63 protein-coding genes (2 of these 63 cut by a window edge) are annotated in these 53925 nt (G+C 62.1%); 24 read left to right on the top strand and 39 right to left on the bottom strand.

Translation table 11 applies throughout. The features are described 5' to 3' along the window. A protein-coding gene (gene speB / locus NP503_RS08810; RefSeq protein WP_127269614.1) for an agmatinase crosses the window boundary here: on the bottom strand, window positions 1-825 show its 5' portion. It extends 183 nt beyond the left edge of the window; the window shows 825 of its 1008 coding nt (coding positions 1-825); its start codon is at window positions 823-825; its stop codon lies beyond the left edge, outside the window. Between the two features lie 123 nt (window positions 826-948). On the opposite strand from speB, the gene NP503_RS08815 reads away from it, so the two are divergent. Together NP503_RS08815 and NP503_RS08820 are read left to right on the top strand one after the other, a co-directional pair. Continuing rightward, complete coding sequence (locus NP503_RS08815) at window positions 949-2157, top strand: acyltransferase (protein ID WP_127269615.1); 1209 nt, start codon at window positions 949-951, stop codon at window positions 2155-2157. Window positions 2158-2254: 97 nt separating this feature from the next. Then, window positions 2255-3313: a glycerophosphodiester phosphodiesterase family protein gene (locus tag NP503_RS08820; RefSeq protein ID WP_127269924.1), complete on the top strand. Its 1059-nt coding sequence runs from the start codon at window positions 2255-2257 to the stop codon at window positions 3311-3313. 180 nt (window positions 3314-3493) lie between these two features. Here the strand turns inward: NP503_RS08820 and NP503_RS08825 are convergent, their stop codons facing one another. Continuing rightward, on the bottom strand, window positions 3494-4381 hold the full coding sequence (locus NP503_RS08825; protein ID WP_127268565.1) for an aldo/keto reductase family oxidoreductase: 888 nt from the start codon (window positions 4379-4381) through the stop codon (window positions 3494-3496). A 91-nt stretch (window positions 4382-4472) separates the two neighbouring features. Between NP503_RS08825 and NP503_RS08830 the strand changes: the two genes are divergently transcribed. Next, the gene (locus NP503_RS08830) at window positions 4473-5372 is read left to right on the top strand and encodes a LysR family transcriptional regulator (protein ID WP_127268566.1); all 900 of its coding nucleotides are present in this window, start codon (window positions 4473-4475) and stop codon (window positions 5370-5372) included. Window positions 5373-5568: 196 nt separating this feature from the next. On the opposite strand, the gene rpsI is transcribed toward NP503_RS08830, so the two are convergent. The 3 genes from rpsI to NP503_RS08845 all read right to left on the bottom strand — a co-directional run bounded on the left by rpsI (window position 5569) and on the right by NP503_RS08845 (window position 7197). After that, entirely contained in the window at window positions 5569-6051 is a 483-nt protein-coding gene (gene rpsI, locus NP503_RS08835) for a 30S ribosomal protein S9 (RefSeq protein ID WP_023810272.1), read from the bottom strand. Window position 6052: 1 nt separating this feature from the next. Beyond that, entirely contained in the window at window positions 6053-6517 is a 465-nt protein-coding gene (rplM, locus tag NP503_RS08840; RefSeq protein WP_013532205.1) for a 50S ribosomal protein L13, read from the bottom strand. 215 nt (window positions 6518-6732) lie between these two features. Then, a complete protein-coding gene (locus NP503_RS08845; RefSeq protein ID WP_027162402.1) occupies window positions 6733-7197 on the bottom strand; it encodes a PaaI family thioesterase in 465 nt (154 codons plus the stop codon). 141 nt (window positions 7198-7338) lie between these two features. Here NP503_RS08845 and NP503_RS08850 point away from each other — a divergent pair, with 141 nt between their 5' ends. The 7 genes from NP503_RS08850 (at window position 7339) to NP503_RS08880 (ending at window position 12501) form a co-directional block, all read left to right on the top strand. Next, a complete protein-coding gene (locus tag NP503_RS08850; RefSeq protein ID WP_127268567.1) occupies window positions 7339-8160 on the top strand; it encodes an enoyl-CoA hydratase in 822 nt (273 codons plus the stop codon). 10 nt (window positions 8161-8170) lie between these two features. Beyond that, the gene (locus NP503_RS08855) at window positions 8171-8593 is read left to right on the top strand and encodes a VOC family protein (RefSeq protein ID WP_127268568.1); all 423 of its coding nucleotides are present in this window, start codon (window positions 8171-8173) and stop codon (window positions 8591-8593) included. Beyond that, window positions 8593-9369: an AAA family ATPase gene (locus NP503_RS08860; protein WP_127268569.1), complete on the top strand. Its 777-nt coding sequence runs from the start codon at window positions 8593-8595 to the stop codon at window positions 9367-9369. The genes NP503_RS08855 and NP503_RS08860 overlap by 1 nt, the downstream gene beginning before the upstream one ends. Then, complete coding sequence (locus NP503_RS33390; RefSeq protein WP_127268570.1) at window positions 9366-10130, top strand: GNAT family N-acetyltransferase; 765 nt, start codon at window positions 9366-9368, stop codon at window positions 10128-10130. Before NP503_RS08860 ends, NP503_RS33390 begins: the two co-directional genes overlap by 4 nt. Continuing rightward, window positions 10117-10638, top strand: a complete 522-nt coding sequence (locus NP503_RS08870; protein WP_127269926.1) for a CoA-binding protein — start codon at window positions 10117-10119, stop codon at window positions 10636-10638. Before NP503_RS33390 ends, NP503_RS08870 begins: the two co-directional genes overlap by 14 nt. A 225-nt stretch (window positions 10639-10863) precedes the next feature. Continuing rightward, window positions 10864-12144, top strand: a complete 1281-nt coding sequence (locus NP503_RS08875; RefSeq protein ID WP_127269928.1) for an O-acetylhomoserine aminocarboxypropyltransferase — start codon at window positions 10864-10866, stop codon at window positions 12142-12144. A 6-nt stretch (window positions 12145-12150) separates the two neighbouring features. Continuing rightward, a complete protein-coding gene (locus NP503_RS08880; RefSeq protein ID WP_127269930.1) occupies window positions 12151-12501 on the top strand; it encodes a cupin domain-containing protein in 351 nt (116 codons plus the stop codon). A gap of 70 nt (window positions 12502-12571) precedes the next feature. Here the strand turns inward: NP503_RS08880 and NP503_RS08885 are convergent, their stop codons facing one another. Together NP503_RS08885 and NP503_RS08890 are read right to left on the bottom strand one after the other, a co-directional pair. Further along, window positions 12572-13297 carry a transporter substrate-binding domain-containing protein gene (locus NP503_RS08885; protein ID WP_236383322.1) on the bottom strand — a complete coding sequence of 242 codons (726 nt, stop codon included), beginning with the start codon at window positions 13295-13297 and terminating at the stop codon, window positions 12572-12574. Between the two features lie 54 nt (window positions 13298-13351). Continuing rightward, window positions 13352-14602, bottom strand: coding sequence for a cytochrome P450 (locus NP503_RS08890; RefSeq protein ID WP_127269908.1), 1251 nt, complete (start codon window positions 14600-14602; stop codon window positions 13352-13354). Window positions 14603-14705: 103 nt separating this feature from the next. Between NP503_RS08890 and NP503_RS08895 the strand changes: the two genes are divergently transcribed. After that, window positions 14706-15809: an FAD-binding oxidoreductase gene (locus NP503_RS08895; RefSeq protein WP_127269906.1), complete on the top strand. Its 1104-nt coding sequence runs from the start codon at window positions 14706-14708 to the stop codon at window positions 15807-15809. Between the two features lie 17 nt (window positions 15810-15826). On the opposite strand, the gene NP503_RS08900 is transcribed toward NP503_RS08895, so the two are convergent. Further along, complete coding sequence (locus tag NP503_RS08900; protein WP_127269904.1) at window positions 15827-16417, bottom strand: hypothetical protein; 591 nt, start codon at window positions 16415-16417, stop codon at window positions 15827-15829. Between the two features lie 339 nt (window positions 16418-16756). Here NP503_RS08900 and clpP point away from each other — a divergent pair, with 339 nt between their 5' ends. The 4 genes from clpP (at window position 16757) to hupB (ending at window position 22249) form a co-directional block, all read left to right on the top strand. Next, on the top strand, window positions 16757-17386 hold the full coding sequence (clpP, locus tag NP503_RS08905; RefSeq protein ID WP_013532191.1) for an ATP-dependent Clp endopeptidase proteolytic subunit ClpP: 630 nt from the start codon (window positions 16757-16759) through the stop codon (window positions 17384-17386). 297 nt (window positions 17387-17683) lie between these two features. Next, the gene (gene clpX, locus NP503_RS08910; RefSeq protein ID WP_013532190.1) at window positions 17684-18958 is read left to right on the top strand and encodes an ATP-dependent Clp protease ATP-binding subunit ClpX; all 1275 of its coding nucleotides are present in this window, start codon (window positions 17684-17686) and stop codon (window positions 18956-18958) included. Window positions 18959-19266: 308 nt separating this feature from the next. After that, the gene (gene lon, locus NP503_RS08915) at window positions 19267-21678 is read left to right on the top strand and encodes an endopeptidase La (RefSeq protein WP_127268008.1); all 2412 of its coding nucleotides are present in this window, start codon (window positions 19267-19269) and stop codon (window positions 21676-21678) included. A gap of 298 nt (window positions 21679-21976) precedes the next feature. Then, window positions 21977-22249 carry a DNA-binding protein HupB gene (gene hupB / locus NP503_RS08920; protein ID WP_127268007.1) on the top strand — a complete coding sequence of 91 codons (273 nt, stop codon included), beginning with the start codon at window positions 21977-21979 and terminating at the stop codon, window positions 22247-22249. Between the two features lie 88 nt (window positions 22250-22337). Here the strand turns inward: hupB and NP503_RS08925 are convergent, their stop codons facing one another. Continuing rightward, window positions 22338-23360 (bottom strand): aldo/keto reductase, encoded by a 1023-nt coding sequence (locus NP503_RS08925; RefSeq protein ID WP_127268006.1) that lies wholly within the window; start codon window positions 23358-23360, stop codon window positions 22338-22340. Between the two features lie 178 nt (window positions 23361-23538). On the opposite strand from NP503_RS08925, the gene NP503_RS08930 reads away from it, so the two are divergent. Further along, on the top strand, window positions 23539-24105 hold the full coding sequence (locus NP503_RS08930; protein WP_127268005.1) for an SIS domain-containing protein: 567 nt from the start codon (window positions 23539-23541) through the stop codon (window positions 24103-24105). 3 nt (window positions 24106-24108) lie between these two features. Next, a complete protein-coding gene (locus NP503_RS08935; protein WP_127268004.1) occupies window positions 24109-24852 on the top strand; it encodes a creatininase family protein in 744 nt (247 codons plus the stop codon). Window positions 24853-24864: 12 nt separating this feature from the next. Here the strand turns inward: NP503_RS08935 and NP503_RS08940 are convergent, their stop codons facing one another. The 3 genes from NP503_RS08940 to NP503_RS08950 all read right to left on the bottom strand — a co-directional run bounded on the left by NP503_RS08940 (window position 24865) and on the right by NP503_RS08950 (window position 28683). Beyond that, window positions 24865-25782, bottom strand: coding sequence for a carbohydrate ABC transporter permease (locus NP503_RS08940; protein ID WP_127268003.1), 918 nt, complete (start codon window positions 25780-25782; stop codon window positions 24865-24867). 26 nt (window positions 25783-25808) lie between these two features. Next, window positions 25809-26930: a carbohydrate ABC transporter permease gene (locus tag NP503_RS08945; protein WP_127273345.1), complete on the bottom strand. Its 1122-nt coding sequence runs from the start codon at window positions 26928-26930 to the stop codon at window positions 25809-25811. A gap of 88 nt (window positions 26931-27018) precedes the next feature. Then, complete coding sequence (locus NP503_RS08950) at window positions 27019-28683, bottom strand: ABC transporter substrate-binding protein (protein WP_127266588.1); 1665 nt, start codon at window positions 28681-28683, stop codon at window positions 27019-27021. Window positions 28684-28972: 289 nt separating this feature from the next. On the opposite strand from NP503_RS08950, the gene NP503_RS08955 reads away from it, so the two are divergent. The 3 genes from NP503_RS08955 to rbsK are packed head-to-tail and all read left to right on the top strand — an operon-like array spanning window position 28973 to window position 31454. Next, window positions 28973-30031: an ABC transporter ATP-binding protein gene (locus NP503_RS08955; protein WP_127266589.1), complete on the top strand. Its 1059-nt coding sequence runs from the start codon at window positions 28973-28975 to the stop codon at window positions 30029-30031. A gap of 21 nt (window positions 30032-30052) precedes the next feature. Beyond that, window positions 30053-30505 (top strand): RbsD/FucU family protein, encoded by a 453-nt coding sequence (locus NP503_RS08960; protein ID WP_127266590.1) that lies wholly within the window; start codon window positions 30053-30055, stop codon window positions 30503-30505. Then, entirely contained in the window at window positions 30495-31454 is a 960-nt protein-coding gene (rbsK, locus tag NP503_RS08965) for a ribokinase (RefSeq protein ID WP_372958879.1), read from the top strand. Before NP503_RS08960 ends, rbsK begins: the two co-directional genes overlap by 11 nt. Before the next feature lie 281 nt (window positions 31455-31735). Here the strand turns inward: rbsK and NP503_RS08970 are convergent, their stop codons facing one another. Genes NP503_RS08970 through NP503_RS08980 form a run of 3 tightly spaced genes read right to left on the bottom strand, consistent with a single transcriptional unit; the run spans window position 31736 to window position 33234 of the window. Continuing rightward, entirely contained in the window at window positions 31736-32014 is a 279-nt protein-coding gene (locus NP503_RS08970; RefSeq protein ID WP_127266592.1) for a hypothetical protein, read from the bottom strand. Next, entirely contained in the window at window positions 32011-32304 is a 294-nt protein-coding gene (locus NP503_RS08975) for a hypothetical protein (protein ID WP_127266593.1), read from the bottom strand. The genes NP503_RS08970 and NP503_RS08975 overlap by 4 nt, the downstream gene beginning before the upstream one ends. Window positions 32305-32349: 45 nt before the next feature. Continuing rightward, window positions 32350-33234, bottom strand: a complete 885-nt coding sequence (locus tag NP503_RS08980; protein WP_127266594.1) for an RNA ligase family protein — start codon at window positions 33232-33234, stop codon at window positions 32350-32352. Window positions 33235-33319: 85 nt separating this feature from the next. Here NP503_RS08980 and NP503_RS08985 point away from each other — a divergent pair, with 85 nt between their 5' ends. After that, window positions 33320-33505 (top strand): hypothetical protein, encoded by a 186-nt coding sequence (locus tag NP503_RS08985; RefSeq protein WP_127266595.1) that lies wholly within the window; start codon window positions 33320-33322, stop codon window positions 33503-33505. Window positions 33506-33591: 86 nt separating this feature from the next. Here the strand turns inward: NP503_RS08985 and NP503_RS08990 are convergent, their stop codons facing one another. The 5 genes from NP503_RS08990 to NP503_RS09010 are packed head-to-tail and all read right to left on the bottom strand — an operon-like array spanning window position 33592 to window position 36016. Further along, on the bottom strand, window positions 33592-33942 hold the full coding sequence (locus tag NP503_RS08990; protein ID WP_127266596.1) for a hypothetical protein: 351 nt from the start codon (window positions 33940-33942) through the stop codon (window positions 33592-33594). Next, window positions 33942-34394, bottom strand: a complete 453-nt coding sequence (locus NP503_RS08995; RefSeq protein ID WP_127266597.1) for a hypothetical protein — start codon at window positions 34392-34394, stop codon at window positions 33942-33944. The genes NP503_RS08990 and NP503_RS08995 overlap by 1 nt, the downstream gene beginning before the upstream one ends. Continuing rightward, window positions 34391-34573, bottom strand: a complete 183-nt coding sequence (locus tag NP503_RS09000) for a hypothetical protein (protein WP_236383321.1) — start codon at window positions 34571-34573, stop codon at window positions 34391-34393. Before NP503_RS09000 ends, NP503_RS08995 begins: the two co-directional genes overlap by 4 nt. After that, the gene (locus tag NP503_RS09005; protein ID WP_164748669.1) at window positions 34545-34838 is read right to left on the bottom strand and encodes a hypothetical protein; all 294 of its coding nucleotides are present in this window, start codon (window positions 34836-34838) and stop codon (window positions 34545-34547) included. Before NP503_RS09005 ends, NP503_RS09000 begins: the two co-directional genes overlap by 29 nt. Continuing rightward, on the bottom strand, window positions 34838-36016 hold the full coding sequence (locus NP503_RS09010; RefSeq protein WP_127266599.1) for an N-acetylmuramidase domain-containing protein: 1179 nt from the start codon (window positions 36014-36016) through the stop codon (window positions 34838-34840). Before NP503_RS09010 ends, NP503_RS09005 begins: the two co-directional genes overlap by 1 nt. 52 nt (window positions 36017-36068) lie before the next feature. Here NP503_RS09010 and NP503_RS09015 point away from each other — a divergent pair, with 52 nt between their 5' ends. Both NP503_RS09015 and NP503_RS09020 read left to right on the top strand, forming a co-directional pair. Further along, window positions 36069-36287 carry a hypothetical protein gene (locus NP503_RS09015; protein ID WP_127266600.1) on the top strand — a complete coding sequence of 73 codons (219 nt, stop codon included), beginning with the start codon at window positions 36069-36071 and terminating at the stop codon, window positions 36285-36287. A gap of 71 nt (window positions 36288-36358) precedes the next feature. Continuing rightward, window positions 36359-37456 carry an acyltransferase gene (locus NP503_RS09020; protein ID WP_127266601.1) on the top strand — a complete coding sequence of 366 codons (1098 nt, stop codon included), beginning with the start codon at window positions 36359-36361 and terminating at the stop codon, window positions 37454-37456. Between the two features lie 3 nt (window positions 37457-37459). On the opposite strand, the gene NP503_RS09025 is transcribed toward NP503_RS09020, so the two are convergent. Genes NP503_RS09025 through NP503_RS09060 form a run of 8 tightly spaced genes read right to left on the bottom strand, consistent with a single transcriptional unit; the run spans window position 37460 to window position 47227 of the window. Beyond that, complete coding sequence (locus tag NP503_RS09025; protein WP_236383320.1) at window positions 37460-37921, bottom strand: hypothetical protein; 462 nt, start codon at window positions 37919-37921, stop codon at window positions 37460-37462. 12 nt (window positions 37922-37933) lie between these two features. Further along, the gene (locus NP503_RS09030; protein WP_127266602.1) at window positions 37934-39373 is read right to left on the bottom strand and encodes a hypothetical protein; all 1440 of its coding nucleotides are present in this window, start codon (window positions 39371-39373) and stop codon (window positions 37934-37936) included. A 13-nt stretch (window positions 39374-39386) separates the two neighbouring features. Further along, window positions 39387-40781, bottom strand: a complete 1395-nt coding sequence (locus NP503_RS09035; RefSeq protein ID WP_127269933.1) for a hypothetical protein — start codon at window positions 40779-40781, stop codon at window positions 39387-39389. Continuing rightward, complete coding sequence (locus NP503_RS09040; RefSeq protein ID WP_127266604.1) at window positions 40778-43264, bottom strand: hypothetical protein; 2487 nt, start codon at window positions 43262-43264, stop codon at window positions 40778-40780. The genes NP503_RS09035 and NP503_RS09040 overlap by 4 nt, the downstream gene beginning before the upstream one ends. A 4-nt stretch (window positions 43265-43268) precedes the next feature. Then, the gene (locus NP503_RS09045; protein ID WP_236383319.1) at window positions 43269-43685 is read right to left on the bottom strand and encodes a hypothetical protein; all 417 of its coding nucleotides are present in this window, start codon (window positions 43683-43685) and stop codon (window positions 43269-43271) included. 13 nt (window positions 43686-43698) lie between these two features. Next, complete coding sequence (locus tag NP503_RS09050; protein WP_127266605.1) at window positions 43699-44265, bottom strand: DUF2163 domain-containing protein; 567 nt, start codon at window positions 44263-44265, stop codon at window positions 43699-43701. Beyond that, window positions 44262-44873 (bottom strand): hypothetical protein, encoded by a 612-nt coding sequence (locus NP503_RS09055; protein WP_127266606.1) that lies wholly within the window; start codon window positions 44871-44873, stop codon window positions 44262-44264. Before NP503_RS09055 ends, NP503_RS09050 begins: the two co-directional genes overlap by 4 nt. Next, entirely contained in the window at window positions 44870-47227 is a 2358-nt protein-coding gene (locus NP503_RS09060) for a tape measure protein (protein WP_127266607.1), read from the bottom strand. The genes NP503_RS09055 and NP503_RS09060 overlap by 4 nt, the downstream gene beginning before the upstream one ends. Window positions 47228-47256: 29 nt before the next feature. Between NP503_RS09060 and NP503_RS09065 the strand changes: the two genes are divergently transcribed. Continuing rightward, window positions 47257-47598: a hypothetical protein gene (locus NP503_RS09065; RefSeq protein WP_127266608.1), complete on the top strand. Its 342-nt coding sequence runs from the start codon at window positions 47257-47259 to the stop codon at window positions 47596-47598. On the opposite strand, the gene NP503_RS09070 is transcribed toward NP503_RS09065, so the two are convergent. The 11 genes from NP503_RS09070 to NP503_RS09120 form a co-directional block, all read right to left on the bottom strand. Beyond that, window positions 47581-48234 carry a gene transfer agent family protein gene (locus tag NP503_RS09070; protein ID WP_127266609.1) on the bottom strand — a complete coding sequence of 218 codons (654 nt, stop codon included), beginning with the start codon at window positions 48232-48234 and terminating at the stop codon, window positions 47581-47583. The two genes, NP503_RS09065 and NP503_RS09070, sit on opposite strands and share 18 nt — an antisense overlap. Further along, complete coding sequence (locus tag NP503_RS09075; protein ID WP_127266610.1) at window positions 48235-48678, bottom strand: phage tail tube protein; 444 nt, start codon at window positions 48676-48678, stop codon at window positions 48235-48237. It lies immediately after the preceding gene. 70 nt (window positions 48679-48748) lie between these two features. Continuing rightward, window positions 48749-49174 (bottom strand): DUF3168 domain-containing protein, encoded by a 426-nt coding sequence (locus NP503_RS09080; protein ID WP_127266611.1) that lies wholly within the window; start codon window positions 49172-49174, stop codon window positions 48749-48751. Further along, window positions 49171-49590 (bottom strand): HK97-gp10 family putative phage morphogenesis protein, encoded by a 420-nt coding sequence (locus NP503_RS09085; RefSeq protein WP_127266616.1) that lies wholly within the window; start codon window positions 49588-49590, stop codon window positions 49171-49173. The genes NP503_RS09080 and NP503_RS09085 overlap by 4 nt, the downstream gene beginning before the upstream one ends. Further along, window positions 49587-49958, bottom strand: a complete 372-nt coding sequence (locus NP503_RS09090) for a head-tail adaptor protein (protein ID WP_164748674.1) — start codon at window positions 49956-49958, stop codon at window positions 49587-49589. The genes NP503_RS09085 and NP503_RS09090 overlap by 4 nt, the downstream gene beginning before the upstream one ends. A gap of 177 nt (window positions 49959-50135) precedes the next feature. Next, a complete protein-coding gene (locus tag NP503_RS09095; protein WP_164748673.1) occupies window positions 50136-50651 on the bottom strand; it encodes a class I SAM-dependent methyltransferase in 516 nt (171 codons plus the stop codon). A 46-nt stretch (window positions 50652-50697) separates the two neighbouring features. Continuing rightward, entirely contained in the window at window positions 50698-51621 is a 924-nt protein-coding gene (locus NP503_RS09100; RefSeq protein ID WP_127269935.1) for a hypothetical protein, read from the bottom strand. Further along, a complete protein-coding gene (locus NP503_RS09105) occupies window positions 51618-52211 on the bottom strand; it encodes a head-tail connector protein (RefSeq protein ID WP_127266781.1) in 594 nt (197 codons plus the stop codon). Before NP503_RS09105 ends, NP503_RS09100 begins: the two co-directional genes overlap by 4 nt. After that, window positions 52205-52684: a hypothetical protein gene (locus NP503_RS09110; protein WP_127266780.1), complete on the bottom strand. Its 480-nt coding sequence runs from the start codon at window positions 52682-52684 to the stop codon at window positions 52205-52207. The genes NP503_RS09105 and NP503_RS09110 overlap by 7 nt, the downstream gene beginning before the upstream one ends. Window positions 52685-52707: 23 nt before the next feature. After that, window positions 52708-52995, bottom strand: a complete 288-nt coding sequence (locus tag NP503_RS09115) for a hypothetical protein (protein WP_127375049.1) — start codon at window positions 52993-52995, stop codon at window positions 52708-52710. 63 nt (window positions 52996-53058) lie between these two features. Next, window positions 53059-53925, bottom strand: the 3' portion of a protein-coding gene (locus NP503_RS09120; protein ID WP_127266778.1) for a phage major capsid protein. It continues 504 nt past the right edge of the window; the window shows 867 of its 1371 coding nt (coding positions 505-1371); the start codon falls outside the window, past its right edge; the stop codon is at window positions 53059-53061.

Here is a 53925-nt window from a genome sequence, read left to right on the forward strand (position 1 = left end):
ATCGATCTGGTTGAGTTGGCGCAGCGTCGACAGGATCTTCGCCGAGGACGGCCCGCCGGCAACTGGCGTGCCTGTGCCAGGCGCGTAGGCCGGATCGAGGCAGTCGATGTCGAAGGTGAGGTAGGTCTTCTTGCCGCCGGTGCGGTCGACGATGGCGTAGGCGATATCGGACGCCCGCATCTCCTCGATTTCATGGCCATGGAGGATCTTGATGCCGAACGTGTCGGGTGCATGGGTGCGGATGCCGATCTGGATCGAGCGGTCGGGGTCGATGATGCCTTCCTTGACGGCACGGCCGACGAAGGATCCGTGGTCGATGCGCTTGCCGTCGTCCGGCCAGGTGTCCTGATGGGCGTCGAACTGCACCAAGGCGAGCGGACCATGGACGGCGGCATGCGCCTTGAGCAGCGGCCAGGTGACGAAATGATCGCCGCCGAGCGTCAGCAGGAAGGCGCCGGACTTCAGGATCTTGGCCGCTTCACGTTCGATCGTGCCGGGTGTCTTCTGGTGATTGCCCGAATCGAGCAGGCAATCGCCATAGTCGACCACCGCCAGATGCTCGAACAAATCGCGTGAGAACGGATATTGCGGGTCGTTATCGAGGATCGCCGAGGCGCGGCGGATCGCCTGCGGCCCGAAGCGGGCGCCGGGCCGGTTGGTGACGGCGGCATCGAAGGGAATACCCCACACCACAGCATCCGCGCCCTTCACGTCCTTGGTGTATTTGCGCCGCATGAACGACAGCGCGCCGGAGTAGGTCGGCTCGAACGCGGCGCCCGTTTTGGAACGGGCGGTGAAGGCGTTGTCGATGTTGTTGTTCGCCATTACGGATCCTCGTTTTTCATCGGGTTGCAACAACTACAGAACCGGCACGGAAGATGCCAGTCACAGCTTGGCGAGACGGAATGGCGCTGCCCGAGTGCCACGGCAAGACAGGATTGTATCATCATGACGCAGACCGCGTTTCTCAACCCCACCCGTGCCGCGGCGTCGACCCGCACCGGCACGGTCGCCGGTGAACGCTTCCTGGTCCTCGATTCGTGGCGTGGCATCTGCGCGCTTCTGGTGGCGCTGTTTCACTTCCCGACCGGTTCGACGATTTCGCAAAGCGCCTTCATCGGTTCGTCCTACCTGTTCGTCGATTTTTTCTTCGTCCTTTCCGGTTTCGTCATCGCCAGCAGCTACGGCGATCGGCTGAACCAGCCGGAACAGGTCGCGCGCTTCGCACTGGTCCGTTTCGGCCGCATCTACCCGCTGCATCTGCTCATGCTTGCCGCCTTCGCCGGCTTCGAGTTGCTGCGGCTGATGCTGCCGCAATTGCACGGCACCGGGGCTGCCCCCTTCAGCGGAGGCTTCGACCTCGGCAGCCTGCTTGCCAATCTTCTTCTGCTCCAGGGTGTCGGTTTCGAGGATCAATTGACCTGGAATGCGCCAAGCTGGAGCATTTCGGCCGAGTTCTTCGCCTATCTCCTGTTTGCCGGCGTGGTCTTCGTCGCCGGTGCGCGCGCCTGGATATGGTTCGTCGCCGCCGCCGTCACCGCGCCGCTGTTCCTGCTCGGCTTCTCGAATCATCATATGGATGTGTCCTTCGATTTCGGCTTCATCCGTTGCCTGTACGGCTTCTCGCTCGGCGCCTTGCTGGCCTGGTTTCAGCATGATTCCATTGCAGGGGCGCGACAGGCCCTCGCCAGGAGCGGCCCGCGGATGGACTGGACCCTTGCCGAAATCGTCATGGTGACCGTCATCGTGCTTTTCGTCTCGCTGGCGGGCGGCAATGATTTCGGCATCGCGGCACCCCTGGTGTTCGCGCTGGCGCTGTTCCTGTTCGCCCATGAGGGCGGCTGGATCAGCGTCTTGCTGAGAACCCCGTTCATGTTGACGCTCGGCGCGCTGTCCTACTCGATCTACATGGTCCACATTTTCGTCCAGGCGCGCCTGATCAACATCGCCGGGCTCGTCGAGCGCAAGCTCGGCCTCGGCCTGATGGGCGATTTCATGCTGCGCGGCCAGCCTGCCACCGGCTTCGGCGCCGGCTGGACGGGAGCATTGGCGATCGTCGTCATGCTCGCGGCCACCATTGCCGCCTCCTGGATCACCTGGCGTTTTGTCGAGATGCCGGCCATGGCGTGGTTCCGCCGGCTCTCGAAACGCATCTGACGCGCACTCCCCGCGAACAACCGCTAGCCGGCTTCGTTCACCTGGATGTCACGAGGGTCGCCTATCCCGATCTCGATCCGGCAAGGAGCGATTCTCGATGCGGACCATCTGGCTGAGCCTTCTGTTTTCCTCGGCACTTGTGGCCTTTTCTGACCAGTCATTGGCCGGCGAGACCCGCGCCAGGCAGATTCTTGACCGCTTCGAGCACGCCAACCAGTGGCGCGACCACGTCATGGTGGCCGCGCATCGCGCCGGCAGCATGCAGGCGGGCAAGACGCTCTACGCGGAAAATTCGATTGCCGCCGTGGAGGGGTCGATCGCCATGGGCGCAGAAATCGTCGAGGTCGATATCAGGCGCTCGAAGGACGGTGAGTTCGTCGTCATGCATGACAGCTGGCTCGACCGCACCACCACCTGCAAGGGCGAGGTGGTCAAATACACCCTGGCCGAACTGAAGACCTGCAGGCTGGTGGTCGAAGGCACCGGTGCGGTGACGGGTGAAACAGTCTCGACGCTGCGCGAGATGCTGATGGCGACCAGGGACAGGATCCTCATCAACCTCGACAACAAGCTCGACGTCGGCGACCTCTCGGGCATGATCGCGGTGGCTCGCGATCTCGGCATGGCCGAGCAGGTTATCGTCAAGGAGAATTTGTGGAACCAGAACCGGATCACCACGGTCCAGGCGGCAATGACCGCTATCGGCGGCGGCTTCCAGTTCATGCCGATCATCGCCGATGATGCGGTGCGTGATGCCGGCTTCGCCCGGACGGTCGGCCATGCCTTTTCGCCGCGCGCAATCGAGCTGATCAACTGGCGGGCAGGCGCCGAGACGCTGACCGAGACCGGCGGACCGTTGTTCAGCATGCGCATGCGCGCGGCCGCGGTCAGGGGCAACTGGCACATCTGGGCCGACACCTACGCCATCGCCAACAAGCCGGGCGGCTTCCTTGCCGGCGGCCGCGGCGACGAACTGGCGGTGCAGGCCAGCCTGCCGCGCGAAGTCTGGGGTTTTTGGGCCGATCGCGGCGCCACAATCATCCAGACGGACGAGCCGAAGGCAGCCATCGTATGGCTGACGGCGAATGGTTTTCGCGTGCCTTATGCCAATGAGGCGCGGCCGGCCGAGCCGGCGAATACGGCGAGTATCAACTAGAGGCTCGCCGCTGGAACAGCGATCTCCCCCCTTGAGGGGGAGATGGCCGGCAGGCCAGAGGGGGTCGCCGCGCACAGAGCGCCAACCTTCATCTGCCGCAGGAGGTCGCGCCCGGTCGTGCCGACCCCCTCTGTCGCCTTTGGCGACATCTCCCCCTCAAAGGGGGAAACTGGTCGCGCCTTACGCCGCCTTGGCCATCCCATCCAACTCCTGAAGCACATCCCCTGAAAGCTTGAGTTCAGCCGCAGCGAGGTTCTCCCGCAAATGTCCGACCGACGATGTGCCGGGAATCAGCAAGATGTTGGGCGCGCGGCGCAGCAGCCAGGCGAGCGCAATCTGCATTGGCGTGGCGCCGAGGCGCGTTGCGACGTCCGACAGGGTGGAGGATTGCAGCGGGTTGAAGCCGCCGAGCGGGAAGAACGGCACATAGGCGATGCCGTCGCGGGCAAGGTCGTCGATCAGGGCGTCGTCGCCGCGATGCGCAAGATTGTACTGATTCTGCACGCAGACGATCTCGGCGATACGGCGCCCTTCGGCGATCTGCGCCGGCGTCACGTTGCTCAGCCCGATATGCCTGACCAAACCTTTTTGCTGAAGCCCGGCCAGGATGGTGAGTGGCGCTTCGATCGATCCCTCGGCGGGGCCATGGGTATCGAACATGATGCGCAGGTTGACGACGTCGAGCACATCGAGCCCAAGATTGCTTAGATTGTCGTGCACCGCCTGGGTCAGCGCCTCGGGAGAGAAAGCCGGCAGCCAGGAGCCATCGGGCCCGCGCCGCGCACCGATCTTGGTGACGATGACGAGATCGTCGGGGTAGGGTGCCAGTGCTTCGCGGATCAGCCGGTTGGTGACGTGCGGGCCGTAGAAGTCGCTGGTATCGATATGGTCGATCCCCTGCGCAATCGCCTCGCGCAGCACGGCCAATGCCGCGTCATGGTCCTTGGGCGGCCCGAACACGCCGGGCCCGGCGAGCTGCATGGCGCCGTAGCCGAGCCGCTTCACGGTGCGGCTGCCAAGCTTGAAGGTGGCGGGGGCGAAGGTGCCGGATTGTTGGATATTGGACATGATTGATCTCCTTTGAGGAGGCAGAGATAGGCGCTGCCCAACCTCGTGATAATCCGGTACAATCCACACAGGCCGTGCGGAATGGCGAACAATGATGGACCTCAGTGACCTGAACGCCTTCGTGGCGGTGGCGCGCGCCGGCGGTTTTCGCGATGGCGCGCGTGCGAGCGGCGGCAGCGCCTCCGGCTTGAGTGAGGCGGTGCGTCGCCTGGAAGCGCAGCTTGGTGTCAGGTTGTTCAATCGCACGACGCGCAGCGTTGTCCCGACCGAGGCGGGCCTCAGCCTGCTGGAGCGGCTCGGCCCGGCGCTGTCGGAGGTGGAGGCGGCGCTGGATGTGGTGAACGGCTTTCGCGACAGGCCGGCGGGTTCGCTGCGTCTCAATGTGCCGGTCAGCGCCGCGCGGCTGATATTGCCGGATATCGTGCCGGGTTTCCTCGCCGCCTATCCCGGCATCCGTCTGGAAGTGATCGCCGATGAGAACTTTGTCGATGTGCTGGCGGCCGGGTGTGACGCCGGCATCCGCTATGACGAGCGGCTGGAGCAGGACATGATCGCGGTGCCGATCGGACCGCGCGTGCAGCGCTTCGCCACCGCTGCCAGCCCTGCCTATCTTGCTCGTCATGGGCGGCCGCAACACCCGAGCGACCTGCTTGGCCACTCTTGCGTGCGCGGGCGCTTTGCCAGCGGTGCGATGCTGCCTTGGGAGTTCGAGCGCGACGGTGAGGTGGTGCGGGTCGATCCGACAGGGCCGCTGATCGTGCGGATCGGCGGCGCGACCGATCTTGCCGTCGATGCGGCCATCGCCGGCACCGGCATCATCGGCCTCTTCGAGGGCTGGCTTCGCCCCTACTTCGAAAGCGGCGCGCTTGAGCCCATTCTCGAACCGTGGTGGCCGAGTTTTCCCGGACCGTTCCTCTATTATCCCGGCCGGCGGCTGGTGCCGGCCCCGCTGCGGGCGTTCATCGACTATATCAAGGGCGGCAAGGCCTGACCTGTTTATGCCGGCGCCTTCACCCCACCCGGCGCTACGCGCCGACCTCCCCATCGAGGGGAGGTAGGGCGTCGCGCTCTTCTACCTCCCCTCGATGGGGAGGTCGCGCCGCAGGCGCGGGTGGGGTGACTGCCGAGCCGCAAACAAAAAGGCCGCCCGGAGGCGGCCTTTTCGATTGTCTGAAGCTGCGGAACGCTTAGCGCTTCGAGAACTGGAACGAACGACGGGCTTTCGCCTTGCCGTACTTCTTGCGCTCGACGACGCGGCTGTCGCGGGTCAGGAAGCCGCCCTTTTTGAGCACGGCGCGCAGCGTCGGCTCGTAATAGGTCAGCGCCTTGGAGATGCCGTGACGCACGGCGCCAGCCTGGCCGGAGAGACCGCCGCCGACAACGGTCGCGACGATGTCGTACTGGCCGGCGCGGTTGGAGGCGATGATCGGCTGGTTGAGGATCATCTGCAGGACCGGACGCGCGAAATAGGTCGCGAATTCCTTGTCGTTGACGATGATCTTGCCGGAACCCGGCTTCACCCAGACGCGCGCAATGGCGTTCTTGCGCTTGCCGGTGGCATAGGCGCGGCCCGACTTGTCGAGCTTCTGGACGTGGACGGGGGCTGCCGGCTGGGTATTGGTGTTGCCGGTGGCGGCGCCCAGTTCTGCGAGCGAGGAAAGCTCAGCCATCTTATGCGACCTTCTTGTTCTTGGCGTTCAGCTTGGCCACGTCGAGCACGACGGGCTGCTGTGCGACATGCGGATGCTCGGCACCTGCATAGACGCGCAGGTTCTTCATCTGGCGACGGCCGAGCGGGCCACGTGGGACCATGCGCTCAACGGCCTTCTCGACGACACGCTCGGGGAAACGACCCTCGAGCAGCTGGCGCGCGGTGCGCTCCTTGATGCCGCCTGGGTGGCCGGTGTGCCAGTAATAGACCTTGTCGGTGAACTTCTTGCCGGTGAACACCACCTTGTCGGCATTGATGACAATGACGTTGTCGCCGTCGTCGACATGCGGGGTGAAGGTCGGCTTGTGCTTGCCGCGAAGATGATTGGCGATGACAGTGGCCAGACGACCGACGACGAGACCTTCGGCGTCGATCAGGATCCACTTCTTCACCACATCCGCAGGCTTCTGCGAAAAGGTTGTCATGTTTTCTGCTCTCGGTTCTGACCTTCATAAGAGAAGGCGTTTCTTGTTGCTTGGATTGTCGGAAGGACGCTGCCCGCCGCCAATAACAAAACGGCGGCCTTTGCGGGCCGCTGCTTCGTGAGGGCTTATAGGCGAGGGTGGTGATCGCGTCAAGGCGCGCGAAAAGGAGAATATCTGACAAAATGCGGCGAAAACAATAAGTTAAGTGAAAGGTATTATTTTACCACATCGCCATTCCGCTTCGGCGGGATCGAATAGGTGCCGGTGGCGTGCGCCACCGTGTGCCCGTCCGGGCCGGCAACGATGTCGATGTCGAACACCATCAGGCTCTTGCCCAGCTTCAGGATGCGGCAGTGGCCGTCGATCGGTCCGGCCTCTGCCTTGCGCACGAAATTGATGTCGAGGTTGACGGTAACGGAAAGCGCATCCGGCCCGGCATGGCTGAGCACGCAGACGTAGCCGCCAATGTCGGCCAGCGTGAACAGCGAAGGGCCGGACACCGTGCCGCCCGGACGCAGGTGCCGCTCGCCGGCGTTGAGCCGCACGGTGCAGCCGCCGGGGAACACGTCGATCGCCTCGAAATATTTGAACTGCTCGTTGAGCTGCGGATAGACGGTCTCCATCAGCGCATTGACTTGTTGCGCGGTCAGAACCGGCTTCAAATTGGTTTGGGCGGGCATGTCGGTCTCTCGTTTTGGCCGACCTGTATGGGCGCGGCGCGGCATTTCTGACAACCTTCGTCCCCTGGCGCAAGCGATCGGTGTTGGACGAAACCTGATCCGGTATTAGATAGCCCAGGCGGAATCGCGGAGACCTTATCCATGGCCGAAATCCTTGCCATCAAGCCTGCCGCCGTTGAAGGTCCGGTTGTTGCACAACTGGACAAGGGCGTGCTGCGCCTGACGCTCGCCAATCCGCCAGCCAACGCGCTGTCGCTGGCGGTGATGGCGGCGCTGACGGCCGAACTCGAGCGCGCCAAGGCCGACAAGGCCGTTCGCGTCATCGTTTTGTCGGCGGCCGGCAAGGTGTTCTGCGCCGGCCATGATCTCAAGGAAATGACGGCGCGCCGCACTGACGCCGATCATGGCAAGGCCTTCTTCGCAGAGACGTTTGCCGCTTGTGCGACGCTGATGCAGGCCATCGTGCGCCATCCCGTGCCTGTGATCGCCGAGGTTGACGGCCTTGCCACCGCCGCTGGGCTGCAACTGGTCGCCAGCTGCGATCTGGCGATCGCCTCGCACGAAGCGACCTTCTGCACGCCGGGCGTCAATATCGGGCTGTTTTGCTCGACGCCGATGGTGGCGCTGTCGCGCAACGTTTCGCGCAAGCATGCCATGGAGATGCTGCTGACCGGAGAGACGATCGATGCGGCGACCGCCAAGGAGTTCGGCCTGGTCAACCGCGTCGTGCCGCGCGAATACCTGAATCAGATCGTCACCAAATACGCGCAAACCATTGCTTCCAAATCATCTTTGGTGGTCAAGACCGGCAAGGAAGCCTTTTACGCCCAGGCTGAAATGGGCCTCGCGGACGCCTATGCCTATACCGGCCGGATCATGGTCGAGAACATGCTTGCGCGCGACGCGGAGGAGGGCATCGGCGCCTTCATCGGCAAGCGCAAGCCGGAATGGAAGGACGAGTAAGGAGAACGTCATGGAACCGCGCATCTCCATCATCACCATTGCTACCGATGATCTAGACCGCGCCGTGCGCTTCTACGAAGAGATGGGCTTGAAGCGGCATGCCGCCATCACCGACGGGGTCGCCTTCTTCCAGATGGGCGGCGTCATCCTCGGCCTGTTCCCGCGCGCCAGCGCAGAAGAGGATTCCGGCATCGCCTTCGCCGCGGCGCCATCGGCGGTCTACCTCGCCTACAACACTCGTTCCGACGCCGAAGTCGACGACGTGCTCGCCAGGGCGGAAAAAGCCGGCGGCCGCATCGTCAAGCCGGCCGGCCGGGCCTTTTGGGGCGGCTGGTACGGCTATTTCGCCGACGCCGACGGGCATGTCTGGGAAGTGGCGCACAATCCTGCCTTTCCGATCGCGGAAGACGGCACGATTTCGCTACCTGGCTGATGGCCCATCGCAAGCAGCTGACGCGGCTAAAGGCTCCCTATCTGAAGCGCATCCTGCTCGACGCCGAGCGCGTGGCGGACTGGGAGAAATATCCCTGGAATCTACCGCTGTTTCGCGGCCATGAGTTCGAACTCGAATTCACCACGCCGATCACCATCATTGTCGGCGAGAACGGCACCGGCAAATCGACGCTGCTCGAGGCGATCGGCGCACTGGCCGGCTATGACGAAGCCGGCGGCGGCAAGGGATATATGCCAGTCGACCATTCCAGCGCTATCGACAAGAGTGGTGCTGCGTTGGCCAACGCATTCCGTGGTCACTGGCTGCCGAAAGTCACCGCCGGCTGGTTCTTTCGCGCCGAATCCTTCTACTCCGTGGCCCGCTATCTCGATCAGGCAGCGCTGCAGTCTGGCGGGGCGCCGCCGGACTTCCTGTCCTGGTCGCATGGCGAGGGCTTTATCCGATTTTTCGAGGAGCGCTGCCGCAGGCAGGGCATCTACATCCTTGACGAACCCGAGAGCGCACTGTCGCCGACGCGACAGATCGAGCTGCTCAAGATGCTGCGGCGCATGGACCAGTCGGGCACCGCGCAAGTGATCATGGCGACGCATTCGCCGCTGCTGATGGCTTGTCCCGGCGCGCGGCTGTTCCGCATCAGCCGCTTCGGGCTCGACCCGACCGATTTCAGCGATACCGATCATTTTCGCATGATGCGCGACTTCTGTACCGATCCGCAGGCGTTCATGGAGGAAGCGCTGCGGGAGGATGACGCGTGAGCGCCGGCGACGATGATCTCAACTGGCGCGTCGAGCAGGCATGCCGCGAAGGCTGGCCGGCGGCGACCGGGGCGATCTTTGATGGCTGGCTCCTGCGGCGCTCCGGCGGACGGATCCGGCGCACCAATTCGGCCAATCCCTTGCGCGGCCAGCGTGGCGCGCCGGATGCTGTCATCGGCGCCGCCGAGTCCTTCTACATCGGCCACGGCCAGACGCCCTTGTTTCGGGTTCCCGACATCGCCGGCGAGCTCGAAGCCATACTCGACCATCGCGGATACCAGCCGGAAGGCGGCACGATCCATCTCCATGCCGGGATCGGCGACCTGGCTGAAGTCCGCGATGAGCAGGTCACCGTTTCGAAAGTGCCGGGCGAGGACTGGCTCGCGGCGCGGTTCCGCATGGGGACCTTTGACGACGCCGAGTGCCGCATCTTTCGCGAGATGACCGGGCTGATCGTCGGCGACCGGGCGTTCGTATCCTGTGAACGCGACAGCGAAATTGCCGCCTTGGCCTATGGCGTCATCCGCAATGGCCTGCTTGTGGTGGAATCGGTTGAAACCGATGGCCGTTTCAGGCAGCAAGGTCTGGGCCGCAAGACTGTCGGCGGCCTCATCGGCTGGGCGCGGCGGGCAGGGGTTCACGCCGCATGCTTGCAGGTGGTGGTCGACAACACGCCGGCTCGCGCTCTCTATGCCTCGCTTGGGTTCAGCCGTGAACTTTACCGATACCACTACCGCAGGAAGCCGCATGAACCACGATAGCTACGACAACACCTACATCGCCGGCATCCTCAATTCGGTGAAGACCATCGCCATGGTCGGCGCGTCCGCCAACGATGTGCGGCCAAGCTATTTCGTGCTGAAATATCTGCTGGCCAAGGGATTTTCGGTGTTTCCGATCAATCCTGGCCAGGCCGGCAAGGAGATCCTCGGCCGGATGACCTATGCGAGGCTCGCCGATATTCCCGAGCCGATCGACATGGTCGATGTCTTTCGCGCGCCGGCGGCGGTGCCCGGCATCGTCGACGAGGCGTTGCGGCTCGATCCCTTGCCGAAAGTCATCTGGATGCAGCTTGGCGTTCGCCATGACGAGGCCGCCGCGCGCGCCGAGGCCGCCGGCATCAAGGTGGTGATGAACCGCTGCCCCAAGATCGAATACGGCAAGCTGTCCGGCGAGATCGGCTGGACCGGCGTCAATTCCGGTGTGCTGTCGTCGAAGAAGCCGCTGATGCGGTCGGGATTCCAGAGTTTTGGCGTGCGCCAGAAGTAGGACACGTCGCTAAAAGTGCGCGGCGGTTTTGGGATAACGACGTGCACCAAAAGCAAGGCCTGATGCGCAATGCGCCTTGGGCGCAAAATTATTCCTTAGACCAGTGCATTTTCTCGGGCCTCGGCCGCAGATCGTTCGCCGAAGGGCATTTTCTTCTTTGCATTCGCGCTCATGCTTCGCCAAGAATGCCCGGCGATTTCAAGAGTTTCAAAAGGGAGGTTTTCAGTGACCCGCACGCCAGGTTTCAACACGCTCGCCGTCCATGCCGGTGCCAAGCCCGATCCGGCGACCGGCGCGCGTGCCACGCCGATCTACCAGACGACCTCCTTCGTCTTCGACGATGCCGACCATGCCGCGTCGCTGTTCGGGCTGAAGGCCTTCGGCAACATCTACACCCGCATCATGAATCCGACGCAGGCGGTGCTGGAAGAGCGCATGGCGGCCCTCGAAGGTGGCACGGCGGCACTCGCGGTCGCTTCCGGCCACGCCGCGCAGGTGATCGTGTTCCACAATCTGATGCAGCCGGGCGACAATTTCGTTGCCGCCAACAAGCTTTATGGCGGTTCGATCAACCAGTTCGGCCATGCCTTCAAGAATTATGGCTGGGAGGTGCGCTGGGCCGACACCAACGACATCTCGACCTTCGAGAGCCAGATCGACGACAGGACCAAGGCGATCTTCATCGAGAGCCTGGCCAATCCGGGCGGCACCTTCGTCGATATCGAGAAGATCGGCGACATCGCGCGCAAGCATGGCCTGCCGCTGATCGTCGACAACACGCTGGCTTCGCCCTACCTGATCCGGCCGATCGAGCATGGCGCCGACATAGTCGTCCATTCGCTGACCAAGTTCATCGGTGGCCACGGCAATTCGATCGGTGGCGCCATCGTCGACGGCGGCACCTTCGACTGGTCGAAGTCGGGCAAATACCCGATGCTGTCGGAACCGCGCCCCGAATATGGCGGTCTTGTCCTGCACGAAACCTTCGGCAATTTCGCTTTCGCCATTGCCGCGCGCGTGCTCGGCCTGCGCGATCTCGGTCCGGCGATCTCGCCCTTCAACGCCTTCCTCATCTTGACCGGCCTGGAGACCTTGCCGCTTCGCATGCAGCGCCACTGCGACAACGCCGTGACGGTCGCCGCCTGGCTGTCCAACCACCCCAAGGTCGCGTCGGTGAACTATCCAGGCCTGCCGACCGATAAGAACAATGCGCTGCAGAAGAAATACTCGCCGCAGGGCGCCGGTGCCGTGTTCACCTTCGCTCTCAAGGGCGGCTATGACGCCGGCGTGAAATTTGTCGAGGCGCTCGAGCTGTTCTCGCACCTGGCCAATGTCGGCGACACCAAGTCGCTGGTCATCCACCCGGCCTCGACCACGCACCGCCAGCTTTCCGACGAGCAGAAGGTCAAGGCCGGCGCAGGACCGGACACGGTGCGGCTTTCGATTGGCATCGAGGACGTCAACGACATCGTCGCCGACCTCGAACAGGCGCTAGCCAAGGTCTGACCGATCATGAGCGAGTCAAAATTTCTTGCCATCGGCGTCGACACTGTCGACGCCGAACAGGGCGCGCCGACGCCGGATCGGCTGATCTCGGGCGATCCCAAATTCCTCACCTGGAATGTCGAGGAGCGCGACGGCGGCCTTTACGCCGGCATCTGGGAATCGACCCCGGGCAAATGGCGCATCGTCTATGACGAATGGGAGTTCTGCCACATCCTGTCCGGCGTTTCGGTGATCGCGGAAGACGGCGGGCAGGCGCGTACCGTCAAGGCCGGCGACAGCTTCGTGCTCAGGCCCGGCTTCAAAGGCAGCTGGGAAGTGCTTGAAACGACTCGCAAGGAGTATGTGATCAAGCTGTAGACCGTGATCCCGAAAAGTGGAGGCCGGTTTTCGGGTAAAGATCATGGTCGAACAACAAAAGATGCACGGATCAGACGATGCGGTCGATATCGCTGTCCGAGAATCCGTATCGCGCCATCATCCGTCGGTGCCAGTCGCTGCCCACCAATTCATCGAGGCAAGCATCGATGCGCCGGAGCAGGGCTGAATTGCCTTTGGCGATCGCGAAGGCACCGGCCGACGGCTGCTTTTCAATCGGGGGAACCTCGACAAGCCCAAGCGGCATATCGGGCCGCCGGGTCAGATAGCCTCGGTGCGCCATCGCAACGCTGGCGTAGGCGTGCACCGCGCCGCTGGCCACTGCGTCCGCCGCATCCGCCTGCGTTGCAAACGTCCTGACCTGCTCGGGCGCGATTCCGTTGTGCAACGCCGTAAGATGCTGAACCTGATCGGTTATGACACCAATCAACGCTGTCCGGTCCTCGGCAATGGATTGGTAGCCGCGAAAGCCACGCGGATTGTGTTTCGCGACCAGCAACCCGTCCTGCAGCGCCCAGATCGGCCGTGTGAAGTCGACAAGCTGCCTGCGCTCTTCGGAGACGAACAGGCCGGTCGTCATGGTCCAACGACCCTCGACCAATCCCGGCAGCAGTTCAGCGAATTCGGCTTCGATCGGCTTAAAGCTCGCCAATCCGAGCATGTCACCGAGCCTGCGCGCAAGCTCGACGTCACAGCCTGAGACCTCGCCCGATGCACCTGCAAAGCAGAATGGCGGCTCTTCCAGGAAGGCGAATTTCAACTCAGTCAGATCAGGCAAACCGGCGCCACCTATTCCCCGGGCACAGTCTGAGGCAGCCCCGGCTTGTGGCCGTCAAAAGCCGACGGCGAGCGTTTCCAGCCCATGGAAATGGTAAGTGTCCCGAAAGCGCGCCTCTTCGGCAAGATGCAGCTTCGGATGCCGTTCGAACAGGGTTTTCAGCGACACCTGCAATTCGAGCCGGGCGAGCGGCGCGCCGATGCAGAAATGGATACCGGCGCCGAAGGACACGTTCTTCTGGTCGGCACGGTCGGGCCGGAAGGCGAGGGGATCGGCGAAGGCGCGTGGGTCATGATTGGCCATGCCCAGCAGCAGCCCGATCGTCTCGCCCGGCTGCACGACGATGCCGGGCGCGACCTCGATCTCCTGATAGGCATAGCGCGCGAACATGTGCAGCGGCGCGTCGAAGCGCAGGCATTCCTCGACCGTTGCCGCGGTCGCCTCGGGCGAACCGAAGAAGCGGCTGACATCGCCGCCCTGCATAAGGATCGAGCGGACGGCATTGCCGGTCTGATGCACGGTCGCTTCATGGCCGGCATTGAGCAGCAGGATCGCCGAGGACACCATCTCGTCCTCCGACAGCCTCTCACCGTCCTCCTGCGCCGAGATCAGCAGCGACAACAGGTCGTCGCCGGGATTTCGGCGTCGCTCGGTGACGTAGCCACGGAGGAAATCCGCAAATTCGCGGGCGGCACGGTTGGCCGTCTCTTCGATCGCGCGTGTGCGGCCATGCATGTACATGGCGACCATCTGGTGCGACCAGTCGAGCAGTTGCGGCCCCATTTCGACCGGGACACCGAGCATTTCGGCAATGATGGTGATCGGCAAGGGCGCCGCGAAAGCAGGCAACAGGTCGACCGCCTTGCCTGGTTCGAAACGGTCGATCAACTCGTTGGCCAAAGCCTCGACACGCGCCCGCAGCCGTTCGACCTGACGCGAGACGAAGGCGCGGTTGACCAGTGTTCTCAGCCGCGTGTGCACCGGCGGCTCCAGTTCCAGCATCGAATTGGCTTCGACGCCGTCGAAGGCCCTGAGATGGCTGCGGTCCTGTCCAATGCCGCGGCTGTCTGGAATGCCGGCCGGGTTCTGCCGGCCGAAGCGGCGATCGCGCAGCAGCCGGTTGACGTCGTCGAAACCGCCAAAGCACCAGAAGCCGAATTCTTCCCAGAAGAATGCATTCGATACGCCGTGCAGGAAAGCATAGGCATCATAAGGGTTTTGAAAAAAGGCCGGCTCGTGCGGGTCGAGCCGCAGATGTCGAGTGGCTGGATCAAAGGCCAGGGCGGTAGGCGTCCATTTGCTCATGCCAGACCAATAGCGCGGCTTGCCAGCTTGGTTCCAGACCGTATGTTGGCGCCCGCAATCCAATACGTTGAGCCAGCCAACCGGCTGCGGAAAGTCTGATTTGATGAAGGTGATCGTTGTCGGTGCGGGTATTGCCGGTCTCTCGACGGCGTGGTCGCTGGTCAAGGCCGGCCACAGCGTTTCGATCGTCGAGCAAGGGCCGATCCCAAACCCGATGGCCGCGTCGGGCGACCATCATCGCATCATCCGCCGCGCCTACCGCGCGGGGACCGGCTATGGCCGGCTGATCACCGAAGCCTACCAGGCCTGGGACGAGATGTGGGCCGATCTCGGCGAAAGCCACCTCGATCCCAGAGGATTTGTCTGCATTTCGCGCGAGCCGGGCGACGAGGCCGAGGAATATCGCGAGGGCCTGGAAGAAGGCAATTTTCCGTTCGAATTGCTGGAGCCCGATGCTGCGGTGAAGCGCTGGCCGTTCCTGGAAGCCGGGTCGTTCCGCTACGCCTATTTCTCAACCGAAGGCGGCGCCCTGCATTGCCGCAAGATCGCGTCCGGCCTGGCAAAGTGGCTGCGCGCCAACGGCGCCAATGTCTACGAAAATAGCAAGGTCGTCGAAGTCGACGCCGAAGCCGGCCACATCGTGCTCGAAAGCGGTGAGACCATGCAGGCCGACCGCATCGTTGTCGCCGCCGGCGCCTGGGTGCTGAAACTGTTTCCGGAGCTGGACGGCGAGCTGAAGACCTATCGAACCGCACTTGCCTATGTCGAACCGCCCGCCGATCTCGAGGCGGCCTGGCAGGCGGCACCGGTCGTCCTCGATGTCGGCGGCGCGATCGACGGCTATGTGATCCCGCCCTCCGGCGGCGCCGGCATGAAATTCGGGTCCGGGCGGCACAGGGTGCCGACCAGCGACGCCGATTGGAACCGTCAGCCGGTGGCGGGCGAGGGCGAGGCGATCCGCAACCTGTTTTCGCCGCCGATCGACCGCATCGAGGACTATCGTGTGACCGAGGTCGTCACCTGCGCCTACACTTTCACATCAGACGAAAAATTCATGGCGCATGAAAAGGGCAAATGCCTTGTTGTCTCGGCATGCTCCGGTCACGGCTACAAGTTCGGCGCGGCGGTCGGCAGGCGCGTTGCCGCTGCTGTCGGCGATGGGGATATTGCCGGCTTGAAGGCATGGCTGCGGGCGGAGGTCGCCTGAGCGCCGCCGGGGGTGACCTAATTCTGGCAATGCCTGGGAATATGCACCCGCCGCCAGCCCGATGAACCCTCGCGAACCAGCACACGACGCGCGACGGTCTGGTAGGAGGCGGGAACATCGATGATGCGCCTTTGCTCCGGCCGCACCAGCACCTCCTGGGCGATCCTGTCGTATTGTGCGGGGATGACCACGCGCCGCGTGCGTTCGGGCTGGATCACCACGGTTTTGGCGACACGTTCGTAGCGCGCCTTGTGCCAGACCTTGCACAGCACCTTGCGGCCATGGACGACGCGCCATTCCCAGGAATAGCCGCCGCCATCGATCCGGACCGTGCGGTAGACGGTGCGGGTGACGGCCGGCACGACCTGGTAGGTCACTTGCGCCGGAACGGTCATCACGACGCGCTCGCGCGTGCCATAGATAGGGGCGATATAGTCGACCTGCTGACCGGGCGGACTGATCATCACGTCTTCATAGACCGTGTCGTAGACGGCCGGACTGCGGACCGGCTCGTAACATTCGACGGCGCGGCCGCCGGCCGCCGTCTGCGAAATCGTGCCGAGCATGGTCAGGCCGGCGATGGTGAAGCATGCGGTTTTCCCGGGCATGACACTTCCCCTGTTGAACTCTACGCATAAGTTCAACGTTGAATTGTAGAGGAAGCCGTCTCGGAAAAAAGCGGTTTCGGCGCATTTCGTTAAGTGACGCGGTTAAGAAACTGCTACCTTGCGCGGCCGGCCATGCGGCTCCGGACCCGCGGAAGCATCCGCCGCCCGCGAATCCTTGGTCAGAAAGCTTGATTCGACTTACCCAGATGGCTAGGAGGGGTCGGCCTTGCACAAGGATGAGCCGGCATCCTATTTACGGAATAACGATCCAGAACCGATTCTGCCCGATCTGCCGGCATTCCCGGCGCCGGAATCCCACCGCGAGATAAGAGATATCTGATGAAGAACCCCGTCGAAACCTACATGAACCTCGTTCCGATGGTGGTCGAACAGACCAATCGCGGCGAGCGGGCCTACGACATTTTCTCGCGCCTCCTCAAGGAGCGCATCATTTTCATCACCGGTCCGGTCGAGGACGGCATGGCGACGCTGGTCTGCGCGCAGCTTTTGTTCCTCGAAGCCGAGAATCCGAAGAAGGAAATCAACCTCTACATCAATTCGCCGGGCGGCGTCGTCACCTCGGGCATGGCGATCTACGACACCATGCAGTTCATCAAGCCGGCCGTGTCGACGCTCTGCATCGGCCAGGCGGCTTCGATGGGTTCGCTGCTCCTGACCGCCGGTCACAAGGACATGCGCTTTGCCACGCCGAACGCCCGCATCATGGTTCACCAGCCTTCCGGCGGCTTCCAGGGCCAGGCGTCCGACATCGAGCGCCATGCCCTGGATATCATCAAGCTGAAGCGTCGCCTCAACGAGGTCTACGTCAAGCACACCGGCAAGAGCTACGAAGAGATCGAGAAAACGCTCGACCGCGACCATTTCATGACCGCCGACGAAGCCAAGGATTTCGGCCTCATCGACAAGGTCATTTCGTCGCGCGAGGCGGCCGAAGGGGCGCTGGCATAAAGGCAAGTTGGCAGTTGGATGGCACCATCACGCGCTTTTGGCGCGTCTTGCGGCATTTCGGCCACAATTGGCTGTTCCCTCGGGGGACAGGATTGCCTACGTTAAGGCTATGTTGAGTTTCGGCGGCTTAGCTTTATGCGGGGTTGTCGCGAATCATTGCCACGTTTTCTGATTTGTGTTTCGTACGGAATGCGTTGCGGGAGCCGGGACACACTGGCGGCGGCGGATTCCCGCGATAGATAGAGTATGCGCCCTTTCAGCCAGACCATCGGCGGGCGGCCATGAAAGGACATGAAAATGAGCAAGGTCGGCAACAACAGCGGCGATTCCAAGAACACGCTTTACTGCTCGTTTTGCGGCAAAAGCCAGCACGAAGTGCGCAAGCTGATCGCCGGTCCGACGGTCTTCATCTGCGACGAGTGCGTCGAACTCTGCATGGACATCATCCGTGAAGAGAACAAGACCTCGATGGTGAAGTCGCGCGAAGGCGTGCCGACACCGCAGGAGATCCTCAAGGTTCTCGACGATTATGTCATCGGTCAGCCCTACGCCAAGCGCGTGCTGTCGGTGGCGGTCCACAACCACTACAAGCGCCTCGCACATGCCGGCAAGAACAACGATGTCGAGCTGGCGAAGTCCAACATCCTGCTGATCGGCCCGACCGGTTGCGGCAAGACGCTGCTCGCGCAGACGCTGGCCCGCATCATCGACGTGCCCTTCACCATGGCTGACGCGACGACGCTGACCGAAGCCGGCTATGTCGGCGAGGACGTCGAGAACATCATCCTGAAGCTGTTGCAATCGGCCGACTACAATGTCGAGCGCGCCCAGCGCGGCATCGTCTACATCGACGAGATCGACAAGATTTCGCGCAAGTCGGACAATCCCTCGATCACCCGCGACGTGTCGGGCGAGGGCGTGCAGCAGGCGCTCCTGAAGATCATGGAAGGCACCGTCGCCTCCGTGCCGCCGCAGGGCGGCAGGAAGCACCCGCAGCAGGAGTTCCTGCAGGTCGACACAGCCAACATCCTGTTCATCTGCGGCGGCGCCTTCGCCGGGCTGGACAAGATCATCTCGGATCGCGGCCGCAAGACCTCGATCGGTTTCGGCGCGGTCGTCGCTTCGCCCGAGGATCGCCGCACTGGCGATGTCTTCCGCCTGGTCGAGCCCGAGGATCTGTTGAAGTTCGGTCTTATCCCCGAATTTGTAGGCCGTCTGCCGGTTCTGGCGACGCTGGAAGACCTCGACGAACCGGCGCTGATCCAGATCCTGACCGAGCCGAAGAACGCGCTGGTCAAGCAGTATCAGCGGCTGTTCGAGATGGAGAATGTCGACCTGACCTTCCACGAGAACGCTCTTTCGGCGATCGCCAAGCGCGCCATCGAGCGCAAGACCGGCGCGCGCGGCCTGCGTTCGATCATGGAGGCGATCCTGCTCGACACGATGTTCGAGCTTCCCGCGCTCGAAGGCGTGCGCGAAGTGGTGATTTCGGAGGAGGTGGTGACCGGCAGTGCCCGGCCGCTCTACATCTACTCCGAGCAGAAGGAAAAGAAGGGCAATGTCAGCGCCTGACATCATGAGCCCGCAGCGAAATTCTGAAACGGCGCCGCAAGGCGCCGTTTTGCTGTCACACAGGGCTTTTGCGCGGCGTACGGCTTGGCGTCGCAAATGTGTCACTCGCGGACGGGTTGGAAGTGCGGATTTGGACACGCCCCTTGATCTTTGGGGGTCGTGCATCCAACTAACTGGAGAAGGCCGAGGTGCCCGATTTCTGTGCTGTAAAACTCCCGTCATAAACGGTGGTAGGCGGAACGATCCCCGGTCGTTAATATAAGATTCGCGGTTGGCTGATTGGCGGCCGCGACATGAAAGGTTGGACAATGGCCAAAGTATCCAAGGCACCCAGCGACGGCGTCTTCGCAGTTCTCCCACTGCGCGACATCGTGGTGTTCCCGCACATGATCGTGCCGCTCTTCGTCGGGCGTGAGAAGTCGATCAAGGCGCTGGAAGAGGTGATGGGTCAGGAAAAGCAGATCCTGCTTGCCACCCAGATGAATGCCGCCGACGACGATCCCGAGCCCGATGCCATCTTCGACATCGGCACGCTCGCCAATGTGCTGCAATTGCTCAAGCTGCCCGACGGCACCGTCAAGGTTCTGGTCGAAGGCGCTTCGCGTGCGAAAATCGTCTCGTTCACCGACCATCCCGACTTCCACGAGGCCCGCGCCGCGGCGCTGGTCGAGCCGGACGAGGAAGAGGTCGAGGTTGAGGCGCTGGCGCGTTCGGTCGTCACCGACTTCGAGAACTACGTCAAGCTGAACAAGAAGATCTCGCCCGAAGTGGTGGGTGCAGCCAGCCAGATCGACGACTATTCCAAGCTCGCCGACACGGTCGCCTCGCATCTCGCCATCAAAATCCCTGAGAAGCAGGAAATGCTGGCCACGCTCTCGGTCAAGGAGCGGCTGGAAAAGGCTATGGGCTTCATGGAAGCCGAAATCTCCGTCCTGCAGGTGGAGAAGCGCATCCGCTCGCGCGTCAAGCGCCAGATGGAGAAGACGCAGCGCGAATACTACCTCAACGAGCAGATGAAGGCGATCCAGAAGGAACTCGGCGAAGGCGAGGACGGCCGCGACGAGGCCGCCGAGATCGAGGCGCGCATCAAGAAGACCAAGCTCTCCAAGGAGGCCCGCGAAAAGGCGGAAGCCGAGTTGAAGAAGCTCCGGACGATGTCGCCGATGTCGGCTGAATCGACCGTCGTGCGCAACTATCTCGACTGGATCCTGTCGATTCCGTGGGGCAAGAACTCCAAGGTCAAGCAGGACCTGGCGTTCGCGCAGAACGTGCTCGACACTGATCATTTCGGCCTCGACAAGGTCAAGGAGCGCATTGTCGAGTATCTCGCCGTGCAAAGCCGCCAGAAGAAGCTGAAGGGGCCGATCCTGTGCCTCGTCGGCCCTCCCGGCGTCGGCAAGACCTCGCTCGGCAAGTCGATCGCCAAGGCGACCGGTCGCGAATTCATCCGCATGGCGCTCGGCGGCGTGCGTGACGAGGCCGAGATCCGTGGCCACCGCCGCACCTATATCGGCTCGATGCCCGGCAAGGTCATCCAGTCGATGAAGAAGGCCAAGAAGTCCAACCCGCTCTTCCTGCTCGACGAGATCGACAAGATGGGCCAGGACTTCCGTGGCGATCCGTCATCGGCGTTGCTCGAGGTCCTCGATCCGGAACAGAACTCGACGTTCATGGACCATTACCTCGAGGTCGAATACGACCTGTCGAGCGTCATGTTCGTGACGACGGCGAACACGCTGAACATCCCGGCGCCCTTGATGGACCGCATGGAGATCATCCGTATCGCCGGCTACACCGAGGACGAGAAGATCGAGATCGCCAAGCGGCACCTGATGCCGAAGGTGATCCGCGATCACGCGCTGCAGCCGAAGGAGTTTTCCGTCGGTGAGGACGCGATCCGCGCCATCGTCCAGACCTACACCCGCGAAGCGGGCGTCAGGAGCCTGGAGCGCGAGCTGATGAAGCTCGGGCGCAAGGCGGTGACCGAGATCCTGAAGACGAAGAAGAAGACGGTGAGCATCACGGCGGAGAACCTCTCCGATTACCTTGGTGTGCAGCGCTACCGCTTCGGCCAGGTCGAGGCTGACGATCAGGTCGGTGTCGTTACAGGTCTTGCCTGGACGGAAGTCGGCGGCGAACTGCTGACGGTCGAAGGCGTCATGATGCCCGGCAAGGGCCGCATGACGGTGACCGGCAACCTGCGCGACGTGATGAAGGAATCGATTTCGGCGGCGGCCTCCTATGTCCGCTCGCGCGCCGTCGATTTCGGCATCGAGCCGCCGCTGTTCGACAAGCGCGACATCCACGTGCACCTGCCGGAAGGCGCCACGCCGAAGGACGGCCCGTCTGCGGGTGCTGCCATGGCGACAGCCATTGTGTCGGTACTGACGGGTATTCCGGTCCGGGCGGATGTGGCGATGACCGGCGAGATAACGCTTCGCGGCCGCATCTTGCCGATCGGCGGGCTCAAGGAGAAGCTGCTCGCCGCACTGCGCGGCGGCATCAAGAAGGTGCTGATCCCGGAAGACAATGCCAAGGACCTGGCGGAGATCCCGGACAATGTGAAGAACGGCATGGAGATCATTCCGGTCTCACGTGTCGGCGAGGTGTTGCGCCACGCGCTGGTGCGTATGCCGGAGCCGATCGAATGGGTCGAACCGGTCAATCCGCCGGCCTCGACAGACAGTGCCGACGACGCTGGAAAGTCCCTGGCGCATTAGAGCGCCGGGCGTCCATCTGGACGCACAAAGGACGCTCTAACGCTCGGACTTGCGCATGGCCCTTTCCGAAAACCGGCTACGGTTTTCGAGGCCATGCGTTGGTTTTCGTCAAGGTTGCAGCGCACAAACGGAGAGCCGGGCCTAGAGCCCGGCTTTTTCATGTGAAAAACCCAGCATTTCCGGGCTTTTTCCGCTTTTTTCCTGCCTTTTCGACTTGGTTGCGGGAGCGCTTCTTTCTAAAGTCCGTTTCCTGCCGGATGAGTCGATAGTTCCGGTGTTCTCATGGAAGGGAATTTTTATGAACAAGAACGAACTGGTGTCCGCTGTCGCCGACGCCGCGAGCATTTCGAAGGGTGACGCGCAGTCGGCGGTCGATGCGGTATTTTCCGTGATCACCGGCGAACTGAAGAAGGGCGGCGATGTCCGGCTTGTCGGCTTTGGCAATTTCTCCGTGTCAAAGCGTGCGGCTTCGACCGGCCGCAATCCTCAGACCGGCGCCGAAGTGAAGATCCCGGCGCGCACCGTGCCGAAGTTCTCGGCCGGCAAAGGCCTCAAGGACGCAGTCAACTAAGCGTTTTTTCTTTTCAGAGACCTCAGAAAAGCCGGGCTTGCCCGGCTTTTCATTTTTTGTGCCCGACGCTGACGCGACGGCGGCCGGCTTATGCGGTCGGCGCCTCGGCGCGCATCAGACCTTCCTTCTTGAGATCGGCCCAAAGCGCTGGGGGCAGTTTCGCATCGAGCAGCGAGCGATTGCTCTCGACCTCGCTCGGCCGCTGGCCACCGGGGATCACCGAGACGACCGAGGGGTGCAGCAGCGGGAATTGCAGGGCGGCCTCGATCAGCCTGACACCATGACGCTTGCAGACGTTTTCGATCCCGGCGACCCGATCGAGTATGTCCTTCGGCGCTTCCGAGTAGTTGTAGTAGGCGCCGGGCTTCGGTCCGGTCGCCAGGATGCCGGAGTTGTAGGGGCCGCCGAGAACGATGCCGATGCCGCGTGCCTGGCAGAGCGGCAGGAAGGACGTCAGCGCCTCCTGTTCCAGGAGCGTATAGCGTCCGGCCAGCAGGAACAGGTCGAAGTCGCCGCGCTCGGCCAGCGTCTGCGCGACCTGCCACTCATTGATGCCGCCACCGAACGCCTTGATCACGCCCTGGTCGCGCAGCGACAGCAAGCCGTAATAGCCCGAGCGCATGAACTCCTCGATGCGCCGGTCGGAGGCTTCCTTGCTGCCATGCGTGAAGATGTCGACATCGTGGACGAAGAGGATGTCGATCCGGTCGACGCCGAGGCGCTCAAGCGAGGCCTCGAACGAGCGCATGACACCGTCATAGCTGTAGTCGTACACTTCGCGGCGCGACGGCGTGTCGAAGAACTTGCCGATGCCGGTGCGCTCTTCGGGCGGGCAGGCGCGCATGATGCGGCCGACCTTGCTCGACAGCACATAGTCGTCGCGCTTCTTGCCGCGCAGGAACGGGTTGAGCCGCGTTTCCGACAGGCCGAGTCCATAAAGCGGCGCGGTGTCGTAGTAGCGGCAGCCGGTCGCCCACGCGGCTTCCAGCGTGGCGTTGGCGTCCTCGTCGGAGACGGCACGGTAGAGGTTGCCGAGCGGCGCCGCGCCGAAGCCGAGCTCGGTGAAACTGATGCCGCCATTGCCGATGCGGTCGAAATGCCGTGTCTTCATATGCTGCCGTTTGCCTCGCTCGATTTGTCTGACATGACACTATCACGCCTGTGGTCAGGCAAAAGCATAGCTGCGGGTTGGACACGCATTTTCGCGGTTGCTAGCATGAACGAAATCAAGCTGTTCGTGGCAGCAAGGGCGGCAAATACCAGGGGTGATTTTTGATGGCAGGATCGCGGTGAGCGACAAGAGCAAAAGCCTGTTCGAGACCGCGCTTGAGGAACTCGGCGGCGTGCTGGCCCGCATCGACGAAAGCCGGATCGACGCCGCCTGCAAAATGCTGGCCGGCGCGCGACAGATCGTCGTCTATGGCTGCGGCCGCGAGGCCTTGCAGGTCAAGGGGTTTGCCATGCGGCTCTACCATTTGGGCCTGCCGGTGTCCGTGGTCGGCGACATGAACACACCGCCGCTGGGGCAGGGCGATGTCTTCCTGGTCAGCTCCGGGCCGGGAGAGACCTCGACCGTGCTGACCCTGATGCAGGTCGCGCACCAAGCAGGTGCAACCAATCTCCTGCTGACCGCCCAGGCCGCAGGCAGCGCGGCGAAGCGCGCGGACTTCACCCTACTCATTCCCGCGCAGACCATGGCCAACGATCAGGGGGCGCAGAAGACATCGGTGCTGCCGATGGGCTCGGTGTTCGAAGGCGCGCTGTTCCTGCTGTTCGAGGTGATGGTGCTGAAACTCAGGGAATTGATCGGGGCGTCGCCCGAAGCCATGCGCGCCCGCCACACCAACATGGAATAGATCATGCGCTACGAACTGATGCTGCCACACCAGATCCGCAGGGCGATCGCCGAGAATTGGCCGGTCGCTCTGCCGCTCGGCGTGCTCGAATACCATGGCGAGCACATGGCCGTCGGCATGGACACGCTGGCCGTCGTCAAGACGCTGGAGCTGTTCGAAAAGGAGAAGGACGTCGTCATCCTGCCGCCCTTCTACTACGGTGCTGCGAGTTATGCGGTGGCGCCCCCGGAAGGCAGCGGCTCGGTGCAGGTCGGCGGCAATGCGCTGGCGCCGTTCGGCGAGGAGCTGTTCTACAGCCTGCTGCGCATCGGCTTTCGCAACATCCACGCCATCATCCACCACCAGACCGAGAACTTTGCCGCCGGCATGCCGACCGATCTGGCGTTCAAGACCGCCGGCCGCCAGGCGATCTTCCGCTTCCTCGAAAAGGAGCGCGGCGAGGGCTGGTGGGGCTCTCAGGCGATGGCCGACTACTATTCCGGGCACGCCACCGGTGAAAATTTCTTCAACTGGGTGCAAGTGCATCCGCTGATGTCGGCTGACATGAACGGCAAGTACCCGTTCGATCATGCCGGCATCGGCGAGACCTCGCTGATGCTGGCGCTATGCCCGGAGGCTGTCGATGCCGCTCACTTCAACGACAACAAGAGCTGGTATACGGCGAGCGCCAAGGATGCTTCGGCCGAGCTTGGGCAGAAGGGCGTCGCCATGATCATGGACCACCTGCGCACGATCCTGGCAGCCTAGCGGGCCGCCCTGCTACTTCACCGCTCCTGCGGTCATGCCCATGATCAGATAGCGCTCAAGCGCGATGCCGATCACCGCCAGCGGCGCGATGGCTGCCGTGGCGAGCGCTGCCATCGACCACCAGTTGATGCCTTGCGAGCCGGTCTGGCTCGCCACCATGACGGGGATCGTCTTGGCGTCGGTCGAGGTCAAAAGGGCGGCGAAGAAATACTCGTTCCAGCACAGCACCATGGCCAGGATAAAGGCGGCGACCATGCCCGGCAGCGCGATGGGCATGACGATGCGGAAGAACGCGCCCCAGATCGACAGCCCGTCGACCAGGGCTGCTTCCTCAAGTTCGACGGGAATCGAATTGAACTGGTCGCGCATGATCCAGATGACGATCGGCAGCACCATCAGCGTGTAAAGCAGGATCAGTCCGATGCGCGTGTCGAGCAGGCCGACCTCGCGGTAGAGTACCAGGAAGGGCAGCGCCAGCACCACCGGCGGCAGGATCAGCTGCGACAGGAAGAAGAACGAGATGTCCTCGTTCTTGAACCAGGCGAAATGATAGCGATAGCGGGTGAGCCCGTAGGCGGCGAGGCTGCCGATGACGATGGCGAGGCTCGACGCACCGACCGAGGTGATCACCGAATTCATGAAGCGCTTGAGGAACTCCTCGCGCACCGTCGAGGTCTGGAAGATCGAGTCCGGCGACAGGCCGAGCGAGCGCCAGCCTTTCCAGTCCGGCTGAAAGTCGACGAAGGGGATGAGATGGCCCTGCGTGACGTCGACCGCGGTCTTGAACGAGGTTGTCACCGTCCAATAGATCGGGAACAGGCAGATGAACGCCCAGAAGGCCAGCGCGCCATAGATGAAAACGCGGCTGGCGAGGAAGCTCGCCGGCGAGCGGATCTCCGAGGCGACATATTCGGTGGTCTGAACGCTCATCGGGCTTAACTCACCCCCATCTTGCTTTAATTGACATTGCGGACAAAACGGTTGGCGAATTTCAACAGCCACGTGACGAACACGACGATGATCACCAGATAGGCCATCGCCAGCATGGTTCCGTAGCCGACATTCGAGCGGTCGCGATATTCGCGATAGATGAAGCTCGACACGGAATCGGTGGCGCCGCCGGGGCCGCCGGACGTCACGGTGATGATGATATCGGCAAGCTTCAACTTGAAGATGATGCGCAGGATCACCGCCGTCACCGACACCGGCAACATCAGCGGAAAAGTGACCTGCCAGAAGGTCTGCCACGCATTGGCGCCATCGACGCGTGCGGCTTCGAGCACCTCGCGCGACATCGCCTGCAGCCCGGCCAGCAGCATGATCATCATGAATGGGATGAAGGTCCAGGCATCCAGTATCATGATCGATATGCGCGCGATGATCGGGTCGGAGAAGAAGGCGGGATTTTCCCAGCCGAGATGGCGCGCCAGCGTTGCTGCCGGTCCGAACCGGTATTCCATCAGCGACTTGCCGATCATCCACGACACCGCGACCGGGGACAGCATCAGCGGCATCAGGAAGACGACGCGGAAGAATTTTCGCGCCCGGATTTGCGCGTTGAGCAGCAGCGCCAGGCCGAAGGCGATGACATATTCGACCGCCACCGCCAGCACATAGAGCACCATGTTGAACAGCGCGTTGCGGTAGTAGGGATCGGCCAGCATCTGCCAGAAATTGTCGAGCCCGTTGAACTTGCGGCCGCTGAACGAGCTGAGGTTCCAGTCGGTGAGGGCGATGTAGAAACCGAATAGCGTCGGGAAGATCACCATGGCGATGGTGAACAGCAGCGCCGGCAGCAGGAACAGGGCACGCTGGCCGTCTTCGCCGCGCGTCAGCACCTGGCCGACGCCGATCGCCACGCCCCACAGCACATAGGCATAGACGACGGGGCGCCAGGTCTCGAAGCCGATCGTATCGGCGCTGCCCTTGTAGAGGATCTCCAGCACGATCGTCGCCAGCAGGCCAAGCGTCGCAACGGCCATCAGCGTCCAGCCAAGGCGTTTGCGGCCTGGAGAGATCAGATCGGAAGGGCCGGCATCTGCCGGCCACTGGTTCGCGGTCGAAGTCTGGTCAGCCACAAATCTCGCCCGTTTGAAGGCTCTCGAAGAGCCGGAGCCGGTCTAAAGTGGTCCGGCGTTGCCGCCGGACCACGGTTCATAGGCCAGCCTACATGCCGAGCGAAGCTTTGTAGAGCTTGATCTGGTTGTCGCGGCCGATCTGATCGGTCAGCTTCTCCCAGGCCGCCGCGATGGCGTCGGCACCTTCTTGCGCCTTCATCTTGCCGGCGAAAGTGTTGGCCAGGATGTCCTCGGCGGCGCTGTAGTATTGGAAAATGCCGGGGATGCGTGGCTCGATCGCCGCGTTCGGATGGTTGTAGCTGTCTGATTCCGACTTGAGGTAGGAGGTGATGAAGGCCTCGTCGTAGCCGGCCGCCACCCATTCGGGAATGTCGAAATGCGAGTTGCGGTAGGGCTGGAAGCCCGACGGATACATCGCCGTCCAGATCGACAGGTCCTTGCCGCCGAGATGGGCGGCGGCGGACCATGCCGCCTTCTTCTTCTTTTCGTCGGCATCGACGCGGGCCATCACATAGACGCCCCAGCCGAGATAGGCGCAGTTGGGCGCATAGTTCGGGCCGCTGGCGAGCTTGTCCCAGGCGCCGGTCTTCGCATTGTAGACATCGTCCGAGCCGGGCAGGATCGAGAAGCCGGTGACGTCGCCGACGACGGAAGAGTCGTTGGTCTTGACGTTGGAGCCGACGTCGCCCCACCAAGTGACCATCGAGCCGGTGCCGGCCAGGAACTGCTGGAAGGCGGTCGTGTTCGGATCGGCATTGATCTGGTCGGCGGGTTCGGACGGCAGCGCGTCGATGACGTCCTGGATGGCGCGCACCCAGGCCGGATTGTTGACGCGCGGCTTCATCGTGTCGGCGTCGAAGAGCCAGGCCTTGTCGTCGGGGTGCTTGGCATAAGCGGTGGCGCGACTGCCGAGGAAATAGAAGCCGAAGCCGCCCCAGGGCTTTGGCGCGTCGAGATAGCCATAGACGTCCTGGTCCTTGAGCTTCTTGCCCTTGAGGAACTTGGTCACCGCCTGAACCTGCTGCCAGGTCTTCGGTACGCCCCATTCACCTTCGCCGCCGCCGTCCTTCCAGGCCTTGGCGAGGTCGGCATCGGCGAACACGTCGGTGCGGTAGTTGAAGTTGTGCGCGTCGCCGTCGACGGTCACGCGGTATTGCTTGCCGTCCCAGGTGCCGACCGGCGGCTTCAGATAGCTGACCAGATCGTCGAAATCGATCTGGGTCTTGACCCAGTCGGGCATTTCCGACGTCAGGCCCTTGCCGCAGACATCGCCTTCGAACGGCGCGCCCATTTCGATAATGTCGAAATCGACGGTGCCGGTCGCGATCGACTGCTGCAGGCGGGCATTGTAATCGGCCTGCGCCAGGTCGATCCAGTTGATCTTGGCGCCGGTATAGGTCTCCCACGGCTTCAGGAAGCCGCGGAACAGCACATTGTGCAGGTTCTGGTTGTTGAGACCCATGAAGGTCAGCTCGACGCCGGCGAATTCGCCTTCCTTGACATTGGCCTTGGTCGCTTCGAGGCAGAGTTCACCGACCTTCTGGAAGTCGGCGTCCGTCGGCTGGCCTTTGCCGACGCCGGGGATCTGCAGGATTTTTGTGCGCAATTCGCTTGCCGCGGAAGCCGGGCGCGTCAAGGCGCCAAGTCCGGCGCTGGATGCGGCTGCGATCGCGGCCATGCTGGCCGCGCCCTTCAATATGTCGCGCCTTGTGGCGCCGGCTCGAACCAGTTTGTCGTAAAGACCCGTTCTCATCGCCTATTCCTCCCAGAACATCAGTGTGAATAAATCGGCCAACTGTCGGACGCCGGAGCGCCAAAGATGCTCCCGTTTCGGAAACGAATTAGGCAGGACCCCACCCTGCGTCGATTGAGGTTCCGATTGCGGATCGGATACCGACATTTTGACCAACGCCTGCCACTATTCTCACAACACAACGCCGTGTCAACGAGAGCGGGTTTTTATCTATAAGGGACCGACTTGCCCTGACAGGTCGCGTTGGTTAGCTTCTGCGCCTACGGCTAATGGAGCCGATGGGGGAGATATGGCGCAAGTCGCGATCAGCAAGGTGGCCAAGGCCTTTGGAACGGTCAAGGTTCTGCACGAAGTCAGCGTCGATATCGCAGACGGACAGTTCGTGGTGCTGGTTGGCCCTTCGGGTTGCGGTAAGTCCACATTGCTCAGGATGGTGGCTGGGTTGGAGACCGTCTCCGCCGGTACGATCGCCATCGGCGACCGCGTCGTCAATCATCTGCCGCCGGCCAAGCGCGACATCGCCATGGTGTTCCAGAACTATGCGCTCTATCCGCACAAAACGGTCGAGCAGAACATGGCCTTTGCCCTCAAGCTCAGGAAAACCGATCCGGCCTTGGTCGCCGAGCGGGTCAAGCGCGCCGCCGATATCCTCGACCTCAATCCCTATCTGAAGCGCTATCCCCGCCAGCTTTCCGGCGGCCAGCGACAGCGCGTGGCCATGGGCCGTGCCATCGTGCGCAATCCGCAGGTCTTCCTGTTCGACGAGCCGCTGTCCAATCTCGACGCCAAGCTGCGCGTGCAGATGCGCACCGAGATCAAGGAACTGCACCAGAGGCTGAAGACCACCACCATCTACGTCACCCACGACCAGATCGAGGCCATGACCATGGCCGACAAGATCGTCGTGATGCGCGACGGCCGCATCGAGCAGGTCGGCGCGCCGCTGGAGCTGTTCGACAGACCGGCCAACCTGTTTGTCGCCGGCTTCATCGGCTCGCCGTCGATGAACCTGCTCAAGGGCACCATGCGCAAGGGCGACAAGCCCGGTGTCGACATCGCGGGCACGCTGTTCCCGATCGCATCGGGCAACGCCGCACAAGACGGGCAAGCCGTCGTTTATGGCGTGCGACCGGAGCATCTCGAAATTCATCCCGACGGCGTGCCGGCGAAGATTTCGGTGGTCGAGCCGACCGGCTCGGAAACGCTGGTGTTCCTGCGCTTCGGCGAAGGCGAGATGGTGGCGCTGTTTCGCGAGCGTCACGACTTCAAGCCGGGCGATACGTTGAAGCTGAAGCCACGGCTCGACCAGATCCATCTTTTCGACGCAGAGACCGGCAAGCGTCTCTGATCCCAACTCACGAGGAATACCATGCTCAAAGGCATCAACCCGCTGCTCAATGCCGACGTGCTGCAGGCATTGCGGGCAATGGGGCATGGCGATGATCTGATCATCGCCGACACCAATTTTCCGTCCGATTCCGTGGCGCGCCAGACGGCGCTCGGCCGCGTGCTGCGCATCGATGCCTCGGCGGCGCAAGTGGTCAAGGCGGTGCTGTCGCTCTACCCACTGGATACATTCGTCGACGACTCGGCCGCGCGCATGGAAATTGTGGGCAAGCCCGACGAAATTCCGCCCGTACAAAGCGAAGTGCAAAGGGAGGTCGACAAGGCCGAGGGCAAGTCGTGGCCGATGATCGCGGTCGAGCGCTATGCCTTCTACGAGCGCGCCAAACAGGCCTATTGCGTCATCCAGACAGGTGAGCGCCGCTTCTACGGCTGCTTCGCCTTTCGCAAGGGCGTCGTGCCGCCGGATGCGCAGTAGCGGCATGGCTTCGGGCAAGCCGGTCGTCATGAAGCCTGTCGTCATATTGGGTGTGTTCGTCGCCGACACCGCCTACAGGGCGCAGCGGCAGCCGCGCATGGGCGAAACCATCCTCGGCACATCCTTCACGCTGGGGCCGGGCGGCAAGGGTTCTAACCAGGCGGTTGCCGCCGGCAAGCTCGGCGCCGACGTCACCTTCCTCACCCGCCTCGGCGTCGATCCCTTCGCCGACATGGCGAGGCAGACCTGGGCGCAGGCGGGCGTGAAAAATGCCGTCATCAATACGCCGGAAAGCTACACCGGTGCGGCCTACATCTTCGTCGAGGAGACCACCGGCAACAACGCCATCATCGTCAGCCCCGGTGCTGCCATGCTGATCTCTCCAGCCGATATCGAAGCCAATGCCACGCTGATCGGCGGTGCCGGCGTCTTCGTCACCCAACTCGAACAGCCGATCGAAGCCGCCATGCGGGCGCTGGAGATCGCGCGTGGGGCAGGGGTGACGACGATCCTCAACCCGGCCCCCGCGGCAAAGCTTCCCGACCGCATCTACACGCTCTGCGACTACCTTACGCCCAACGAGACCGAGACGGAGGAACTGACCGGGATGAAGGTGTCCTCGGTCGACGAGGCGCGAGCCGCCGCGGACAGTCTGCTGAAAAAGGGGGTCGGCACGGTCATCGTCACGCTCGGCGACAAGGGCGCGCTTTTGCACTCGAAGGAGCGCTCCGACCATGTTCCAGCCGTCAGCGCCGGCCCGGTGGTCGAAACCACGGGGGCAGGCGATGCCTTCAATGGCGGGCTTGCCGCAGCACTTTCGAGGGGCGTGGAGCCGCTGCAAGCGGTGCGCTTCGCCTGCGCCGTCGCCGGTATCTCCGTGACGCGACCGGGGACTGCACCGTCGATGCCGACGTTGCAGGAGGTCGAGGCACTGCTGGCGAGGGGGTGATCTTGCAGGGCCAGGCGTAGGCAAGGGCTGAAAGGACCTGAGTGACCTCAGGTCTCTTGGACCTCAGGTCTCTTGCAAGACAATATTTTTGACAATCAATGTCGACATTTCTCTGAAGCCAAGAGCTTGATACCCTTGAGAGAAATGGCGCGAGTGACGGGGCTCGAACCCGCGACCTCCGGCGTGACAGGCCAGTGAAAACCGCAAAGCCACCAACGCTGGGTTTCGACTCTCTTCGACGGCGAATTGGTGCAAAAGCGGCCAAAGTTGAAACCGCTGGACTAGCGATCGCCCTTGGCCTTTGCGTAGGAATTCCCCACTGCTTTGCCCATGCCTGACACCTTGTTGGAGTCGGGTGTGTAGCGAAGTTCCGGCTTGTTGGCCCTGCATTTGGAGCAGACCAGGCGCGGCGCGAGATTCCAGTTCATCGCTTTGACCTCCGGACCGTATTTGTCTCTTAAACCCTCAAGGTCGAGCACCGCGTAATGAACGCAGTTGCGGCAATACGCCGTGATCTGCATGTTCCCGTCGACCAGCGATTGGAATGTCCAGTCGCTCATCCTCGAAACCGTTCAGTGTACCAGGTAATCTTGCCGTCGACCTTCATCGGCTTGTGGATCACCAGGCGCTTCGGCAGGTGTTCCGGATGCACCTCGAGCAGCGTGATCTTGATCTGTGGCTTGCAACGGCTGCAATCGAACTTCAGCGCCAGCGGATCGACGCCGCCGCCATAGACCATCATCAGGTCGGCCGACCTGATGTAGCGGACATTGCCGCAACTGCATTCGGCCTTCACAAGCATGTTGTGCCGGGTCGCCTTGCCCAGCGTGTCGATCGGATCGTGTTCCATGAGAACGTAATAAGAACAAATTCCCAACTGCGGTCAAGGGCCCCATCAGCCTTCGTCGAGGAAACCCTGCACCGAGGCGTGCCGCAGCTTGGGCTCGCCGCGTAGCGTCCTGACGCTGGCTTTGATGCCGGGCTTGACCCATTCGACGTCAGGCGTGATCTGTGCCGTGGGAACGTGCGGCGGCGCTGCCTTGGCCTTCTGCACCCGTTTCCAGAGGCGGTCCTTTATCGCATCCGTGGTGGCGATCACGGCCTTGCCGACATATTTTCCGTCCCGCGCGAACAGCCCCTCGGTCCACTCGCCGGCTTTTCGTTTGACGCCGATCAGATCCAGTTCGGCGATGTCCCAGCATTTTGTCTTCAGCCAGGCTTCATCCTTGGCGCCGCTACGATATGGGCTGAACTTGCGCTTCGACACCACGCCTTCAAGCCCCATTCGCTCAGCCGCATCGTAGAACTCGGCGCCGCCGCCCTCGACGTGCTGGCTGTACTGGATGATGCCCTCGGCCGGCTTGATCAGGTCCCACAGGATTGCCTTGCGCTCGATCGCCGGCCGCGGGCGCAGATCCTCGCCGTCCAGATACAGAATATCGAACGCTACAAAGGCGAGCAGCTCGGCGTTCCATGCCATGCGCGAATGCATGGCGTGGAAGTTCGACCGGCCGTCCGGCTCGGGCGCGATCACCTCACCGTCGAGGATGAACGATTTCGCCTTCAGCTGCTCGGCAGCGGTGACGATCGGCCAGTAGCGCTTCGACCAGTCGATGGCGGTGCGGGTGAAGGCACGGGCGCCGGCCCAGTCCAGGATGATCTGGGTGCGGAAGCCGTCATATTTGATTTCGTGGATCCAGTCGTCGCTGACCGGCGGCTCCAGCACCAGGACGGGTTCCTGTGGCTTGATGAACTTCAGCCGGTCTCCGGCGTTACTCATACTCGATACCCCGCACCGCGATTCAAGTCGGAAGGCTGATTAAGGTTCCGGGGTATTTTAGACGAATTGTATGTCGGAGTCGTTGATGACCAAGCTTTCCGATCTTCCCCGCCCAACGGGCCGTCTCAAGGCAGTAGACCGCAAGCCGGTGACCGAAGGACCAGAGATTGAGATATGCCCGGTCTGCGGACAAGCGATCGACATGAGGGATATCGGGCAGCTGCTCTGGCATGTCACGGAAGACCATGAGCCACTCGAGCTCGACAGTTGAACAGCCGCCGGCTCCAAGCATCAAGGCCTAGGACGCAAAAGCCCGCCGCACCTTTCGGCACGGCGGGCTTTTCCAGGGCGCGATCCTTACTTCGATCGCGCGATCTCCTTTGCCAGGTCGCCGATGTCGCGGCGAAGGTCCCCGACCTCGTCAACGAAGCGGTTGCCGACTTCGATCAGCCGATACATGGCCTGGCGCTGCTTTTCATTGTCAGCGCGCCCGGCGATCAGTTCCATTGTGTAGCCCTCGATCGAGGCCGCCAGTTCCTTGACCGCGCTGTTGTCGATGAGGGCGCCGGCGACCTCGACCTGGCGCTCCGCCGGCGTGACGGTGCCGCGACCGAAGCGAAGGCCGAGCATTGCCAGGAGGCCGAGCAACGCCAATCCCACGAAATTGGCGATCGGCACCAACTGTTCGGCCGGAATGCCAAGGATCATCAACGCCTCCGCTGCGAAGCACCGACATCAGCCCATGCCCGAAAAAGGTTCCACATTTCGATCGTCATGAAGGTGAGGTAGACGATCACCCCGGTGCCGGAGCCATCGGCCGTCAGGACGGCAACGAGGACGCCGAGCGCAATTTGACCCCAAAACACGCACGACGCGATGGAAGCCCCAGCCCTGAAATGGGGCGAGTAGCGGAAACCCTTGAAGGTGCCATTGACGATGAGCGCCCCGAGCCGAAGCAGCGCAGTCATGAGACAGACGTTGGCCCAGAACGCTTCATTGCCGTAGGTAGCGATGATAGCCATCGACGGCGAGCGGTCGAAGGTCAGCGGATCCATTGCCAGGCAACCGGACCAGCCGAACAGCGCTCCGGTCATGATCCATTCGGTGACGCGCATCCCGAAATGCTCGCGGATGCCGCCAGCGATGCGCAGCACGATCATGTCTTGAGCTCCGCTCGGCGCGCAGCGCTGGCCTTGGTGTGCAAATCGCATTCGGCGCGCGTATAGAGCTTCACCGCGCAGCCTGGCGCCATCGTGCGGTCGATCTTGTTCTGGTCGGCTTGGGTCTTGCCCTGTGCGCCGGCGAGGCTGTTACCGAGGGCCTGTCGGAGCGGCGTCACACCGCTGACGCCCGAAGTCGTACACGCCGCCAGCGTCAAGGCACTCGTCAAGAGACATGCGAGCGTCAACGCCCTTGTGAATCGCATCGGTATTCTCCTTTTCGATCTTGGCGCGGACTTCGTCGGCGCCCCAATGCTTGATGAGTTCGTAGCCGCCGAGGGCGGCGCCGGAGACGGCGACGGCCAGGACGGCCCACGCGATGATGCGGGCGAGAGGGCGGGGAACACCGACGAAGCCGGCGACGAGCGAGATGAGGACGCCCATCAGCGCCGTGCTCCCGTCTTGAATGCCTCGACGCCCTTGGCTTCGCCATGGCGTGCGACCAGGAACAGCCCGCCGGCAACAGCCGCAATCGCCAGCATCCAGACCCAGCCAGGCACGTCGCCGGCAGCATCCTTGACAGGCTGGATATAGCCGCTGGCGGCGCCGAGATTGCCGATGATGCCGTCGAAGAAGCTGCCGATCAGTGCCGCGATGCCGGTGAAGAACGCGCCGACTTTGGTCAACCAGTTCGTCTTCACCTCCGGCACCTTGTCACGCACGACGTCGGCCCGCGCATCCGCGCGCGCGGCGGGAATGGCCCGCGGCTTGGCCTTCTGCAGGGACAGCAGCAGCTCGTCGTCGATGCCGTCACCCGCCGGCAGGCCATTGTCAGAGCGGAAGGCGCGGATCGCGGCTGCGGTGAAGTCGCCGGCCTTGCCGTCGACGCCGCCGACCTCTGTATAACCGAGATCCTTCAGCTGCTGCTGGACGCGCTCAACCGTTGCCTTGTCGACGGCCGGCACCACCGCGGCGATCGACACCGGCTCAGCCGAAACAGGGTCCGCCGCTGGCGAGAATGGCGTGTCCCTGATCTTTTGCCATTTGGCAAAGGCGGCGGCCATCTTGGTATCGTAGGCATTTTTTTTGTAGCCGGGACCATTCCAAGTCCTGGCGATGACCGGCCAGCGATGCGCGCGCAGATCGTCGTCGATCTTCCACGCGACCAGGAGGCGCACTGTCGCCTCGAGGTGGTTGGCCTCGGATGCCAAGAACGCCGTCACCAACGCCTGCGGTGAAGTGTACCCGGCATCGCGATGGTTCTCGCCGAGAATCTGGGTCAAGCCCCACGAAGCGGCCATCAACGCGATCGTCTCGTCGATTGCCATCGCTTTGACCAGGCGCGGGTAACTGTCCTTGGGATAGGGCTTCATGCCCCATTTCGGATAGGCGAGCCCAGCCTTGACCGCAGCATCCCGTTTCATGCCCTTGCCGAGAAGCCGGTAGAAGACATGCGGTTCGAACAGCATCTTCGGCCGGCCGGCCGCATCGAAGCCGGATCCTGCCGCCTCGACGTCCATGAAGGCATGCAGTTCGTCCTCGCCAACCCCGATCTCGGCACCGATGCGTGGAATGTCTATGTCTTGCAGGCGCACCGCTGCGCCCTTGAACGAAGTGTCCATGGGTTTTCCTTCGGATGTTGATTGACTATGGTCGGCGGCGGGAGGCCCGCGCATGAAATACGACGAACCGCGAGGGGATTGGTTTTCGCTGCCCAAGCCGTGGCTGGAGCTACCTCAGGCGATGCGAGACAGCGTGGTGCAGGCCGCCGGCGAGATCAGAACCTATGATGGCGGGCATCTCGTTCATGTCGACGGATTGTGGGAAGTGATGAAGAGCGGCACTCAGAACGATGCCGACATCATCCTCAACGCGCTGCGTAAGGCGAACTAGCCTTCGTAACTTGCCGAATTGCGATTTCTTTTGGTTGCATGTAAAAGCCCCTTTCGCTCGGGGGAATACAGATGTCTTCGCACCAAAATGCTGCACCGCAGCAGTATCCAACGCTGGACGGCTTACGCTTTCTGGCATTTGCGATGGTGTTCTTTTTTCACTTCTCGGCCGGACCTGACCACCCGACGCTCAGCATGCTTCAGGCGCAAGGCTGGATCGGCGTGGAAGTGTTTTTCACTCTGTCGGCATTCCTGCTTTTCGGCCTCTTCGAAAAAGAGGTAACAAGAACCGGACGGATCAGCATCTCGCTTTTCTACGCGCGAAGGCTTCTGCGCATCTACCCCCTAATGATGCTGTTCGCGATTGCCATGTTGATCCTGTACGGGTCGGCGAACGCCGACGCATACGGCTGGCTCCTGGGCCTTGCCTCGTTCGTCGGAAATTTCATTTACTGGTTTCCGGAACACGCCAAGTCCGTCCCAAACACCGGGCATCTCTGGTCCCTGTCGTACGAGTTCCAGATTTACCTGATCCTGCCCCTGTTATTTCTGGTCTATCGTGCGGTCGGCAAGCGGGCGTTTCTAATGGCGTTGCTTTGCGCGCTACCGATCTGCTTGGTTGGCCGTGCAGCATTTGCACTGAGCGGGATCTCTATCCAGCCGATCTACATGACGCCGTTGCTGAGGCCGGAATCGACCATTGCTGGCCTTCTGATCGCAATGGGCGTGACGAAAAAGCTCCCTATCTGGACGGTCGCTACGGCTTTCGCCTGCAGCGCTATCGGGCTGGTGACCCTTCCTGATCTTCATACCAGCGTAGGCTCAGTAATTGCCTTTGTAACAGCTGGCCTGTTCGCGGGATCACTGTTGCATCTGACTCTCTACGCCAAAAATCTTGGTACAGTCCTACAATGGCGCCCGCTCGCGTACCTTGGCCAGATTTCCTTCGGACTCTATGTCTTCCATCTCTGGGCCTTTGGGCAGGGCATGTCATTGCTGCGAATGACTTCAATCCCGGAGAATTATGGCACTCGCTGCCTGGCAGGCATGGCTTTCTGCATCGCCGTTGCCACCGTGAGCTACTACTGCCTCGAACGGCCAATCCTGCGCCAAAAGCCACGTCAGCAAGCCAGCCCGTCTCTCCCTGGGTCTGTGGTGCCAGCTGAGTAAACACTATATCTGCGCAGCCGCAACGAAGAACGCGTCGACCTGCTCATCATTGAAGCCAAGCGCGGCAAAGCCGGATGCCATCATCGGCTCTGTTCTCACGAACGAATTACTGTTGTCATAGGCGATTTGGACGGCCGGCCCTTTCGCGGCGATGAATGCCTCGACCTGGCCCAAGAGGCCGGACGCAAGAAGCTGGAGCTTAAACTGACGAGCCGAGACCGAGCCCGGGACGCGAACCACGGGACCAGGCAGCCCAAATCCGGCCAATACGTCTGTCAATTCCCCTTCGCTGGCGATTCGCGTGGGAACGACAGCTATGAGATCCGCCACACTGCACCCAGATGACAGTGCATCTTCCGCTGATAGGAATAGGCCCTCGGGCAGAGAATTCACATATGCCCCAGCAGCACTCGACCAGAAGCGGCTTTCGTCGTCGGCAACGATCCAGAAGCGATCAGTTAGCATGGATATCTGCCTCTAGTTGTATAGGCCAAATGGTGTGACGCTGGGGTTTGTACCTGTGCCGGCGGCACTGCCCGGTAGATAGCTCGTTCCGGCGTTGTTGGTGTTGATAGTGCCATTCAACGCAGCATTGTATCTCGACCCTGTGGCGCTTCCTGAAAACGTGTTTACCGGCACATTGATGAAGCCGCCGAACGCATTCGCGAACTGGGTTCCGAAAGCTGGTGTGCCGGTGATCGTGATCGTTTTGCCCACGCAAGCCACGAGGCCATAGGCTTCAGCCCACCAGTGCTTCGATGCCGATCCTGTGATGTTGTAGTTGGCGTTGATCGTTACCGCCGCATCATTGTCTGCAAGGATATGCCCGCCGGCGCACGCTCCAAAATCCATTTTCCCATCAACCGTGATCTGGCCTTTGTTGGTTGCCCACAGGCATTGTCCGGAAGTTGTGGTTTGGAGCTTCAACCCCGAGACCGAAAGCGCAGAGCCTCCCCCGCTCACCGTTATGCAACTGCTGGAGGTCGTGGAAATTATCACGTTGGCAGGGGTGATTGCGTCGCCGACGACGCTTACGAGACCGCCGACGAACGGAGCGTTTACATTGACGCCGGCGGTATAGGTCCCGGCGCCGACTTGGATGGTCACGCCGAAGCCGCCTAGGTCCAAAGTCTTAACGACGTCGATAGCTTTCTGCAGCGTCAGGAATGCGCCACCAGCATTGTTCACAAGGCCTGTATTGCCGTTCGATCCGTCGGTGCGGACGAAGTAAGTTCGGCTTGCCGTCAGCCTCTCTCTTTTTTTCCCGGCCGCGATTTGCAGCAGATCGAGTTGCGTCATGGACAGGTCTTCGGGCGCGCCCGTGCCCGCAGTCGTGCGCCCCTTGACGGTGGCATTGGCCATGTTGGCGAGTTTGACGACGGGAATAGCGGGATTGGTGTTATCGATCGCGATTCCGGTACCGGGCGAGATGCTGCTGACGGGACCGCCCGCAGCCGCATCCGCTACCGGGAACGGCCCTTCCCATGCCGTGCCGGACCATCGGTAGAACGCGAAAGCGATGCCGATCTCGGCATGCAGGAAGAAGAAGCCTTCATCGTCGGACGTCAGGACAATGGCGTCGCGCTCGGCGATCGTGCCTGAGGCGTTGGGGTGAACCCCGACCAGCGACAGCGTCACGAGCACGCGCGACAGCGTGCGATTGAGGTCGACGATGTCGGCGGCGTTCGAATTCTCCAGCGCAATGGCGTAGGCCGCCCCAGCAGCGGTCGCGCCTGGCCAGGCGTAGGCCAGCGTCAGGTGCGTGTCGTCGGTGACGGACAGGATCGGAACGGCCACGCCAAGGCGCGTGAACATGCCGCCTGCGACAAGCCCGAGCGCCCACGCGGTACCGGTGCCGGTGACCACTGCATTGCCGTTCGTCACGGATACCGTGCCGGTGGAATAGATTGATGCCATTTGGATTTGCCCTTTAGTCGGGAACAGCGAGGACGAAGTAGCGGAACACCCAGCCGCTGCCGGCCGTGTCGTTGACGCTGAAGGTGATGGTGTGCGCGGCGGCGTCGTAGACCCACCAGTTGGTGAGCTGGAGCGTTACCCCGAATGCAGAGGACGCCCAGTTGGCGTTGATCAGAATGTCGCCGTCGTTGAAATTGGCGTCGGCGCCGACCTTCTGCAGAGCCGTCAGGATGATGGGCGGATTGTCCAGCGCCGGAACCGCAAGCGTGTAGGTTCGCGCCGGTGTCGAGACGCCCGGTGTCCCTGAGAACAGCATATCCGCCACCTTCCCATAGGCGACCACCGGGCAATAACGATATTCGCTCCACAGCAGGATGTCGGCCGGCACCGGTGGCGAGGCCGCGCCCGGGCGCAGCATCTTGATCTCGCCCTCATCGGTGAACAGGATCTTGCCGGAACCGCCCGTCGTCGGCACCTGCTGGTTCTGGACCATGACATTGTAGAAAACCGTGATCGACACGGCGTTTCCGTTGACGATCGTCAGGTTGTTTCCGGAAATCGAGGCATCGACAAGAAAGGCGCTCGAGGGTGAGGAGAAAGACGCCATGTTGCCGGCCGCCGCCCCGATAATATAGGGGATCGAACCATCCGGCACGTCGACGCCGAGGGCGATCACCTGCGTCTGTCCAGCGGTCAACGTCGTCGATCCCGTGGCGACGATCGTCAGGGGTCTTTGATTCTCATGGACGATGCACTGTGAGGCAATCGCCGTCCTGGCATCGACCGCGCCGCGAGAGATGCGCGCGTAGCCGCGCTTCTCGTCGACCACAAAGAAGCAGTTGCCGACGATGGGCGGTGTCGACAGGGCGGTATAGTCCCGGTCGCAGGGAAAGCGGGTGACGATCGACATGGCGCAATACGGACTGGCCACAGCGCCAAATTGCGAAACCATCTCGTCGGGATGGTTGTTCAGATTGTCATAGGCCGAGGTTGTCCGAATGCCGCTGTTTTGCTTGACCTTGGCCATCGAATTGGGATTGCCGTTGGTCAACGTGTCGTCGCGATAGATCCTGGCCTTGTTGTTCGTCGGATCGATGTAGCGATGCTCGATGATCGGCAGGAAGCCGTAATAGGCGATTGCCCGCGCCGCGTGGCAGAAGACGAAGCCGCCGCTCTCGCATTTGAGAACATAGTTCGACGAGTTGCAGCCGGCCGGATAGTAAGTCGTGACCGTGCGCGGCCAGATGATGATGTCGTCGATGTAGCTGTATTCGGTGTTGCGCGAATTGAAGCGGTGCTTTTCCCAATCCGTGTCCGGCGTCGACAAAGGATCGTAGGACGCATCGGCCATGATCTTGACCATCGGCACGCCGCTGCCGTCGAGCCCGATGAAGCCGCGCGTGCTCATGCGAACAGTTCGATCTTGGCTTCTGTGCCGTTGCCGGTGATCACCAGCTTGCCGTTGGCGGATTGCAGCTCTTCCACGATGGCCGTGCCGATCCGCGCGACCTGCAGCTTCAATTCGCCGCTTGCGAACACCAGGGGCGTGCCGTCGTTGGTTCCGTCAGTGACGACGAACTGATCAGCCTTGATGACAAAGCGCGAGAACGGCGCCAAAGGATTGCCGCCGGTAAAGCCGGCTTCCATGACATAGCCGGCATCGACCCAGACGTCGCCGTTGGTCGCGCGTACCTGCGCTATGAGGCGGGAGGTCACGTCACCGCTTCCGGCGGTGGCAATGAGCTGGAACAGCCCATCCGCCGAAATTAGGCCGACCGATGCTTCGACGGCCGTTGTGGCTGCTGCCAGCGCCACAAGCTCATCGTCGATCTCAGTGATCGACGCCTCGAGCAGCTGCTGCGCCGCGGCGGTGGCATTGCGGAAGCGAACGGCAACCGAGTTGTCCTTGGCAACGCGACCAGCGGCATCTACCGCGGCGGCGGCCAACTGATTGATGCGCTCTATGATGGCGACGCGCGTATCGGCGACAAGCGTGGCGAAGAGATCGTAGATGTCTTCCTGCACCTGACCGAGGCCGACCGACACGGCCGGTACCGTGGCCGCCGGCGTGTCGACGGTTGCCCAATCGGTGAAGAACGTCGTGCGCACCGGGCGCGTGATGATGCGATGGCGGTATTCGTAGGTTGTCGCCGCCAGAACGCCATCGCTGGTGATCAGCACCTGGTCGGGCACATTGGCGCGCTTGACGATGCTGTCGGTCTGACCCTGCGGCCGGTATTCGATGTCGATCGACACGACGGTGATGTCGGTGAACGCATTCCAGGTGAAGCGCAGGCCGGGGATTTTCTCCGCCGAACCGGCGACCTGCTGCGCTACGCCGAAGGCGAGGAAATTGGCGGCTTCGGTCTGATAGTCGGGCGGGCCGGGAAGCTCCGGCACCGGCGGCACGGTCGTGTAATCGGTGCCGTCGAAGATCTCGTCGCCGACTTCCTGCAGCTTCAGGTGGATGTTGCGCGCACCCTTGTCGCCGAGCGGCCCCAGCGTCTTTTCCAGCATCTGGAATTTGCGGGTGCCGAACTCCGCCGAATCCCATTCGCACCAGCGCCCGACCTTGGCATCGGCGAGGAACATTGGATGGATGACGATATCGCCATTGCCCTGGAACCGGCTGGCCTTGAAGGCGATGTCGGCCAGCCGGTCGGCGACCTCCGCCTTGTTGACCCCGCCGTATGGTATGGCCACTGCCAGGCGCTCGCCATCCTCGGCAAGAGCGACCTCGTCGATCCGCACCGCGAACGGCGTCTGCTCGAAGAAGGCGTCAGGATCGCGAAACGTGCCGGCCAGCGTGTTGATCAGTTCCGACTTGGTGCGCTTGGTCGAGAAACGGAAGGTCTCGTCGACCATGATGTCGTCGTCGGTGAAGGTGAGCACCGTCGATTGCGCGGCACCGACGATCGGGAACTCGCCGGAGGCGTCCTCGATCCACGTCGCCGCGCAGGCCTCGAACAGCGGCTGGATGTTCTGGTCGTGGGTCACGCCGGATCCTGCCGCGGCGATGACGCCGGCGGAATAGCGCTTCAGCAGGCCGATGCTTTCGTCGCAGACATTGGCGGCTAGCGTCCAGTCGCCGAGCGGCAGGCGCCCGGCCGGCACGCCCTTGCCGACCATCATTTCCGTGCCGTTGAAGAAGCCGCGCTCCAGTCCGTAAACCATCAGCACCGGGTTTTCGGAAAACTCCCATGTGTCCTGGTCATTCCAGCGATGGGCGCCACCGCCGCCAACGGTGCTGTCCTTGCGCCAATCGTAGAGCGGGGCGCCCTGCACCTCGAAAAAGGCCTCCCACGGCTGCTGCATCTTTTCGCGGTCGAGCTGCATGGTGACGACGGCATAGGCGATGCCGGCGCCACGATGATCCTCGCTCCAGCGGCCGGGCGGATTGGCCTGGTCGATCAGGCCGGCATCGGCCACCTGATCCATGGTGCCGAGATAGACCTTGACCCAGATTTCCCCGTCTATGCCCTGGACGCGGAAACCCTTGACCGGATCCTCGACGCCGCCGAGCGAGCGCCATTCGCCTTCGGCACGCACGCGGGTGACGCCGGTGATGCGGAAGTCGGAAAGCTTGTAGACGTCTTGAATGGACCGGTTTCCCGAGCCATAGGCATTGCGGTAAAGCTTCTGGCCGGCGGTGCCATAGACGCCGAGGCCGACCGTGCGCGCAAGATCCTCGCCATAGACCGTATCGAGCTGGACGGCCTGCGCCTGCGGTTCCTGTTGGCCGAAGATCGCGCCGAGGGCATACTTCGCCGCAAGACCGATGCCGAAGCGGGCGAGGCCGGCAAGGATGGTCGAGCCGCCGAGCCAGGAAGCGAAGCCGCCAAGGCCGACCGCGCTGGCAAGCGGCGCGATGATCGGGATCAGGAACGGCATGCTGTCAGCCGACCTTGAATGCGGATTTGATGGTCATCTGCGAGACGAAAGACAGACCGGACTCTGTTTTCACCGCAAAGCCGAGATCGGTGATGAAGCCTGCGCAGAGCACGCCGTTGCGCTCGACAACGCCGATATCGCCGCGCTGCGCCATCAGCCGGCCGACGGGCGGGAACAGGCTGGCCAACGCCATCTCGACATCGCCGAAGCCGCGCTTGCGCAGGATCCTCGCAGCGCCGGCTTCGGTCTTGTATTTGCCACGGATGTCGGCGGCAGGATCTGTGCCGGTGATCGCCTCGACGGCATCGGCGACGGTCAGCAGGCAGTCGGACACGCCCCACACGCCGGGTGTCGACTTGTGCTGGTTGACCAGACGCGCAAGGCGGCGGTCCCAGTCGGGCAACCGGGTGAGCTTGAGCATGATCAGGATTGCCTCAGTCGAAGGTGATGTCGAAGAACTCGTGCCGCACGGTGCTGGCAAATTCGAAGATGCGGTCGCCGGGCGAAACGAGCTGCTGATCCTGATGGCTGGCGGTGCGATAGCCGTCGCGATGGTTGGCGATGGCGCCGGAGCGCACATTGGCAATCAGCTTCTTTTCGCCATTGTCACGGGAATGGTCGACCGTATCGATGAAGCCGTAAGCGCCGGGCTCTGCATGCAAAAACGAGCGGTCATCGGGATCGAAGTAGAAGTCGAACACCGTCACCGGCGCATCCTTGTAGCCTTCATCCTCGATCAGCAGCAGCTTGTCGGGCGTCAGGCCGGAATCGCGCTTGGCGACCAGTTCGACAGTGAAGGTCGATGCGGCAGTGCCGAGGCCATAGACTGGCTCGGAGACGCTGATCAGCGAATTCGGCCAGTAGACCAGGCCGTCGACGATGATGTTGCCCTTGCCGTTCCAGAAGCCGTACGTGCCGGTCGTGCAGGCGATCTTGATGCCCGAGCGGATGACGGCTCTGCCTTCGGACAGGACGGTCTGCAGGCGGGTCGGAAAGCTCATTTCGGGATCTCGACAAGGGTAAAGGTCGCAACCGGCTTCGGCTCGTCGGGGATCGAGAACGACCCCGGCATGACGCGCATGTTGGCGACCGGGTTCTTGAACGTGATGACGGCGCCGGCCGTGATGTAGGCCGGCACGGCCGGCTCGACGGTGACGGTGATCGCGTTGCCAGCGGCGACGCCGCCGGTCTGGACGCGAAACAGCGCATTGTAGTCGCCTGTCGTCGCCGAGATCAGATCGCCGGCGCCGAGCGTCAGGCCATTTTCGACGCTGTTGATGAGCAGCGAGTTGCCGGTGATCGAGGCCAGGGCGCCGGGATTGGCCAGCGCGGCGGCACCGGCATTGCCCCAATAGGCACGCGGGATGCACATGTGCTTGGGCGTGTAGAGCACCGTTTGCAAGCCGCCGCGGCTGGCATCCTTGAACGCTTCGACCAGGAGCCGTTCCGAAGCCTTCAGCGGCTTGGTGCGCATCTGGATGGTCCAGTAGCTGTCGGCATACTCGACGAACGCCATGGCGCGCGTGCCGGAGCGCGAAACCGAGACCGATTCCACCAGCTGCGGATAGGCATGCTGGAAGCCGACGGCGGGCAGGGCAATCGCCGTCATCGCATCAGCCCCGTCGTCTTGGCCTCACGGATGGCCTTCACCACACGCGGGGTGAATTCCTTTTCGAATTTCTTCAGCGCGGCCGTCACCTGCTCGCCCGAATCGCCCTGACCGCCGTCCTGCATCTGGATGACAGGCGCAAAGCTAAGACTGATTGCTTGGCTGACGCCTGCGCCAGCAATCGACGGCAGCTTCGGAACGCTTGGAAGGATGGTGCCCGACTGGTGGGGCACAAACAGCTCAGGTCGCTTCTCTCCAACGATGTAGGGCTTCCCAGCGGTAACCGGCCCTCCCTTGGCTCGAAGACCGAGGGCGGAGATGATGCCAGGATCACTTCCCCCGCCGCCACCAAGGCCGATGGCGCCCAGAAGGCCGCCGAGCAAGCCGCCGCTGCCGCCGCTGGCGCTGTTCGCCTGCAGGATTGCATCAATCAAATCTTCCTCGATCTTGTCGATGATCTTGTCCAAGGCATTTAGGGCAACATTGGCCAGATCGTCCCAACCGAGCTTTCCGTCATCGAGCGCCGAGCGCAGATCGCCGAACACTCCCTTTAGAACGTCCCTCTGTAGGTCTTGAGCTTCCTGCGCCTTGCGGAGTTTATCGGCTTGGTCAGCATAGGCTTCGGAGACGTCGTCAATCGCCTTGATTTGGCTAGGCGACAATTTCGCATTTTGCCAGTCCTGGTCTCCCTTGCGGCGAGCCTCCTCACGGACCTGCTTCAGGGCCTCTTGTTCGAGGTCCAACGCGACTTTGCGCTTTTCCTGTTCTTTGAACGTGAGACCTAGAGCGCTCTGTTCTTCAAGCAGTGCGGCGGTTCGGTCCTTCACGGACTGAATGTCTTCGTCGAAACGGTCGTCTGCTGTTTTGCGGGTGCTGCCTTTCGTCGGCGTCGGCGTGGCGCCGCTTCCGTTTCCGAAGCCGTTGGGCTTGCCGGCCGCGATCTTGTTTATTTTGGCAACCTGGGCGTCAAGCTTGTCGGCAGCAGCGCCGAAGACATTAAGGCGTTGTTCGGCGTCAGCGATGTCGTATTTGAACGGTGTGAACTCCATGCCCGTGTACTGCTTGAACGTATTGTTCCTTTGAACGGCGGCGTCAAAGTCTGCCTGCGCCGCCTGCTCCGAAGCATGGGCGGCTTCCGCCTGGGTGGCTATCAGTTGCCGCAATGCAGTGATCTGGTCATAGGTCGCGTCGGTCGCGCCCTTCAGCGCTCTCTCATTGGTGGCGATCGCGTCATTTAGGTTTGAGGCCGAGCCTTTTGCGCTGCCCTGGCTTTCATAAAGTAGGAACAGCGCAGCGGCGGCGGCGCCGGCAACGAGACCAAGGGGGCCGAGAGCGGCCGTGAATGTGCCTGCAACGAGTGTTCCGGCGCGCATGGCGGTGAGGAAGGCTCCCAAGGCAACGACCGCGTTGCCAAGCCCAGCCACCATCCCGAGGATCGCGCGACCCGTCAAAGCTCCAATAATGATTGTCGCGAGCTCGACAACGACGTCGGCAACGCCCTTGAAGTTTGTGGCGAGATATTGAAGCGCGGCAACAAGGTCTCGGCTGGCGCCGGCGGAAGCATCCGCGTTTCCGATATAGGCTAGGAATTCATTGTTCACCTGGCCGATGGCGTCGGCGATCGTCGCGTTCGTGACCTTGAACTGCGCCTCGATCGGCTTCTGTGCAGCTAGGATCGCATGGAAAATCCGGTCCGAAGTGATCTTACCTTCCGCGCCAAGAGCCTTCAGCCCGCCGACTGTCGTCTTGAACTCTGTGGCAATCGCTTGCGCTAAGATCGGTGCGTTCTCACGCAGAGACCGCAGCTCGTCACCCTGCAGAACGCCGGAACCCAGCGCCTGACCAAGCTGTAGAATGCCGGCCGCTTGCTCGTTCGCCGACGCTCCACCAGCCTTGAAGGCCTTGGACACGATGTTCGTGACATCGGCGATCTCCTGCTCTGACTTGGCAACACCAGACGCCGAGCGGATAAGCTTCGCGTAAAGGTCGACGTAAGTCTCGAGATCGGTGCGCGCGTCGTTGGCCCCGGCCTTCAGTTCATTGAGCGATCGTGCCGAGACGCCAGCCGATGTTGCTGCGGCGCGGATCTTGTTCCCTGCCGCCGTCCATGCGTCCGCATATTGAGCAATCTCCCTAACGCCAAGTGCAGTGCCGATGCCGGACAGCGGCGCCAGAAGACCTTGGGCAGCGCTCTTCCCGATGCTGTTCAGACGGCTGTCAAATTGACGGGCGCGCCGTTCGATAGCATTAAATTGCGAATTGCTGATCCCGTTCGCGCGGGCGAGGCCCTTTTCGAAGGCCTTGAAATCGGCCGAAAGCTGGACAACCAGCTTTTCGAGGTCAGTTGCTGGCATAGAAGTGGCCAGCTTCTTGGGAGGATCGCATGTTTTCTACCTTGCTCGTGATTGCCGGTCTGACATCAACGCTGACGCCGCAGCAGGCTGACCGATGGATGGGCGCTTACCTTCACTCGATGAAGCTGCACTACGCTTGCCGTGGACACGGGAGCACGTATAGGACAGCGAAAAATATGGCCCTCCGCCAAGTCCAACTGCTGGACCTATATGGACCAAGTGGCCGGTTCACGGTTCGCGATGTCACCAACCTCGATCGCGACCTCCAGGCCGGAAAGGTCACGCTCGACGCGTCCATCAATCTAAAGGATTGCGAGAACCTTTTGCTTGAAGACAAAGCTGACCTTGAGGCATTAGGCGACGGAAAATAGCCGCTCGACCGGCAACAGCGCCACTGGGTTGAACGGCACCTTCGGCTGAAGCCCGATGATAGGTGCGGCGTCCGCGGTCAGCCAGTCCCACAACGCGTCCTTGTCGGCCTCGGAAAGCTGCCTGTCTGACCCTGATTGCGACTTCCGGAAGCCCTCGACGACCGCATGGAATTGCCAGATGCTCATGCCGTTCACCTGTTGCGGTGAATAGCCCATGACTTGGCCGTAGCCGTATAGGACTTCAAAGCGGACCTTCCCGTTTGGCAGATCGTCTAGGGTGACGCCCTCATCCTCTTGGCTTTTTTTTTTAGGCTCGCCTGCCTCGTCGGGAGCGCCCATGCACGCCGCCATCAATATGGCCTGCGCGATCGGCAGGTTTTCCGCCGGCGGGCGGTCCTCGACATAGGATCGAACCAGCGTCAGAGCCTTCGCTGGCTCCATGCCGCCGCCAATCAGACCCAGCCGTATCACGTTCGAAATGTCGGTGGTTCTGCAGGTTCGATCCATGAGACGACCGAGCACCACGAACGGACCGGCATCGGTCTTTTCCTGAAGCTCGGCGAATTCGCCCCAGCCGACGCGGAAGGGATAGGTCCCATCCGCGAAGTCCAGCGTCACCCTGGCGTCGCGGCTCATTTACGGGGTCACCACGCGAACCAGCTCACCGTCGCTCGACATCTCGACGTTGTTGGTCACCCGACCGTTCTTGGACGGGTTACCCATGGTCACGGTTCCGACATGCATGAAACCGGTCCACGTGATGGTTTTCGCAGGGAATTCCATCTCCACTTTCACCGGGATGCTGTCGGGGTTCTCCCAGGCATCGAGCCACGTCTCAACGGATTCGTTGGCGAGAATGCCTTCGCCACTGATCGTCACCGATAGGCTGGTGGCGTCGCGTCCGAGCCAAGCCACCTTGTCGGGGTCGACACAATCCGGGAGGCTGAATTCCTCCAGAGCCTTGGTCAGCGTCATCGACTTGGAAAGAAAGCCGCACGGCGCGGTGTAGACGATCGGGGAGGCGCCGTCACCGAGAAGAACTCGGAACTTGCCGCCTTTGAGGGTGGTTGCGTCAGCCATTTGATGTCTCCTTTGATGGCAGCAATAGCGCCCGCCGGAGCGGGTTTCTCAGGGGTGAGGTGAGGCTGGGCTAGTCGTGCTCGACAACGGCCCGGAACGTGAGCCGAGCGCGGCTGGTTTTGCCGTCCGGATCTCGGACGACGTCGCGCTTGTACAATTCGAACGACAGCAGCGCATTTTCGGTCAGCGGTAGTTCGTACTCGTGCAGCGCCAGCCTGACCGCGTTGGCGATTTTCTTGACCTCGGCCGATCCGACCGCGCGCGACCAGGCGCTCATATCGAAGTAGATTTCGGATCCCGGTATGCAGTCGAAATCGTTCGGCAGCACCTGATCGCCATCGAAGGCGACGTATGGGAAATCAGCCGTGACTTGTTTTGTTGCCTTGTCGCGCGGCACCTCGTCATAGACGCGATCAGCGATCAGCGAGACCAAGTCGGCGAAGCCTTTCAGCCTAGCAACAATGGCGATCTGCAATTCGTAGGAAGCGTCAATCATGATGCCGCCACCTGCTTTGCTGCCTTATTCACTGCCGCGCGGATCGCCCGAGACGATCCTTTCTTGTTTGCCCGCCACGAAACGAAGAAATACGGCTGCGCCGGCATCTCCTGCGTTCCGTGCTCCTGCCACCGGGCGTAATAGGCAACCTCGTTGCCGGCGAAGATCGTCAGCGTCAGATCTCCGCCTAGTGATGCTTTGACCACCGCGACGACGTAGCTGCCCTTCGGTGCCTTGCCCCAGGTCCAGCCGATGCTATCGCGCAGTTCGCCGCGGTCGACAGGCACCAGCGATTTCATCATGGCGACGATGATGTCGGCCTGTTTCTCCATCGCCGCACGGATCATGTCGCGGGCGACTTTAGGTAATGCTGTCAATTTGCGCTGCAACTTGGCGAGCCGGAGGATTGAGGTCATGACGCCACCCCGCTCTCCACCAAGATGTCGATCCATGCGCGATCCTCAGTCGGATTGATCGCCTTGATGGCGTAGGTGATGCCCGTCCACTTAGTGCCGACCCAAGCACCGGATCGCACATCCCTGGCTTGCCAGTCTGTGGTGATTTGCTTGCTCAACGAGTTGGCCCTGACCGTGAGCAGGACAGGCTGGCGTCCTTCCAGACGCGCCGCCATAACCGTCTCAGTGCCGCGAAGATATTGACGCCGGGCAGACACGATGAATCGCTCTTCGAACGGTCCTTCGGTATTGCCGTCATCCGGACCGGAGTACGGGCCGCGGCTGTCGAATGCGATGTTTTCCCTAAGCTGGCCGGTTGTCGTTTTCATCTGACACCTCTGGATCAGAGAACTTACCGCGCTTGCGTAGCCGCACAGCTTTGCCGGCATCGATCGCCGCAGCTCCGCATCGTGTAGTGACAGAAACCGACATCCCATCACGATAGGCGATTGTCACGGCCGGCGTTGGCTTCCAGTCGAAGTCACCAGTGAAGCGAACCCACATGGTCAGACCCTCATGAAAGCCAGCCACGTCCCCTCGACATGCTGGATTAGTCGCCGTCCGCTTTTATGGAGTTCCTCAAGCACAGCCTGCACGTCGACCGTCCCGCGAGCATGGTAATCGTGATAAACGATCATCCCGCCCTTGCGGACACGGTTAAGCGCAAGGAACTGATCCTGCATGACGCCCCTCGCGCCATGATCGCCGTCGATGAAGGCGAAGTCGCATTCCGGAAGATCGTCGATCAGGAGATCGTGCGAACCATGGCGCGCGATCAGGAGCCGGAAGCGCGAATCGTCCAACGCCAGGTGCGCCGGCTGCTGTGGAACCTCACGCCGCTGCACAATCTTGTCGGTGACGTAGCCTTGCGGCACGTCGATGCCGACATAGCGCTCGATCGTCACAACGTTGCGCAGCAATGCCTTGGCAGTGCGCCCTTCATTCACGCCGAACTCGATGGCGACCTTGGGCGCAACCGATCGCGCGAGCGCTACGAGCACCTCTAGTTCGCCGGGGTTCATGAAACGGGCGTTTAGCCCGCTCCAGTCGATCGGATGGACGTCAAGGTCAGCCTGCGGAACGGCCGGCAGCTTGAGCAGCGAAGGCTCGTAGACGGGTCGTTGCGGCTGGAATGTCGATGGTTTTCTGGCAAGCATGGCTGTGGCTGAAACACTGACAGGGGTTGATCGGATCGATGCCGAGGTAAGGCGAATATCGGGCCCCGCCGGCAAAGGATGAAGAGTTCTCGTAGCCGCCGAAGATGACGGTGGCCGGCGTTCCGACCGCCTGCGCGAGGATCGCCGCAAAGCCCGGCGAGGTGACGACGAGCGCGGCGACCGAGGTCAGGGCGGCGATGGTTTCGAAGTCCAACTCACCACGGTGGAATTCGACGTCGGCCTTGATCGGGTGGCCGGCCATCCATTCCTTACCCGACACCAGGTCGGCGACCGACACGACGAAGAAGTCGTCGCGAATCGTTGCGAGCAGGTCGCGATAGGCATCGTGATCGGGATTGCGTGCCTGGCAACCGCTCCACTCGGTGCGCTCGTTCAATGGGCGATAGATGAGGATCGGTTTTTGCGGCCGCCATGTGTCGAGCAGCTGACGAACCTGCTTCATCCAAGCATCTGGAATCGGCAGCCGAAAATCCGCCGTCGCATAGTCCGTTCCGGTCACCCGGCACATCGCTGCCAGAACAGACCCCTGCGAGCGGACCTGGTCAGGCGAATAGCTGACCTGCACGGCACGGCGGAAGCGCGGCAACCCGCCGCGATGGAATCTTCCGGCTTCGCGGCTGGCGTTCTTGGCCTGCGTGCGCAACACCGTCGCCTTGTGGATGACTTTCAGCCCATCGGCGATCAGGTCGTGATATGGCGCGACCCACGAGCTTTCGAGATAGACTTCATGGCCGCGCATCAATTGCCGGATCACGGCGCGCTGGTGGAGATTGTCACCCAGACCGTGCATGCCGCGGACGAGGAGGGGCATCATCGGTATATTTTCCGCATCTCGATCAGGCTGTTCGCCGAAAATGGGATTTCCGCGACGACAGCGCCGATCGCAACCGGCTCGCGCGATTGATACCAATTGGCGACCAGGATCATGACGATGAGCCGATCCACCGGGTCCTGCTTGAGATCGGGATCGTCGCCGGAACCAGTTACGTCAGGATCGTCAAAGCCGGCCATGAAGCGCAAGCGCACGGCCTGCGGGCGGTTCGACAGGGCCGGTGACGAAAAGGCATCGGTGAAACGGAGGGTCGCGCCTTCGGCTGTGACGACATAATACCAGTCGCCCGGCGCAAGCGTCTGCTCGACATGGTTTTCATCGAGATAGAAGACTTCAGTCACGTCGCGAATCGGCGCAGCGGGAATGGCAATCGGCCCACACCATCTATCGACGCGGTACTCGAACTCCGTTGGCAGCAGGATCCTGCCCATGCGATCCTCGGCAAGGCGTGTTGCAGCGCGGATGTAGGCCTTGATCAGTTCGTCATCGTCAGTCGTATCGACGATGACATGTGCCTTCACGTCGTCGACTGAGACGAAAAGGCCGTCAGGCTGTGAAAGCCGCATCAACATGCAAGCGCCTCCTCGAGGCTCATCTTCGGAAACCGTGAAAGGGTGGAAACAGGGCTGCAGTTGATCACCGCTATGCCAAGGTGCGCGAGCATCTCGGCCGCATTGTCGAGGCACCGGCGCCAGCGTTCGACATTCTTGGTCGACGGATTGTTCATCAGGCGCGGATGTTTTCCATGCCAATGCACGCCCAGATCGATGCGCATGTCGTAGCCGACCAGGATCACCTTGCGCGCACCGAACTGGACGGCCAGGTTCAATGCCTGAAATCCGCTGTTGCCACCGGACCCGATGGTCCCTGGCCGATCCAGTTGCAAACGGTCAGAGCCTCGTTCAAGAGCCACGCGGCGGAGACCCCACTGCGACGCCGCCACCGGATCCTGACTGATCTTCAATCCGGCAAATTGGCTTGCACCGGATGCGGCGTTCCACCACGCCAGATCGTGGGCATAAAGAACGTCGGCCCATGGTGCCAACTGCCACGAATTGTTGATGGCGATCAGTCTTGCCCGACCTCTGGCGATTTCGAGCGGGACTTGGGATGCTGATGGTCCGCTGGCGACGATGACGGCTGTTTGCCGGTGCCAGTCCGGGAACCAGAAGGGCGCGAGGATGCCTTGCCGGCCGCCTCCGCATCCGGGAGGAAAAGACCACCCTCGTAGAGAACCTTCGCGCGGCGGTGGGCAATGGCCGGAAAATCGCCATCCTTGCCGAACCGCGCGCCTTTTTTCACACGGCCCTCCTGGCCGAGCCAGGGCCGCAATGCGGTACCGGAAACATCAGACATCTTCATCTCCCTTGAATGGCCGGGCGGCGTCTGTCGCCGCCCGGATCGATTGGCCCGACCCGATCAAGTCGCCGAGGTGAATCCGCCGTAGATGAAGGCTTCGGGGCGGAACACGGCGAGAGCCACGCGCTCTTCGCAGCGCATGGTGAGCATGTTCTTTTCGAAGTCGTCATTGTTCTCGGTCGCGATCTCGACACCCATCTCCTCGCGATCGTAGAGCTGCGCGCCGCCGGCAAAGGCGCCGGTGAGGAAATTGCCCTCGAAATCGGCAATCTCGGTCGGTACGACAGGGAGGCCCCACAGCGTCGAACCGGCCAAGCGAAGCGGATTGGCGAACACGTACTGGCCGTTTTCGTCCTTGGTCAGCTCGGTTGCCGCCCAATCCATGAAATGCATCACGATGCCGGTTGCCGGCAGCCGCGCCAGTTGCGCCTGCAGCATGGCCAGCCGGATGTCGTCGATCCGGTTGTGATGCGGCACGGTGAACGCCGGCGCGAATGCCTCCGCCTGCGGGATGATGCCGTGCAGATGGACGCCAGTACCGTCGCCGAAGAGGATTTCCTCTTCCTCGACATATTTCAGGCCATAGCGCATTTCGCGGTCGACGTCTGACTGCAACTGCTTGAAGTCGGCCAGGATCTGCTTCGATGCCTTGAAGATGTGGGCGATCGTCGAGACAGGCGTCATCTTGCTGTCGTAGGCGATCGTCGATTCCGGCTTCTTCGTGCCTTCCGACACGACACGCGCCGCATTGGTGAAGCCGGTTTGCTGAACCCAGAAAATAGCCGGGCTCTGGGTCTGGCCGACAGGGATCAGGTCACGCACAAACAAGCGCTGCTTGGGCGCCACCTGAATGCCGGGCAGGATCTGCGGCTGGACGATGCCGGGATTGTCGCCGACCGGATAGTCGACGCTGGTGATTGCGGCATT

It is taken from the genome of Mesorhizobium sp. SEMIA396, from assembly GCF_024518615.1.
In the GTDB taxonomy this organism is placed as follows: Bacteria; Pseudomonadota; Alphaproteobacteria; order Rhizobiales; family Rhizobiaceae; genus Mesorhizobium.

What these genes read in the sequence shown, in the direction of transcription:
- NP503_RS08815 (WP_127269615.1), top strand. Translation starts at nt 949, where the DNA reads ATGACGCAGACCGCGTTTCTCAACCCCACCCGTGCCGCGGCGTCGACC.
- NP503_RS08820 (WP_127269924.1), top strand. Translation starts at nt 2,255, where the DNA reads ATGCGGACCATCTGGCTGAGCCTTCTGTTTTCCTCGGCACTTGTGGCC.
- NP503_RS08825 (WP_127268565.1), bottom strand. Translation starts at nt 4,381, where the DNA reads ATGTCCAATATCCAACAATCCGGCACCTTCGCCCCCGCCACCTTCAAG.
- NP503_RS08830 (WP_127268566.1), top strand. Translation starts at nt 4,473, where the DNA reads ATGATGGACCTCAGTGACCTGAACGCCTTCGTGGCGGTGGCGCGCGCC.
- rpsI (WP_023810272.1), bottom strand. Translation starts at nt 6,051, where the DNA reads ATGGCTGAGCTTTCCTCGCTCGCAGAACTGGGCGCCGCCACCGGCAAC.
- rplM (WP_013532205.1), bottom strand. Translation starts at nt 6,517, where the DNA reads ATGACAACCTTTTCGCAGAAGCCTGCGGATGTGGTGAAGAAGTGGATC.
- NP503_RS08845 (WP_027162402.1), bottom strand. Translation starts at nt 7,197, where the DNA reads ATGCCCGCCCAAACCAATTTGAAGCCGGTTCTGACCGCGCAACAAGTC.
- NP503_RS08850 (WP_127268567.1), top strand. Translation starts at nt 7,339, where the DNA reads ATGGCCGAAATCCTTGCCATCAAGCCTGCCGCCGTTGAAGGTCCGGTT.
- NP503_RS08855 (WP_127268568.1), top strand. Translation starts at nt 8,171, where the DNA reads ATGGAACCGCGCATCTCCATCATCACCATTGCTACCGATGATCTAGAC.
- NP503_RS08860 (WP_127268569.1), top strand. Translation starts at nt 8,593, where the DNA reads ATGGCCCATCGCAAGCAGCTGACGCGGCTAAAGGCTCCCTATCTGAAG.
- NP503_RS08870 (WP_127269926.1), top strand. Translation starts at nt 10,117, where the DNA reads ATGAACCACGATAGCTACGACAACACCTACATCGCCGGCATCCTCAAT.
- NP503_RS08880 (WP_127269930.1), top strand. Translation starts at nt 12,151, where the DNA reads ATGAGCGAGTCAAAATTTCTTGCCATCGGCGTCGACACTGTCGACGCC.
- NP503_RS08890 (WP_127269908.1), bottom strand. Translation starts at nt 14,602, where the DNA reads ATGAGCAAATGGACGCCTACCGCCCTGGCCTTTGATCCAGCCACTCGA.
- NP503_RS08895 (WP_127269906.1), top strand. Translation starts at nt 14,706, where the DNA reads ATGAAGGTGATCGTTGTCGGTGCGGGTATTGCCGGTCTCTCGACGGCG.
- NP503_RS08900 (WP_127269904.1), bottom strand. Translation starts at nt 16,417, where the DNA reads ATGCCCGGGAAAACCGCATGCTTCACCATCGCCGGCCTGACCATGCTC.
- clpP (WP_013532191.1), top strand. Translation starts at nt 16,757, where the DNA reads ATGAAGAACCCCGTCGAAACCTACATGAACCTCGTTCCGATGGTGGTC.
- clpX (WP_013532190.1), top strand. Translation starts at nt 17,684, where the DNA reads ATGAGCAAGGTCGGCAACAACAGCGGCGATTCCAAGAACACGCTTTAC.
- lon (WP_127268008.1), top strand. Translation starts at nt 19,267, where the DNA reads ATGGCCAAAGTATCCAAGGCACCCAGCGACGGCGTCTTCGCAGTTCTC.
- hupB (WP_127268007.1), top strand. Translation starts at nt 21,977, where the DNA reads ATGAACAAGAACGAACTGGTGTCCGCTGTCGCCGACGCCGCGAGCATT.
- NP503_RS08925 (WP_127268006.1), bottom strand. Translation starts at nt 23,360, where the DNA reads ATGAAGACACGGCATTTCGACCGCATCGGCAATGGCGGCATCAGTTTC.
- NP503_RS08935 (WP_127268004.1), top strand. Translation starts at nt 24,109, where the DNA reads ATGCGCTACGAACTGATGCTGCCACACCAGATCCGCAGGGCGATCGCC.
- NP503_RS08940 (WP_127268003.1), bottom strand. Translation starts at nt 25,782, where the DNA reads ATGAGCGTTCAGACCACCGAATATGTCGCCTCGGAGATCCGCTCGCCG.
- NP503_RS08950 (WP_127266588.1), bottom strand. Translation starts at nt 28,683, where the DNA reads ATGAGAACGGGTCTTTACGACAAACTGGTTCGAGCCGGCGCCACAAGG.
- NP503_RS08955 (WP_127266589.1), top strand. Translation starts at nt 28,973, where the DNA reads ATGGCGCAAGTCGCGATCAGCAAGGTGGCCAAGGCCTTTGGAACGGTC.
- NP503_RS08960 (WP_127266590.1), top strand. Translation starts at nt 30,053, where the DNA reads ATGCTCAAAGGCATCAACCCGCTGCTCAATGCCGACGTGCTGCAGGCA.
- rbsK (WP_372958879.1), top strand. Translation starts at nt 30,495, where the DNA reads ATGCGCAGTAGCGGCATGGCTTCGGGCAAGCCGGTCGTCATGAAGCCT.
- NP503_RS08970 (WP_127266592.1), bottom strand. Translation starts at nt 32,014, where the DNA reads ATGAGCGACTGGACATTCCAATCGCTGGTCGACGGGAACATGCAGATC.
- NP503_RS08975 (WP_127266593.1), bottom strand. Translation starts at nt 32,304, where the DNA reads ATGGAACACGATCCGATCGACACGCTGGGCAAGGCGACCCGGCACAAC.
- NP503_RS08980 (WP_127266594.1), bottom strand. Translation starts at nt 33,234, where the DNA reads ATGAGTAACGCCGGAGACCGGCTGAAGTTCATCAAGCCACAGGAACCC.
- NP503_RS08985 (WP_127266595.1), top strand. Translation starts at nt 33,320, where the DNA reads ATGACCAAGCTTTCCGATCTTCCCCGCCCAACGGGCCGTCTCAAGGCA.
- NP503_RS08990 (WP_127266596.1), bottom strand. Translation starts at nt 33,942, where the DNA reads ATGATCCTTGGCATTCCGGCCGAACAGTTGGTGCCGATCGCCAATTTC.
- NP503_RS08995 (WP_127266597.1), bottom strand. Translation starts at nt 34,394, where the DNA reads ATGATCGTGCTGCGCATCGCTGGCGGCATCCGCGAGCATTTCGGGATG.
- NP503_RS09005 (WP_164748669.1), bottom strand. Translation starts at nt 34,838, where the DNA reads ATGGGCGTCCTCATCTCGCTCGTCGCCGGCTTCGTCGGTGTTCCCCGC.
- NP503_RS09010 (WP_127266599.1), bottom strand. Translation starts at nt 36,016, where the DNA reads ATGGACACTTCGTTCAAGGGCGCAGCGGTGCGCCTGCAAGACATAGAC.
- NP503_RS09015 (WP_127266600.1), top strand. Translation starts at nt 36,069, where the DNA reads ATGAAATACGACGAACCGCGAGGGGATTGGTTTTCGCTGCCCAAGCCG.
- NP503_RS09020 (WP_127266601.1), top strand. Translation starts at nt 36,359, where the DNA reads ATGTCTTCGCACCAAAATGCTGCACCGCAGCAGTATCCAACGCTGGAC.
- NP503_RS09025 (WP_236383320.1), bottom strand. Translation starts at nt 37,921, where the DNA reads ATGCTAACTGATCGCTTCTGGATCGTTGCCGACGACGAAAGCCGCTTC.
- NP503_RS09030 (WP_127266602.1), bottom strand. Translation starts at nt 39,373, where the DNA reads ATGGCATCAATCTATTCCACCGGCACGGTATCCGTGACGAACGGCAAT.
- NP503_RS09035 (WP_127269933.1), bottom strand. Translation starts at nt 40,781, where the DNA reads ATGAGCACGCGCGGCTTCATCGGGCTCGACGGCAGCGGCGTGCCGATG.
- NP503_RS09040 (WP_127266604.1), bottom strand. Translation starts at nt 43,264, where the DNA reads ATGCCGTTCCTGATCCCGATCATCGCGCCGCTTGCCAGCGCGGTCGGC.
- NP503_RS09045 (WP_236383319.1), bottom strand. Translation starts at nt 43,685, where the DNA reads ATGCTCAAGCTCACCCGGTTGCCCGACTGGGACCGCCGCCTTGCGCGT.
- NP503_RS09050 (WP_127266605.1), bottom strand. Translation starts at nt 44,265, where the DNA reads ATGAGCTTTCCGACCCGCCTGCAGACCGTCCTGTCCGAAGGCAGAGCC.
- NP503_RS09055 (WP_127266606.1), bottom strand. Translation starts at nt 44,873, where the DNA reads ATGACGGCGATTGCCCTGCCCGCCGTCGGCTTCCAGCATGCCTATCCG.
- NP503_RS09060 (WP_127266607.1), bottom strand. Translation starts at nt 47,227, where the DNA reads ATGCCAGCAACTGACCTCGAAAAGCTGGTTGTCCAGCTTTCGGCCGAT.
- NP503_RS09065 (WP_127266608.1), top strand. Translation starts at nt 47,257, where the DNA reads ATGTTTTCTACCTTGCTCGTGATTGCCGGTCTGACATCAACGCTGACG.
- NP503_RS09070 (WP_127266609.1), bottom strand. Translation starts at nt 48,234, where the DNA reads ATGAGCCGCGACGCCAGGGTGACGCTGGACTTCGCGGATGGGACCTAT.
- NP503_RS09075 (WP_127266610.1), bottom strand. Translation starts at nt 48,678, where the DNA reads ATGGCTGACGCAACCACCCTCAAAGGCGGCAAGTTCCGAGTTCTTCTC.
- NP503_RS09080 (WP_127266611.1), bottom strand. Translation starts at nt 49,174, where the DNA reads ATGATTGACGCTTCCTACGAATTGCAGATCGCCATTGTTGCTAGGCTG.
- NP503_RS09085 (WP_127266616.1), bottom strand. Translation starts at nt 49,590, where the DNA reads ATGACCTCAATCCTCCGGCTCGCCAAGTTGCAGCGCAAATTGACAGCA.
- NP503_RS09090 (WP_164748674.1), bottom strand. Translation starts at nt 49,958, where the DNA reads ATGAAAACGACAACCGGCCAGCTTAGGGAAAACATCGCATTCGACAGC.
- NP503_RS09095 (WP_164748673.1), bottom strand. Translation starts at nt 50,651, where the DNA reads ATGAACCCCGGCGAACTAGAGGTGCTCGTAGCGCTCGCGCGATCGGTT.
- NP503_RS09100 (WP_127269935.1), bottom strand. Translation starts at nt 51,621, where the DNA reads ATGATGCCCCTCCTCGTCCGCGGCATGCACGGTCTGGGTGACAATCTC.
- NP503_RS09105 (WP_127266781.1), bottom strand. Translation starts at nt 52,211, where the DNA reads ATGTTGATGCGGCTTTCACAGCCTGACGGCCTTTTCGTCTCAGTCGAC.
- NP503_RS09115 (WP_127375049.1), bottom strand. Translation starts at nt 52,995, where the DNA reads ATGTCTGATGTTTCCGGTACCGCATTGCGGCCCTGGCTCGGCCAGGAG.